Consider the following 56,468-nt stretch of genomic DNA (forward strand, 5'->3'; position numbering starts at 1 on the left):
AAGCTGCGTGACGACCCCATCCTGCGCTTCCTGATCGTGTCCCTGTCGTTCTACGGCATGTCCACCTTCGAAGGCCCGATGATGTCCATCAAGACCGTCAACGCGCTGTCGCACTACACCGACTGGACCGTGGGTCACGTGCACTCCGGTGCTCTGGGCTGGGTGGGTCTGGTGTCCATGGGTTCGCTGTACTACCTGATCCCGCGCCTGTTCGGCCAGAAGAAGATGTACTCGGTGCCAGCCATCGAACTGCACTTCTGGATCGCCACCATCGGCATCGTGCTGTACATCGCCGCGATGTGGATTGCCGGTGTGATGCAGGGCCTGATGTGGCGCTCGGTCAACCCCGACGGCAGCCTGACCTACACCTTCGTCGAGTCGGTGAAGGCCACCTTCCCGTTCTACGTGATCCGCCTGGTCGGTGGTCTGCTCTACCTGAGCGGCATGGTGCTGATGCTCTGGAACGTGGTCATGACCGCGATGCAGGGCAAGGCCCACAACGCCCCTGTCATGGCCGTCAACCCCGCCCACGCCTGAGGAGAAGAACAACATGGCACACAATGAACCCGTGACTGGTCACGCAAGGATCGAGACCAGCAACTTCCTGATGATCGTCCTGATCACCCTCGTGGTGGCCGTGGGCGGTCTGGTGGAAATCGTTCCCCTGTTCTTCCAGAAGTCCACCACCCAGCCGGTGGAGGGTCTCAAACCCTATACCGCGCTGCAGTTGGCGGGGCGTGATGTATACGTGAGCGAAGGCTGCTACAACTGCCACTCGCAGATGATCCGGCCGTTCCAGGCCGAGACGCTGCGTTACGGCCCCTACTCGGTGGCCGGCGAGTTCGTGTACGACCGCCCCTTCCAATGGGGTTCCAAGCGCACCGGTCCGGACCTGCATCGAGTGGGCGGTCGATATTCGGATGAATGGCATCGCGCTCACCTGAACAACCCGCGCGATGTGGTCCCCGAGTCCAACATGCCTGCCTATCCGTTCCTGGCTGAAAAGACCGTCGATGCGGACGTGCTGCCCAAGAGAATGGAAGTGTTGCGCACGCTGGGTGCCCCGTACAGCGACGAAGAAATTGCCAAGTCCGTGGAAGAGGTCAAGGGCAAGACACAGATGGAGGCGGTCATCGCCTATCTGCAGGTGCTGGGCACGGCACGCAGCGCCGCCAAGCTCGCGCCCGCAGCCGCTGCTCCTGCAGAGGCTGCTCCCGCCGCCGCACCTGAAGCCGCAGCTCCCGCAGCAGAGGCACAGACGGCCGCGCCGGCTGCCGAGGCGAAGACCCAATAAAGGGGCGAGACCATGGACATCAACGATCTTCGCAGCATCGTCACGGCGATCAGCCTGCTGACCTTTGTCGGCATCCTGGTCTGGGCCTGGTCCAAACGCAATCAGCGCGATTTCGAAGAGGCGGCCCAGCTGCCTTTCCAGGACGACTGAGCGATTGCGGAACGAACACGAGAAAACATCATGAGCGACTTCATCAGCGACTTCTGGCACCTCTACGTGGCCGGCATCACGCTCGTCAGCATCATCGCCTGTGCGGTGCTGCTATACATCAGCGGCACGACCAAGGCCGCCACCCACGCCGACAACACCACGGGCCACGTATGGGACGGTGACCTGCGTGAGATGAACAACCCCCTTCCCAAGTGGTGGGTGTACCTGTTCATCATCACTGTGGTCTTTGCCCTCGTCTACGGCGCCCTTTACCCGATGTTTGGCAAGTTCCAGGGTGCCCTGGGCTGGTCGTCCCAGGGGCAGCACGCCGCAGAGGTGAAAAAGGTCGAGGACGCCATTGCCCCGATCTATGCGAAGTACAACGGCATGAAGCCGGAGGAGATCGCGGCCGACGCCCAGGCGATGGCCATCGGCGAGCGCCTGTTCATGAACTACTGCGCCCAGTGCCATGGTTCCGACGCCCGCGGCGCCAAGTCCTTCCCCAACCTTGCCGATGGCGACTGGCTGGGTGGTTCCGATCACGCCTACATCAAGACCACGATTGCACAGGGTCGTACCGGCGTCATGCCCCCGATGGCTGCGGCTGTGGGTGGTCCTGAAGACGTCAAGGACGTGGCCCACTACGTGCTCAGCCTCTCCGGCAGTCCGAGCGATTCGGTTCGTGCTTCGCAGGGCAAGGCCAAGTTCGCAGCTTGCGCGGCGTGCCACGGCCCCGAGGGCAAAGGCATGGCAGCGGTGGGTGCGCCCAACCTGACCGACGGCGTCTGGCTGCATGGCTGGGGCGAAGAGGCGATCATTCGTGCCGTCAACAATGGTTTCAACAACCACATGCCGCCGCAGGCCGCGCTGCTGAACGAAGCTCAGATCAACGTGCTGGCTTCCTATGTCTGGGGTTTGTCCAACAAGCCTGCCGCCAAGCAGTGATGGCCTGAAGCAAGTTACTTCTCTCCCGCCGGGTCATCCGTGAGTTCTCCAGCGCCAGACGCCACAAGTACCGTTAAGCCTCCCGTGATTCCCATCGTTCCCGAGACGCCGAAAGGTGTCCTGGAGGACGATGAGGTGATGGTTTCCCTCTACGCCTCGCGAAAGAAGATCCATCCCCGTTCGGTGTCAGGGTTGTTCTCAAAGTGGCGCTGGGCGCTGGTCTGGTTCACCCAGATCATCTTTTACGGATTGCCCTGGCTGGAGTGGAACGCCCGCCAAGCGGTGCTCTTCGATCTCGAAGCGCGCCGCTTCTATATTTTTGGTCTGGTCCTTTACCCGCAGGACTTCATCTACCTGACAGGACTGCTGGTCATCTCCGCGCTGGCGCTGTTCCTGTTCACTGCGGTCGCCGGTCGCCTCTGGTGCGGCTATGCCTGCCCCCAGACCGTCTACACCGAGATCTTTCTGTGGATCGAGAAGAAGGTGGAGGGGGACCGGTCGGCGCGGATCCGGCTGGACGAATCGAGCCTGGACGCCCGCAAGTTCGGCAAGCGTTCGCTCAAACACGCCCTGTGGGTCCTGTTCGCCCTCTGGACCGGCTTCACGTTCGTTGGCTACTTCACACCCATCCGGGAACTGGCGAGTCTGAGCCTGGCCGCTTCACTGGGGCCCTGGCAGACCTTCTGGATCTTCTTCTACGGCTTCGCGACCTACGGCAACGCGGGCTTCATGCGCGAGCAGGTCTGCAAGTACATGTGTCCCTACGCCCGCTTCCAGAGCGCCATGTTCGACAAGGACACGATGATCGTGACCTACGACAAGGCGCGTGGGGAGCCGCGCGGAGCACGTTCGAAGAAAGCCGACCCCAAGGCCCTGGGCCTTGGGGCTTGCGTCGACTGCACGCTTTGCGTGCAGGTCTGTCCAACGGGCATCGATATCCGCAATGGACTGCAGTACGAATGCATTGGCTGTGGTGCCTGCATTGATGTCTGTGATGAGGTGATGGACAAGGTGGGCTATCCGCGGGGACTGGTCAAGTACTCGACGCAGAACGGCATGGCCAAGGGCTGGACCCGTGAGCAGATGGTCCGTCACGCTTTCCGTCCCAGGGTGCTCGTCTACTCCAGCGTTCTGGCGGTCATCACCCTGGCTGTGTTTGTCAGCCTCTTCCTGCGCACGCCGCTGAAAGTTGATGTGATTCGCGACCGTGGCGCGCTGGCGCGCATGGTGGAGCAGGGGCGCATCGAAAACGTGTTCCGCCTGCAGATCATGAATGCGACCGAGTCGCCGCAGCGCTACCAGATCAGCGTCGACGGTCTTGAGGGCGTGATGATCGCGTCGGAAACCGAGGTGGAAGTGCTTTCCACGGAAGTGCGTTCCGCCGCCGTGCGGGTGCAGCTCCCGCCCAACGCCGCGCCCGCCGGGTCGCACCCGATACGGTTCACCGTCCGGTCCACCGCCGCTGATGCGTCCGAGGTGGTGGAGAAGGCGGTCTTCATCGTTCCGCGCTAAACTGAAATTACACGCCTTATGGAACAAGTCATGTCAGCAATACCTCGTCCAGTCGACCGCGCGCCAAGCACGCCCTGGTGGAAAGTCCCGCACATGTGGATGGTGGTGGGAGGTCCTTTGCTGGTGATCGTTGCCGGCTTGGTCACCGTGGTCATCGCGGTGAAGAATCCGGACCCTGTGCTCAACAAGTCCGACTACGAAAGGGATCTTGCGGCGGCTCAGCGGCTGGAAGGGCAGGCCAAGGTCGATGCGATGGCCAAGTTGCAGCCGGCCCATCAGGCCCGCAATCACGCCGCCTCTCCCGTCGTCCCGGCGGCACCCTCCAAGTAGGACGCCACACCGCCGGATGTGACAACACAGGAGTGAAGGAGACGCATCATGAATGCTCAGCGGTGGATGTGGATAGCCTGGCCTGCCTTTCTGGTGGCTGCTGTGCTTGAGATGGTTGTTTTCGCCATGGTCGACCCTGGTGATCTCCATTGGTTCGGCAGCCCCCTGGAGTTGTCTCGCCAAGCCATCTACACCCTGGCGTTCTTTGTGTTCTGGGGTGTCACCATGGCATCGAGCGCGCTGACCACCCTGCTGTCCATGTCTCCGTTCGAAGTCAACCGCTGCCCGGTTCCCGAAGCGGAGCGCCCCCGGGACTGCGCCCGCAACGGCGGGTGCGGCTGACCCTCGGCTTGCACACAAAGAGAAACCCCGCTCAGGCCTCAGACCCGAGCGGGGTTTCTTTCGTTCAAACGCCCAGACTCAGCGGCAGCTCTGAGGGTTCACGATCTGCTTGAGCGCATCGGTGTTCTTGATGTGCACGTACCGTTGTTTGACTTCGATGGTGCCTTCCTCAACGAACTTCGAGAAAGTCCGGCTCACGGTCTCGAGCTTCATGCCCAGGTAACTTCCAATTTCCTCCCGGGTCATCCGCAGGATGAGCTCTGACTGCGAGAAACCTCGTGCATGCAGACGCTGGACGAGATTGAGAAGGAACGCTGCGAGACGTTCCTCGGCACGCATGCTGCCCAGCAGCAGCATCACGCTGTGATCGCGGACGATTTCCCGGCTCATGATCTTGTGGACATGGTGTTGCAGCGTGGTGAATTCCCGCGAGAGTTCCTCGACCTGGTCAAACGGCATCACACAGACCTCGGCGTCCTCAAGCGCAATCGCGTCGCAGGAATGGCGGTCGCTGACGATGCCGTCCATGCCGATGATTTCTCCGGTCATCTGGAAGCCGGTGACCTGGTCTCGCCCATCGGCCGTGGTCACGCAGGTTTTGAAGAAGCCCGAGCGCACTGCGTAGAGCGAAGTGAACTTGTCGCCGGTGTTGAACAGCGCGGTTCCCCGCTTGATCCTCCTGCGCGTGGAGATCACGGTGTCCAGCTTGCCCATTTCCTCGGGATTGAGGCCCATTGGCAAACACAACTCCCGAAGGTTGCAGCTGGAACAGGCGACTTTGATGCTGTGAATGTCCATAAATCTTCCAGATTTCGCCCGAAGCTTAACGCATGGCCACAAGTGCCAGCAAGGCGGGCGCTCTCATCCTCGTTGCGAGCACGGGGGAAAACCCGGGGCTTGGATGGCCCTTGATCTTGATCAAGGGTGCGATTTCCGCCTTGGTGCACATTCGCGCTGAGAACTGGAGAATTGTTTGTGAGTCACGCCATTTCAGACGAATTGCTCAAGCGATTCGACATCCCGGGGCCCCGCTACACCTCGTACCCCACCGCGGACCGCTTTGTAGAAGCGTTCACGGAGAGCGACTACATCCAGGCGCTGGAACAGCGTCGGGCAGGCTCGCTCGCGTTGCCGCTGTCGTTGTACGTACATATTCCTTTCTGCGAGTCTGTCTGCTACTACTGCGCCTGCAACAAGGTCATCACCAAACACCACGAAAGGGCTGCGGAATACCTGCGGTATCTGTCGCGTGAGGTGGAGCTGCAGGTACAGCATTTCGGCAAAGGGCATGCCGTGTCCCAGCTGCATCTGGGAGGAGGGACGCCGACCTTCCTGTCCGACGCCGAGCTGGAAGATCTGCTGACGATGATCCGGCGCAACTTCACGCTCGTGCCCGGAGGCGAGTACTCCATTGAGGTCGACCCCCGCACCGTGACGGACCAGCGTTTGCAGACCCTGGCCAGGCTGGGGTTCAACCGCCTGAGTTTCGGTGTCCAGGATTTCGATCCCGCTGTTCAGAAAGCGGTGCACCGGGTGCAGCCGGCCGAACAGGTGTTCGCACTGGTCGAGACAGCCCGCAAGATCGGGTTTGAGTCGGTCAACGTGGACCTCATTTATGGGCTGCCGCTGCAGACCCCTGAGTCGTTTGCCCGTACGCTTGCCCAAGTCAACCAGTTGCGCCCCGACCGCATCGCGCTGTATGCCTACGCGCATCTTCCGGCGCGTTTCAAGCCGCAACGGCGAATCGTCGCTGCCGAACTGCCCAGCGCGGGAGACAAGCTGTCGATGCTGTCGGCTTCGCTGGATGCCATGAGTGATGCGGGGTATGTCTATGTCGGCATGGATCACTTTGCGCTGCCCACGGATGCGCTGGCGGTGGCCAAGCGTCAAGGGCGCCTGCACCGGAATTTCCAGGGCTACAGCACGCAGCCGGATTGCGACCTGATCGCTTTGGGTGTCTCGGCCATCGGCCGCATCGGCGCGACCTACAGCCAAAACGCCAAGACGATCGAGGAGTACTACGACGCGCTGGACCAGGGGCGGCTGCCGATCGTGCGTGGACTGGCACTGACCAGGGACGACCTGCTGCGCCGCTCCGTGATCATGTCGCTGATGTGTCAGGGGCAGCTTCAGTTCGAATCGATCAACCTGGGGCACCTGATCGACTGCAAGAGCTACTTTGCGCGCGAGTTGGAGGTACTGGCTGGCTATGCCGAGCACGGACTGGTTCGCATCGACGACTCAGGTGTGGAGGTGACGCCGTCGGGCTGGTATCTGGTTCGCGCCATTGCCATGGTTTTCGACAAGAACCTGCAGGTCGACCAGGACCGGGCGCGTTTCTCCAAGATCATCTGACTCGCGTGGTTTCGAACCGGCGCGAGGGCTGCGACTGCTAGAGTTCTGCCATGCAAACATCCATGGCACTCACCGCACTGTTCATGGGGATCGCTGGAGGTCCCCATTGTGTTGCCATGTGTGGTGCCGCGTGTGCAGGCATCAGCCGTGGCGGGACTGGGCGCCAGAGCACATCGGCTCTGCTGACCTTCCAGGCCGGACGACTTCTCGGTTATTCCCTCTTTGGTGCTGTTGCTGCAGGGTCGGTGCAGGGTTTGGCATGGCTCGGAACCAACACTTCGGTGATCCGGCCGGTCTGGACCATGTTTCACGTGGCGGCGATGCTGCTCGGGTTGGTGCTGATCTGGCAGGCTCGCCAGCCAGCCTGGCTCGACGGGTTGGCCCAAGGCGTCTGGCGCAGGACGCGTCCTGTGCTCGGGCGGCTGGGAGCCAAGGCTCCCGCGGTGCTCGGCGTCGCGTGGGCCCTGATGCCATGCGGGCTGCTGTATTCCGCGCTGATGGTGGCGTCTTTGTCGGCCAACGCGATGGAGGGCGCGATGATCATGGCGCTGTTCTCTACTGGGACGTCACTGTCATTGACCATCGGTCCCTGGCTTTTGCTGCGTTTGCGAGGCGACGGCTCGGGTGGCTGGGGCATCCGGCTGGCAGGTATTGCACTGGCCGCCACCTCCGGTTGGGCGCTCTGGATGGGAATCACCGATCCCACCGGTCTGTGGTGCGCGTGAGCCTCTCAGCTTGAACGTCCTGGCAGGGTTGCCAGAACCAGGCCCAGCAAGGCGATACCAAAAGCAAGCATCTGGACGGTGCTGAGGGTTTCACCCATGAACAGCACACCGATGGTGGCTGCGCTGATCGGGAGCATCACTGTGAACACCCCGGCGCGAGCGGCGGGAACGGACTTCAGGCCGGTCATCCAGAGCCAGACTGTCCAGACACTGGCGGCGAGTGCGTAAAAGACCAGCAGGCCCCACATGGGTGCTGTGATGGAGGCGAAGTCAAAGGCTCTGGCCGCCCACAGCCCAAAGGGCGTGACCAGCACAAAACCCCAGAGGTTGATGATGGCGGATATCCGCTTGGGCCCCAGGCCTTCCGTGAGCCGCTTGCCAATGACCACATAGGAGGCTTCGCAAAGCACCGCAGCGAAGACCAGCAAGTTGCCCCAGAACTGCTGACCGAGACCGAACCATCCGACAGCTTGTGCGTGCGCGGTCCCGCCGGCCTTCTGCATTGAAAAGAGCCCGATGCCGACCGCAGCACACGCAATGCCAAGAGCGGTGCGCTTGCCGATGCGCTCTTTGAGAAACACCCAGCTGAGGACGGCTACCACCGCGGGAATGGATGACATCACCACACCAGCGGACACCGCCGTGGTCATCGACACGCCAAACAGCATGCAGATTGAGAACAGGAAGTTACCCAGAAAGGACTCAAGAAACAGCAGCTTTCGTGTGCGAGCGGACAGCTGGGGCTCTTCGGCAGGCTTGCGCAGCCATCTCCACATGGCCGCACCCCCGAGACCGAAGCGGAGCCACGCAAGCAGGAAAACCGGAAAGGCTGTAACCAATGGTTTGGAGAGTGCGACATAGCTCCCCACCAGCGCCATGCTGGCCGCGAGGCAGACATACGCACCAAATTTTGCGGGTGTGGTTGGTAACTTTGGCTGTGATGACATAGGGCGAGCATCATGCCCCAGTCAACAGTGATCAGTGTCTTCCAGATGGAGTTGTGTTATTTCGCAATGAGAAAAATCTCCTGCTGCGCTGCAAAATAATTTCTCAATACAAGAGAAATGATTTTGTATGGCGGAATGTGTTTTGGAGATTATTGATTTTAAACGGTTTTATTTTTGTCTTATATAAGACATAAGAGCTTCCAAAAGTCTTCTATAAGACTTAAAGTTCTCCCATCGGCTCCGGTCTGCAGCAGCGACAAGCCGTCCCGTTCATCAACCTCATGGAGAGTCCAAAATGCCCCAGTCCCTCAAAGAACAACTGAGCCGCCAACAGCAGATCGAAGCCCTGGAAAAAGACTGGGCAACCAATCCCCGCTGGAAGCTGGTCAAGCGCGGTTACTCCGCCGCTGACGTGGTGCGTCTGCGCGGATCAATGCAGCCCGAGTACACGCTGGCCCAGCGTGGCGCCGAGAAGCTGTGGGAAAAGGTCAACGGTGGCGCCAAGAAGGGCTACGTCAACGCCTTCGGCGCCATCACCGCCGGCCAGGCCATGCAGCAGGCCAAGGCTGGTCTGGAAGCCGTGTACCTGTCGGGCTGGCAGGTTGCTGCCGACGGCAACACCAGTGAAACCATGTACCCCGACCAGTCGCTGTACGCCTACGACTCGGTGCCCACCATGGTCCGCCGCATCAACAACACCTTCAAGCGTGCGGACGAGATCCAGTGGAGCCGTGGCATCGAGCCGGGTTCGCCGGAGTTCATCGACTACTTCCTGCCCATCGTCGCTGATGCGGAAGCCGGTTTCGGTGGCGTGCTCAACGCCTTCGAACTGATGAAGAACATGATCGCCGCCGGTGCTGCTGGCGTTCACTTCGAGGACCAGCTGGCCGCCGTGAAGAAGTGCGGCCACATGGGTGGCAAGGTGCTGGTGCCGACGCAAGAAGCCATCGAAAAGCTGATCGCCGCCCGCTTTGCTGCCGACGTGATGGGCGTGCCCACCATCGTGCTGGCCCGCACTGATGCCGAAGCCGCCAACCTGATCACCAGCGACCACGACGCCAACGACAAGCCTTTCCTGACCGGTGAGCGCACTCAAGAGGGTTTCTACCGAGTCAAGAACGGTCTGGAGCAAGCCATCAGCCGTGGCGTGGCCTACGCACCCTACGCCGACTTGGTGTGGTGCGAAACTGGCGTGCCCGACATCGGCTTCGCCCGTGAGTTCGCCCAGGCCGTGCACGCTGCCTGCCCCGGCAAACTGCTTTCCTACAACTGCTCGCCCTCATTCAACTGGAAGAAGAACCTGGACGACAAGCAGATCGCCAAGTTCCAGGACGACCTGTCCGCTCTGGGCTACAAGTACCAGTTCATCACGCTGGCCGGCATCCACATCAACTGGTTCAATACCTTCCAGTTCGCCCACGCCTATGCCCGCGGCGAAGGCATGAAGCACTACACCGAGATGGTGCAGGAGCCGGAATTCAAGGCGCGCGAGAAGGGCTACACCTTCGTGTCGCACCAGCAGGAAGTCGGCGCCGGCTATTTCGACGACGTGACCACCGTGATCCAGGGTGGGTCCTCTTCCGTGAAGGCCCTGACCGGCTCGACTGAAGAAGAGCAGTTCCACTGATCGCTCTGACGACCAGTTCGCAAGTACGAGACGTCAACCCCGGCTCGCGGCACCGCGATCCCGGGGTTTTCTCTTATTTCCAGTACGTGGTCTGTCGTCAAATTCCTACATTGGTGTGTTGCTTGGGGATATTCCTCCCTACCCGTGGGAGAATTTGCCGGGTAAAGCAGGTCGCTCAGGCCACTACAAAACAGGAGAGTCCAAGTGTTGAGCAAATGGAAATGGGTGTCTGTTCTGGCAATGTCCTTGACTTTGGCAGGATGTGGTGGGGGCGGCGAAGCCACAGCACGTGGTGCGATTGCGGTGAACACCATCAACGGTGTTGGCACTATTGTGACCAACTATGCTTCTCAGCCTGAAGCCAACAGCGATGCGTTGGTTCAGTGCGCACGCCTGGTTGGAACCGGCATGGGATGCGAGGTCATTCTTGAGTTCTCCGGTAACGGTACCTGTGGATCAGCCGCGAGAGGCAACAACAACGTCTGGGGTGTTGCCAGTGGCTCATCCAAGGAGGTTGCCGACTCGCGGGCCATGTCGGATTGTGTTGCCAAGGGTGGGACGAGCTGTGTGATCCCTGGGTGGCTTGAGACGCAGTGCAACTGATCTGCCAGGAGTGCAGCGAAGAACTGTGTGAAAATTGAAGCTCGTTGTTCTCTAGACTTCGTACTGCTTGGTTATGACACCGCGAACTAAACCGGAGCTCTTTGCTCAGGCCAGTTGAGGCCAGCAGTTCGCGCCTGCAGTTTTTTGCAGTCTTCTCTTTTCAAGCGCGGCCAAGTCCGCGCTTTTTTTGTTTCTCTGATCACGCCATGCCCAACATCACACTTCCTGACGGTTCCTCGCGACAATTCCCTGGGCCAGTGACCGTGGCCGAGGTGGCCGCCTCCATCGGCGCCGGTCTGGCCAAGGCGGCGCTGGGTGGCAAGGTCAACGGCAGGTTGGTGGACACCAGTTTCCTGATCGCAGAAGACGCTTCGCTGGCCATTGTGACTGCCAAGGACGCCGATGGCCTGGAGATGATCCGACACTCCACCGCCCATCTGCTGGCCTACGCTGTCAAGGAACTGTTTCCCGACGCACAGGTCACCATCGGTCCCGTGATCGAGCACGGTTTCTACTACGACTTTTCCTACAAGAGGCCCTTCACGCCCGAAGACCTTGCGGCCATCGAAAAGAAGATGATCGAACTGGCCAACAAGGACGAAACAGTGGTGCGCCGTGTGCTCCCGCGCGACGAGGCGGTGGCGTATTTCAAGGGATTGGGTGAGCACTACAAGGCCGAGATCATCGCCAGCATTCCGAGCAGCGAGGATGTGTCGCTGTACCGCGAGGGCGCCTTCGAAGACCTCTGCCGTGGCCCGCATGTGCCCAGCACCGGCAAGCTCAAGCACTTCAAGCTCATGAAAGTCGCTGGGGCGTATTGGCGAGGTGACCATCGCAACGAAATGCTGCAGCGCATCTATGGCACTGCCTGGGCCTCGAAGGATGAGCTTCAGCAGTACTTGATCATGTTGGAAGAGGCTGAGAAGCGGGATCATCGCAAGCTCGGTCGCGAGCTGGATCTGTTCCACCTGGACGAGCACTCGCCTGGCACCGTGTTCTGGCATCCCAAAGGATGGACCGTTTGGCAGGCCGTGGAGCAGTACATGCGGGCCGTCTACCGCGACAACGGCTACCAGGAGGTTAAGGGGCCTCAGATCCTGGACAAGGCGCTTTGGGAGAAGACCGGGCACTGGGACAAGTACCGAGAGAACATGTTCGTGACCGAGTCGGAAAAGCGCGACTACGCGCTCAAGCCGATGAACTGCCCGGGCCACATCATCATCTTCAAGCAGGGAATCAAAAGCTACCGGGACCTGCCACTGCGCTACGGCGAATTTGGCCAGTGTCACCGCAACGAGCCCTCGGGAGGGCTGCACGGCATCATGCGTGTGCGTGCATTCACGCAGGATGACGGCCATATTTTTTGTACCGAGGACCAGATCCAGTCCGAAGTCAAGGCGTTCACCACTTTGCTGCAGCAGGTCTACAAGGACTTCGGCTTCACCAACATCCTCTACAAGCTTTCGACTCGTCCCGAAAAGCGCATCGGCACCGAAGAGAGCTGGGACAAGGCGGAGGCGGCGTTGGCCGAAGGGCTGAGAGCTTCGGGGTGTGCGTTCGAGTACCTGCCGGGTGAAGGGGCGTTCTACGGGCCCAAGATCGAATACACGCTCAAGGATGCTTTGGGCCGCGAATGGCAGTGCGGCACCATCCAGGTCGACCCCAATCTTCCCGAACGACTTGGCGCAGAGTTCGTTGGGGAAGATGGCTCGCGCCATCGTCCCATCATGCTGCATCGCGCCATCGTGGGCAGTCTCGAACGCTTCATCGGAATCTTGATCGAGCAGCATGCAGGTGCGCTCCCTGTTTGGCTGGCGCCGGTGCAGGTGGCTGTTCTCAACATCACCGATGCGCAGGCGGATTACGCTCAGGAAGTGGCGAAATCGCTGCAAAAACAAGGGCTTAGGGTTGAAACAGACCTGCGCAACGAGAAAATTACGTATAAAATACGCGAACATGCGTTGCAAAAGCTGCCTTACATCCTCGTCGTGGGCGACAAGGAAAAAGGCGCTGGCGCTGTGGCTGTGCGGGCACGAGGCAACAAAGACCTCGGTGTCATGTCGCTGGAGAGTTTCTCCCAATTAGTGGCGACAGACGTTTCCTCCAAGGTGTGATTTCATCCGCTCCGGAAGGCCCCTCGGCTGCTGTGCACTGCGCGTGGCCCCGAGGGGTTTGTTTTTTTCTGACCAACTGCCCACGACAAGGAACTAGCCATAGCTACCAACTTTCGCGACCGCCGCCAGCGTGAAGAGCGTGCACACCGCCTGAACCGGGAAATCATGGCCCCCGAGGTCCGCCTCAACGGGCCAGACAACGAGCCTTTGGGCATTGTCAGCCTCCAGGAAGCGTTGCGCATGGCCGGTGAGCTGGACGTAGATCTGGTCGAGATCGCGGCGACAGCGAACCCGCCGGTGTGCCGGCTGATGGACTATGGCAAGTTCAAATACCAGGAGCAGAAAAAAGCTGCTGAGGCAAAGGCCAAGCAGACTGTCATCGAGATTAAGGAAGTGAAGTTCCGTCCCGGGACCGACGACGGCGACTACAACATCAAGATGCGCAACATTCGCCGTTTTCTGGACGACGGAGACAAGTGCAAGATCACGCTGCGGTTCCGGGGTCGTGAGATCACCCACCAGGAGTTGGGTCTCGCTCTGCTGAATCGCATCAGGGATGAACTGGGCGATGCGATCGTGGTTGAGCAGTTCCCGAAGCTCGAAGGGCGCCAGATGATCATGATGATTGCGCCCGGGAAAAAGAAAGCAGGCGGTGGGGCACCCAAGGCGGAGGCTGTTGTCCAGCCAGCCGCCTGACAATCAGTGGCAAGTCTTTGCCGTCAGGATTGAAAAGGCCGGTCTAGTCTGTCGGTCCTTTCGAGGTGAGTGGTGAAAGCCTCTCTCCGAACTGGACGACCCAAATGGGTGGTCCATCAAAAGTGGCTCGGGGCCAGCAAGTCCGCGGAAGGTTCGCGGCGCCTCACGAGCACAAATGAAAAGGAGCATTCACATGCCCAAAATGAAGACCAAGAGCAGCGCGAAGAAGCGTTTTCGCGTTCGTCCCGGTGGCACCGTCAAGCGCGGTCAAGCCTTCAAACGTCACATCCTGACCAAGAAGACCACCAAGAACAAGCGCCATCTGCGTGGTGCGGTGACTGTTCATGAGACCAATATGGGTCACATGGCACAGATGCTGCCCGGCATGGGCATTTGATCAACGACGAACAAGGAGCAACACATGCCTCGCGTCAAACGTGGTGTAACGGCACGCGCCCGTCACAAAAAAGTTCTCGCCCTTGCCAAGGGTTTCCGCGGTCGCCGCGGTAACGTTTTCCGCATCGCCAAACAGGCGGTGATGAAGGCCGGTCAATACGCCTACCGTGACCGCCGTACAAAGAAGCGCGTCTTCCGTCAGCTGTGGATCGCGCGTATCAACGCCGGTGCACGCGCTTGCGGCCTGACGTACAGCCAGTTCGCCAATGGCCTGAAGAAGGCACAGATCGAGATCGACCGCAAGGTTCTGGCCGATCTGGCCGTCAACGACGTTGCTGCTTTCAACAGCATCGTGGAGCAAGTCAAAGCCAAGCTGGCCGCTTGATTCACGACTGTCCCCGCCTGCTCCGGCCGGTGGTGACGATGTCGCTCAAAGGGGTTGAGGCTTGAGGGATTCCCTCGCTGCTCTCAACCCCTTTTTTGTTTTCCCGGACGAGATACACATGAACGAGTTGGACGCACTGGTTGACAGCGCACGCGCCGCGTTCGCGCAGGCAGCCACCCCCGCCGATCTGGAAAATGCCAAGGCGCAGTACCTGGGCAAGTCGGGCCGCATCACCGAGCTGATGAAGGGCATGGCTTCCCTGCCGGTCGAGGAAAAGAAGACCCGTGGTGCGGCCATCAACGTGGCCAAGCAGTCGATCGAAGCCGCGCTGACCGAACGCCGCCAGGCGCTGGCCGATGCCGAGTTGCAGGCGCAGCTCAAGGCCGAGGCGCTGGACGTGACGCTGCCCGGTCGGCAGCGTGGCCAGGGTGGCCTGCATCCGGTGAGCCTGACGCTGGAGCGCATCGAAGCCATTTTCGGTTCGCAGGGCTTCGAGGTGGCCGAGGGCCCCGAGATCGAGTCCGACTGGTTCAACTTCACCGCGCTGAACACGCCCGAGGACCATCCGGCGCGTTCCATGCATGACACCTTCTATGTGGAAGGTGGCAGTGCCAAGGCGCCCAACCTCCTGCGGACCCACACCAGCCCGATGCAGATCCGCCATGCGGTGCAGCACGTCAAGCGCCACCGTGGCGCGCTGGATGCGGGCCAGCCGATGCCCGAAATACGCGTGATCGCGCCGGGACGCACTTACCGCGTGGACAGCGACGCCACCCACTCGCCCATGTTCCACCAGTGCGAAGGTTTGTGGATCGGCGAGAACGTGAGCTTCAAGGACCTCAAGGTCGTCTTCACAGATTTCTGCCGCGCCTTTTTCGAGAGCGACGATCTGGTGTTGCGGTTCCGTCCCAGCTTCTTCCCGTTCACCGAGCCCAGCGCCGAGATCGACATCCAGTTCCAGAGCGGCCCGTTGGCCGGGCGCTGGCTGGAGGTGGCCGGATCTGGTCAGGTGCATCCGAACGTGGTGCGCAACATGGGGCTGGACCCTGAGCGCTACATCGGTTTTGCCTTCGGCATGGGGCCGGACCGCCTGACCATGCTGCGGTATGGCGTGAACGACCTGCGCCTGTTCTTCGACGGCGACATTCGCTTCCTGTCGCAGTTCCGTTGAAGTCTTGTTGAGCTGAAGAAATCATGCAATTCCCCGAATCCTGGCTGCGTGCCTTCTGCAACCCGCCCCTGACCAGTCAGCAACTGGCCGACACCCTTACCATGGCTGGTTTGGAGGTTGAGGAGCTGCGCCCGTTTGCGCCCGCCTTCACCGGTGTGGTGGTTGGACAGATCCTGAGCGCCGAGCAACACCCCAACGCCGACCGCCTGCGCGTTTGCCAGGTGGACGTGGGGCAGGGCGCTCCGTTGAACATCGTTTGTGGCGCTCCCAACGCGCGTGCCGGCATCAAGGTCCCGTGCGCCACCGTTGGCGCGTTGCTGCCGCCAGGCGAAGACGGCAAACCCTTCGCCATCAAGCTGGGCAAACTGCGCGGCGTCGAGAGCCAGGGCATGCTGTGCTCGGCCAAGGAATTGCAGATTTCTGAGGAGAGCAACGGCCTGCTGGAACTGGCTGACGACGCTGTGGCTGGCCGCAACATCCGCGAGCAGTTGGGACTGGACGACATGTTGTTCACGCTCAAGCTCACGCCCAACCTGGCGCACTGTCTGAGCGTGTATGGCATTGCACGCGAGGTCTCGGCCCTGACCGGTACACCGCTTGTACAGCCCGAGTTTCCGAAAGCCGCCGTGCAGGTGCAAGACCGCCTGCCGGTGAGTGTGCAGGCGCCTGATCTCTGCGGCCGTTTCAGCGGCCGCGTGGTGCGTGGCGTCAACACCCAGGCGCAGACGCCGGCCTGGATGGTCGAGCGCCTGGCGCGTTGCGGCCAGCGCAGCGTTTCGCCACTGGTGGATATTTCCAACTACGTGATGTTCGAGTTGGGCCGTCCCTCGCACATCTTCGACCTCGACAAGATCCATGGCGGATTGCAGGTGCGCTGGGGCCGCGAGGGCGAACAGCTCAAGCTGCTCAACGGCAATACCGTCACGCTCGACAGCAGCGTGGGTGTGATCGCCGACGATCTGCAGGTCGAGTCGCTGGCGGGCATCATGGGTGGCGACGCGACCGCTGTGTCGGACGACACGAAGAGCATCTTCATCGAAGCCGCGTTCTGGTGGCCCAAGGCGATCGCCGGCCGTTCGCGCCGCTACAACTTCAGCACCGATGCGGGCCACCGCTTTGAGCGTGGCGTCGACCCGTCGACCACGGTCGAACACGTCGAGCGCATCACGCAGCTGGTGCTGGAGATCTGTGGAGGTCAGGCAGGCCCGCTGGACGATCAGGTGCTTGCGTTGCCGGAAGGCAGGCCGGTCACGCTGCGCGTGGCTCGCACGGCAAAGGTTATCGGCATGCCGGTGACTCAGGAGCAGTGCGTTGGCGCGCTGCGCCGCCTTGGCTTGGCTGTGACCGAAGGCGAGGGCACGGTCACCGTTGCACCACCGGCCTTTCGTTTTGACCTGCAGATCGAAGAAGACCTGATCGAAGAGGTCGCGCGTGTGATCGGCTACGAACAACTGCCGACGAATCCGCCGCTGGCGCCCATCACCGCCAAGCTGCGGGTCGAGAGCCGGCGCGGCCCATTTGCTGTGCGCCGTCAACTGGCGCAACTGGGCTATCAGGAAACCATCAATTTCAGCTTTGTCGAAGAGCGGTGGGAGCACGAACTGGCTGGCAATGCCGATCCGATCAAACTGCTGAATCCGATCGCCAGCCAGATGAACGTGATGCGCTCGTCGCTGCTGGGCAGCCTGATCGCGGTGCTCAAGTTCAACTTGGACCGCAAGGCACAGCGTGTGCGCCTGTTTGAACTGGGGCGCGTGTTCCGCAAGGACCCGTCGGTTCAGGACAGCGACACCTCCGTCGCCGGGTTCGACCAACCTATGCGGGTGGCAGGTCTGGCGTATGGCGGGGTCGACAGCCTGCAATGGGGTTGCGCCGAGCGCAACGTCGATTTCTTCGACATCAAGGGGGATGTGCAGGCGCTGCTGGCGCCATTGCAAGCTTCCTTCAAGCCAGCCGAGCACTCCGCGATGCACCCGGGTCGCTGCGCCAGCGTCTGGCTGGGTGAGCGCTGCATCGGTCACGTGGGCGAACTGCATCCGAAGTGGCGCCAGGGCTACGACCTGACGCAGGCGCCGGTGATGTTTGAACTCGCACTGGATGCGGTGCTGCAGCGCGAGGTTCCGGTGTTCCAGAGCGTGAGCCGCCACCAGCCGGTCGAGCGCGATATCGCCATCGTGGTCAAGGAGGCGGTGACGCACGCCGCGGTAATGGACGCCATTCGTGACGCAGGAGGTGAGCTTCTTCGCGACGCCGTGTTGTTCGATGTGTACCGGCCCAAGAAGATGTCCGAAGGGCAGGGCGGCGGCCTGGCGTCGGACGAGAAGAGCTTGGCAGTGCGCCTGACGCTCAGTCGGGAGGACGCTACACTGACCGAGCAGGAGATTGAGGCGGCGGTCAAGGGCGCGCTGGTTTCGCTGGAACAGCGCGTGGGTGCGCGCCTGCGTTGAGCGCCTTGCGTATGGACAAGAACCTGGAGCACACCCCAATGGAACTGGCAGTCGAGAGCCTGGAGACTCCTGCACTCACAAAGGCGCAGCTTGCTGAGCTGTTGTTTGATCAGATCGGTCTGAACAAGCGCGAGTCCAAGGACATGATTGATGCGTTTTTTGACCTGATCACAGACTGTCTGGTCGAGGGCACCGACGTCAAGATCTCCGGCTTCGGCAACTTTCAGATCCGAACCAAGGCCCCGCGACCGGGTCGCAACCCCAGAACAGGAGAACCCGTGGCCATCGAGGCTCGTCGGGTGGTCACGTTCCATGCGAGCCCCAAACTCAAGGAGCAGGTGCAGGCGGCCGTTGTCACCGGCTGAGCATTTCGCACAGCCTTGCATTGCAGGCAATCAATGAAGCCCGGGACCTGTGGTCGCCGGGTTTTTTATCTTCCGCTGCCACTAAAAAGTGCTGAGGAGATGGATTTGCAACAGTTTGTACGGTTTTTTCCGATGCGCAGCGCGCGGCACCAGCGCTTAGAGTAAATTTCAAGGTTCGGTTTATACCGCATTGATTTTGATGGAAAAATCGCTTCCCCCTATCCCCGCAAAACGCTACTTCACCATTGGGGAAGTGGGCGAGTTGTGTGGTGTCAAGCCGCACGTGCTGCGCTACTGGGAGCAGGAGTTCACCCAGTTGCGCCCGATGAAGCGGCGTGGCAACCGACGGTACTACCAGCACCACGAAGTGCTCATGATTCGGCGGATCCGGGAGTTGCTGTACGACCAAGGCTTCACCATCAGCGGCGCCCGCAACAAGCTTCAGGAGCTGGTGCAGGCCGAGCGGGACAGGCGCCGCGCGCAGGATGACGATTTCGCTGATTCTGTCGGATACGACGTCCTGGGGGACGCAGAAGAAGATCTGGTGGCAGAGGCCATCCCCGCGGTTTCTGAGCAACCATCAGCTGCGTTGCTGGGTGTCCGACGGGAGTTGCTTGAAATTCGCGAGCTTCTTACTGCTCCCGTGTGAATCGCTCTATTTGCACGCTATAATGCAAGGCTTGTCGGCGTGTAGCGCAGCCTGGTAGCGCACTTGCATGGGGTGCAAGGGGTCGCGAGTTCGAATCCCGCCACGCCGACCATTTATTGAAAAGCCCGCAATCGTTCGATTGCGGGCTTTTTCGTTTCTGTCGGTCAGGCAATGTCGATGGTGTGAAAACCGAAGTGCCCTTTTCGGCGGTCGGCGAAGTAGAACTCCAGGGTTTCACGGACGGTGCGGAAGGCGATCTCGTCCCAGGGGATCTGCTCTTCCGTGAACAGACGGGCCTCGATGGTTTCAACGCCTGGGTCGAAGCGATCATTCAGCAGCCGTGCACGGTAGTACATGTGGACCTGACCCACGCGCGCGACGTTCATCAGAGTGAACAGCGGCCCGAGCTCGATGCTGGCGCCGGCTTCCTCGATGGTTTCGCGCTGTGCACCTTCGGCGGTGGTTTCCCCCAGTTCCATGAAGCCGGCCGGCAACGTCCACTTGCCTCGCCGCGGTTCGATGTTGCGCAGGCACAGCAGCACCTGGGCCCCGTCCTCGCCCCAGACCGGCACGGTGCCGACCACGTTGAGCGGGTTTTCGTAGTGCACGGTGGCACACGCGGTGCAGACTGCGCGAGGCTTGGTGTCCCCGTCGTCGGGCAGGCGGTAGACCACGGGTGCGCCGCATTGGCGGCAGTGCTGGATCGGGCTGCGAAACATGGCGTTGAGTGTAGGGGCTGAACAAAAAGCAAAAAGGGCTCCCTTGGGAGCCCTTGTGAAGCCGACGGCTGTCAGGCCTTCTTCGTGGTGGCCTTACCGTGCTTCTCGATCAGCGCCTTGGCGGTGTCCAGCAGTTGCTTGCCGTTGAAACCGCGCTTGTCCATGTCCTGCATCCACTCGACCTCGACCAGTCGCGCCTTGCGCTTGAACTCCTGTGCCTCGGCCGCAGGGATGGTGTGGATGGTGTTGCCCTGCTTGACCGCCGCCTCGCGACCGGGAACGTCGCCGCCTTGCTGGACCTTGCCCAGCCAGCCCGAGGTTTCGATGCCCGAGTTCTTGTCGATGATGGCCTTGAGGTCGGGCGGCAGCGAGGCGTACTTGGCCTTGTTCATCGCCATGATGAAGGTGGTGGTGTACAACGCGCCGCCAGCAGGGTCAAATTCGCTGTGGAACTTGGTGAGCTCGTGCACCTTGACCGAGGGAACCACTTCCCAGGGAATCACGCAGCCGTTGATCACGCCCTTGGACAGTGCGTCAGGGATCTGCGGCAGCGGCATGCCGACCGGCGTGGCGCCCAGGTAGCCCAGCATCTTGGTGATCTGCCGGGTGGGGCCGCGCACCTTGGAGCCTTGCAGGTCGGCCGCGGTCTTCACCAGTTTGTCGCGCATGTGGAACATGCCGGGGCCGTGCACCTGCAGCGCGATCGGGTGAACTTCCTTGAACTCGTCCGTGGCCGCGGTCTGCACGTATTCCCAGTAGGCGCGAGAGGTCGCTTCGGCGTTGTTCATCATGAACGGCAGTTCGAACACCTCGATGCGTGGGAAACGGCCCGGGGTGTTGCCCGGCAGGGTCCACACGATGTCGACCACACCGTCCTTGGCCTGGTCGTACAGCTGCACGGGCGAGCCGCCCAATTGCATGGCGGGATAGGCCTCGAACTTGATGCGACCTTCGGAGTCCTTGGTGACTTTGTCCATCCAGGCCTTGTGCATGTTCAGCCACACGTTGGATTGCGGCGCCATGAAAGTGTGGAACTTGAGGGTCACGCTTTGCTGGGCAAGGCCGACGAGGGCGGGGGCACCGAAGGCAACGGCGGCACCGGACTGGAGCAGGGTTCTGCGCTGGATCATGTGATGGCTCCTGTAGTTAGGGGAACAGCGGATCAGAGGCGTTCCATTCTAGGGAGCGGCCTCTGGGGGTTTACCCTTGCCGGGTCACCCCACGTGCACAGCAATGCTGGTGAGTCCGTCGACACCACCGCTCATGGTGTCGCCGCTGACCACCGCAGCCACACCTTCGGGTGTGCCGGTGTAGATGAGGTCGCCGGGTTGCAGTTCCCAGGCCGCCGACAGGTGCTCGATGGTTTCGGCGATGTTCCAGATGAGCTTCGAGACATTGCTGCGCTGACGGTCGGTGCCGTTCACCTGGACCCAGATCGCGGCGTTGGCGATGTCGCCGGCTTCAGCGGCGGGTGTGATGGGGCCGATGGGCGCCGACTGGTCGAAGGCCTTGCCGATGCACCAGGGGCGGCCCTGTTTTTTCATGTCGTTTTGAAGATCTCTGCGGGTCATGTCCAGCCCCACGGCGTAGCCGTAGATGTGGCTGGCGGCATCGGCTGCCTTGATGTTCCGTCCACCCCGGCCGATGGCGACGACCAGCTCGATCTCGTGGTGCAGGTTGCCGGTGAGCGACGGGTAGGGGATGGTGGCGGTCTGTCCGGCCTCGGCCACCACGATGGCGTCGGCAGGTTTGAGGAAGAAGAAAGGCGGCTCGCGGCCGGTGAAGCCCATTTCCTTGGCGTGTTCTTCGTAGTTGCGGCCCACGCAGTAGATGCGGTGGACGGGAAAGCGTTCGGCGCGCCCCACTACGGGCACGGAGACGACGGCGGGCGGGGCGAATGTGTAGCTCATCGGTGACCTTTCAGGACTCGGGGAGGTGGGTCAGTGTTGCGAGGCGGGCAGGCGGACCACCAGCCCATCGAGCTCGGGTGTCAGCCGAACCTGGCAGCTCAGCCGGCTGCCGGCCTCGACCGGACTGGCCGCGAAATCGAGCATGTCGGTTTCGTCGGCCACCGGCTTGGGCAGCTTCTCGGCCCAGGGGCTGTCGATCATGACGTGGCAGGTGGCGCAGGTGAGAACGCCGCCGCAATCGGCCTCGATGCCATGGATATCAGCGTCGACAGCGGCCTTCATCAGGCTCTGGCCGGTGGCGGCGGTGATGGTTTCTTCGGTCTGGTCGGCGTGGACGAAACGGATGTGGATGGTGCTCATGTGAAAGAAGTGAATCAGTAGCGGCTGAAGTATTCGCGCCGTTCAAAGTCTGCCTTGTCCTGGGCGTCGGCGTGGCGGTTGATTTCAGACTGCTTGATGCGGCAAAAGTGTTCGACCACCGAAGCGCCCAGTCCGTTCACCAGTGCCTCGTCGCCCCGCAGGGCGGCCAGGGCATCGCCCAGGTTGTCCGGCAGGCGAGCGTGGCCGGTGGCATAGGGATTGTCGGTGGCGGGCGGAGGTTCCAGGCCGCGCAGCAGGCCGTCCAGCCCGGCATGGATTTGGGACGCCATGTAGAGGTAGGGGTTGGCCGCGGGCTCGCCGATGCGGTTTTCAATCCGGGTGGCGGGGTCGCCCGCGGCGCCCACCACGCGCAACATCGCGCCCCGGTTGTCCTGGCCCCAGAGGATGTGCTGCGGCGCCAGGGCGTTGGGCCGGAAGCGGCCGAAGCCGTTGATGGTGGGGGTACACAGCGCGGTCATGCCCGGCGCATGCGCCAGCAGGCCGGCCAGCCAGTGGGCACCGGCGTCCGAGAGGGTGTGGCGGGCGTCGCGCACCGTGCTGTCCTCGGCGGGAGCGGCGCGCGCACAGCCGTTGCGGCCGCCATCGCGTTCAACCAGTGACTGGTGCAGGTGCCAGCCGCTGGACATGATGTTGGGGAAGGGCGGGCGGCACATGAAGGTGGCCAGGTAGCCGGCGCGGCGCAGCGCCTGCCGCACGCCGTTGCGGAACAGCACCATCTGGTCGGCGGCGGTCAGCGCATCGGTGGCGTCGAACACCGCCTCCACCTGGCTCGGGCCCAGCTCAATCTCCAGCGACTGCAGTGGCAGGCCCAGCGCCTGGGCGGTCTGCATCACGATGCTCAGCGGCTCGTCTGCCATGTCCATCATGGCCTCGGCCTGCAGGTTGTAGCCGGGATGGATCATCTGCACCGCTGGCGGCAATCCCGGCCAGCCTGCGAGTTCGGGGTTGAGCTGAGGTGCTTCGTCGGTGATGCGGTAGATGTGAAATTCGACCTCCAGGCCGGTCTTGAAGCCGAAGCCCGCCATCGCGAGCCTGGACAGCGCCTGCTCCAGCACGTGCCGGCTGTCCAGCGCCACCGGCGTTCCGTTGCTGTGCCAGGGCTGGCAGCGCAACCAGCCCGTGCCCGCGCTCCAGGGCAGCAGGGTGAAGCTCTCGGGGTCGGGCAGCAGCATCAGGTTGGAGGCGCCGGCGAACCCGGTCAGGCCTTCGGTGCCCCCGGCCTCGAACACCTTCCAGGCGGTGTGGTCCGAGGTGTCCTTGAGCATCATGGTGCCGACCATGCCGACGCCGTCGCGCAAGGCCTTGACCGCGGCGTGTGCCATCAGGGTCTTGCCGCGCAACTGTCCGTGCACATCGCACCAGCCCATGCGCACGCGCTGGACGCCGCTGGACTCGATCAGCTCGGCGGCGCGCAGGCAGGCCGCCTCCCGGTGGGTGTCGTGCAGGCCGCAGCGTTCGGCGAACGACGTCATTTGGCAGCCGCCAGCAGCGTCTGTGCCGGTTCGGTGGCGCTTGACCACGGCGCACCCTCGCGCTTGTCGCGCACCGCGCGTTGCCACCAGTCCTGCCAGCCCTGGGCCGGTGCGATGCCGTCGACCGTGTCGGGTCCGGTGATGCCAGCAGCCTGTGCCGCATCGCCGATGCCTGGCGCCGTACCGCCCTGCGCCACGGTGTCCATGGCCTGCAGCAGCAGGCGGCGGTGGGCCATGATGACCTTGTCGGTGGTGCCCAGGTGTTCGCGCGTGCGGTCCTGGATCGGGCCCATGCTCTCGCAGGCCCACTGGTCATGCACGTTGATGTCGTCCTCGCCCATGCCCAGGAAAGTGCGGGTCATCTGCTCCTCGGGGTTGAAGCCCCATTGGTTCCAGCGCCCGGCCTTGGGGATGTAGTCGGGCAGCGTCACGGCTTTCAGCCGCTGCTGGCGCATGGTGGCCTTGTCGACCGGCGCTTCGAAGCTGGTGAAGAAGGCGTACCAGTAGTTGCGGGTGTCGTCCACCGGCACATGCATCTGCGTGATCGTCATGGTCTCCGACAGCGGAATCACGAAGGTCTGCGGGAACACGTCGTTGGTCACTCGCACATGGGTCAGCGCCTCGTTCAACGGGCGCAGTGCGGTCAGCTGCAGCCCCCAGGGCTGCTGGGTGAAGGAAATCTCGGGCTGGTCGAACTCGCGCATCACGCGCGTCATCGGCCAGCGCTCGCCACCGATGTCGCCGGCGCTGGCACCGCGGAACTGCTTGCCGTAGCTGCCTTCCAGCGGGGCATCGTTGAAGAAGCGGTGCAGGTAGGAGGCGTGGGCCGGGTCGATGCCGACCTCGAACGCCTGCAACCAGTTGCAGTGCCACAGGCCCTTGAATACGAAGCTGTGCGAAGCAGGGGCGACGAAGCAGTCCAGCGCAGGGAAGGGTGGTGGCGTCTGACCCTCCGGGCCGAGCCATGCAAACAATGCGCCTGCCTTTTCGACCAGCGGGTAGCTGCGCTGGCGGATGCGCTGGCAGAGTGTGCTGCCCGCAGGTTCCGCCGGGGTTTCGGTGCACTGGCCGCTCACGTCGAACTTCCAGCCATGGAAGGGGCAGCGCAGGCCATCGCCCTCGTTGCGGCCATAGGCCAGGTCGGCACCGCGGTGCGGGCAGTCGCGGTCCAGCATGCCGAAACGCCCCTGGGCGTCTTTGAACAGCACGAAGTCCTGACCCAGCAGCCGCACCGCCTTGACCGGGCGGATGGCCATGGATGGATCCAGCGCCGGATCGAACTCGTCCAGCATGGCCACGGGTTGCCAGTAGCGACGCAACAACTCGCCACCGGGGGTGCCGGGGCCGACCTGGGTCAGGCGCTGGTTCTGTTCTGCTTTCATGGGCGTGTCTCCTGCATGGGGTGGCAAAACATTAACCGATTTCTGTTGCCTAGAAGCGGCCCGGGGCGGTGTATCGTGGAGCCATGGAGACACCAGAGACAACCACTCCCGGCGCAGGCGCCGGGCTGACCCTGCGCCGCGTGGCGATCGACACCTGGCGCGAAAACGTGGCCTATCTGCACCGGGACTGCGCGGTGGTGCGGGCCGAGGGCTTCCAGGCCTTGTCCAAGGTCGAGGTGCGCGCCAACGGGCGCAGCATCCTGGCCACGCTCAACGTGGTCGATGACCCGGCGCTGGTGGGCTGCCAGCAGATCGGCGTGTCCGAGGACGCATTTGCGCAGCTGGAGGTGCCCGAGGGCCATCCGGCGTCGGTGACGCAGGCGGAGCCGCCGGCCTCGATTCCGGCGCTGTTCCGCAAGATCAATGGCGAGCGGCTCAGCCGCGACGACTTCCACGCCATCGTCGGCGACATCGCCCGCCACCGCTATTCCAAGATCGAGCTGACGGCCTTCGTCGTGGCCTGCAACCGCAGCGAACTCGACCGCGAGGAAGTCTCGTTCCTGACCGAGGCGATGGTGGCCAGCGGACGGCGGCTGGACTGGCGCGAACCGCTGGTGGTGGACAAGCACTGCATCGGCGGCATCCCGGGCAACCGCACCTCGATGCTGGTGGTGCCGATCGTGGCCGCCTATGGCCTGGTGTTTCCCAAGACCTCCTCGCGCGCCATCACCTCGCCGGCCGGTACGGCCGACACCATGGAGGTGCTGGCCAATGTGGAGCTGCCGTTCGACCGGCTGACCGACATCGTGCGCGACCACCGGGGCTGTCTGGCTTGGGGCGGCACGGCCGACCTGTCGCCCGCCGACGATGTGCTGATCTCGGTCGAGCGGCCGCTGGCGCTCGATTCGCCCGGGCAGATGGTGGCCTCCATCCTGTCCAAGAAGATGGCGGCGGGTGCGACGCACCTGGTGCTGGACATTCCCATCGGCCCCACCGCCAAGGTGCGCTCCATGCCCGAGGCGCAGAAGCTGCGCCGCCTGTTCGAGTACGTGGCGCAGCGCCTGCACCTGTCGCTGGATGTGGTCATCACCGATGGCCGCCAGCCGGTGGGCCGCGGCATCGGGCCGGCGCTGGAGGCGCGCGACGTGATGCGCGTGCTCGAAAACGACCCCGAGGCGCCCGACGACCTGCGGCAGAAGTCGCTGCGGCTGGCGGGTCGCCTCATCGAATGCAGCCCCGACGTGCGCGGCGGCCAGGGCTACGCGATTGCGCGCGACATTCTGGAGTCGGGCCGGGCGCTCAGCCGCATGCAGGCCATCATCGCGGCGCAGGGCTCGCATGGTTTTGACCACCACCACCCGGCGCTCGGGGCGCTGACCCTGGAGGTGCCCGCGGCCACCGACGGCGTGGTGATCGGCATTGACAACCTGCAGATCGCCCAGATCGCGCGACTGGCCGGCGCGCCCAAGGTCAAGGGCGCGGGCGTGGACCTGTTGTGTAGGCTGGGCGACACGGTGCGCGCCGGCCAGGTGCTCTACCGCATCCACGCCGACTACCCTTCCGACCTGCACTTCGCACGCCACGCGGTCGACCGGCACTGTGGTATCTCCCTGGGCACGGCCGCCCAGATTCCCCAGGTTTTTGTGGAGTCCTGATGTCTTCTGTTCCTTTGTCGGGCGTGCTGCTGTGTTTCGACGACGAGCGCACGGTGGCGCAGGCCTGCGCCAACCATACGGGCCTGGCGCTCGCGGTCGTGGAGCGGCACCGCTTCCCCGATGGCGAGGTGAAGGTGCGTCTGCCCGCGGCGCTGCCGCCGCGCGTGGTGGTCTGGCGCGGCCTGCACCAGCCCAACGAAAAGCTGGTGGAGCTGATGCTGGTGGCCCGCGCGGCACGAACGCTCGGCGCGCAACACCTGACCCTGGTGGCACCCTATCTGGCGTACATGCGGCAGGACATCGCATTCAACCCGGGCGAGGCGGTGAGCCAGCGCATCGTCGGGGCGTTTCTGGCGGACCTGTTCGATGCGGTGATCACGGTCGATCCGCACCTGCACCGTGTGGCCACGCTGCAGGAGGCGATTCCCGTGCGGGACGCCATGGTGCTCGACGGTGCGCCGCTGCTGTCGGACCACATCGCCACCCAGTGCGCCGCCGATGTGCTGCTGATCGGGCCCGATGAGGAGTCGCTGCAATGGGTGGCGCAGGCGGCCCGGCGCCACGGCTGGGAGCACGGCGTGTGCCGCAAGACCCGCCACGGCGACCGCGAGGTCGACATCGAGCTGCCCACGCTGGCGGTTCGGGGCAGGGCGGTGGTGCTGATGGACGATGTGGCCAGTTCGGGCCACACGCTGGCGCGCGCGGCCGCGCTGCTGCGCGAGGCCGGTGCGGCGTCGGTCGACGTGGCGGTGACGCACGCGCTGTTTGCCGAAGGCGCTGTGGCGCTGATCCGGGAAGCAGGCGTGGACCGCCTCTGGAGCACCGACTGCATCCCTCATCCCAGCAACGCCGTGAGCATCGTTCCGGCCGTGGCCGCACGGCTGCGCGGCCTCTGACATCCCCTTATGCTTGCACCATGAAGCTCTACAACTACTTCCGCTCCTCTGCGTCCTTCCGCGTGCGCATCGCGCTGGCGCTCAAAGGCATTGCCTATGACTATGTGCCGGTGCACCTGGCCAAGGGTGAACACAAAAAGTCTGCGTACGCCGACATCGCCGCCGACGGTCTGGTGCCTCTGCTGGAGCTGGACGACGGCACGCGCCTGTCGCAGTCCATGGCCATCATCGAGTACCTCGACGAGACCCATCCCGGGCCGGCACTGGTGCCCGGCGATGCCATCGGTCGCGCCCGGGTGCGCGCGCTGGCGCAGTCGATCGCCTGCGAGATCCACCCGATCAACAACCTGCGCGTGCTCAAGTACCTCGCGGGCACGCTCAAGGTCGATGAAGAAGCCAAGAACACCTGGTACCGCCACTGGGTGCGCACCGGTCTGGAGGCCTTCGAGCGCCAGCTGAACCAGCTGCCCGCAGGCCGCTACTGCTGTGGCGACACGCCGACCCTGGCCGACTGCTGCCTGGTGCCGCAGATCTTCAATGGCCAGCGTTTCAACACGCCCATGGACGGCCTGCCGCGCACCATGGCGGCGTTCGAGGCCTGCATGGCGCTGCCCGCGTTCCAGCAGGCCCAGCCTTCGGCCTGTCCGGACAACGAACCCTGATGGAATGGCCTTCCGAATGGCTGGTGCCCGACTGGCCGGCGCCCGCAGGCATCCGCGCGCTGTTCACGACGCGGGCCGGTGGGGTTTCGACACCGCCCTTCGACAGTTTCAACCTCGGTGACCACGTGCGGGACGACCCGGCGGCGGTGGCCACCAACCGCCAGCGCCTGCGGGAAGCCATGGGAGCGCGCCCCGTCTTCCTGTCCCAGATCCATGGCGTGGAGGTCTCCGCGCTCCATGGCACCACCCCCGATGGCACCGAGGCCGATGCCTGCCTGACCGAACACGCTGGTGTGGCCTGCACCGTGATGGTGGCCGACTGCCTGTCGGTGCTCTGGTGCCTGCCCGACGGATCGGCGGTGGCCGCGTCTCATGCCGGCTGGCGCGGACTCGCGGGCCAGGACGGCCACGGCATTCTGGAGGCCACTTTTCGGGCCTTGCGGGCCTTGTCTGCAACGACGGCGTCACCGCTGGTGTGGCTGGGGCCTTGTATTGGTCCCAAGGCCTTCGAAGTCGGTGCAGAGGTGCGCGAGGCGTTCGTGACGGTCGACCACGACGCCGTGCGGTGTTTTGAGGCATTGCCCGCCGAAGGCAAGTATCTGGCCGACCTGCCGGCCCTGGCGCGCCTGCGTCTGGGCGCGATGGGGGTGACCCAGGTATTCGGCAACGACGGCGGCGATGCCTGGTGCACCGTTACCCAGTCGTCACGGTTCTTTTCCCACCGCCGGGACGCCGCCCGGCTCGGCAGCACCGGCCGCATGGCCGCCAGCATCTGGAAGGTCTGAAGCCGCCTGTTGGCGCCGTGCTTCCTCGGCCGCCTCGCGCTCCCGGATGCCCTTGCGCCGTTGCGGCGTGAGCATCAGGTAAACCACCAATGAAAGCGGCACTAAACCGTAAAGAAAAAAGGTCACAATGGCTCCAAGAAAAGAGCCGTTGGTGCCAGTGGCTTCGGCCACCGACATCATCAGCACCACATAGAGCCAAGCGATCACAACCAGATACATAGCGACCTGCGACCGGGAAGTTTGTTGTCAGTTTGTTGGAAGTGAGCAGACCGACACTAGGGAAAACCCGGCCTCAAGCCCATGAGGACTTGATAATAAGCCGCAGGACAAACATCGGAGACTTGCATGACATCTGGTAAGACACCGCAGCCCGACTGGCTGCAGGCGGCCGAGCAGTTCCAGAACCAGCTCATCCAGCAGTGGACACAGGCCGCACAGGCCTTTCCCGGGGCGGCGCAGGGCTCCCCCACTTCCCCTGATCCCTTCGCAGCGTTCAAGGCCTTCATGCCGCAGGCCGGTGTGGCCCATCCGTTTGGCATGCCGATGCCGCAGATGGGGCAGTTGCCCGGGATGGGTGACCTGCTGGCCCAGACCACGGGACACCAGGTCCGTTTTGATCCGGCCAAGCTGATCGAGATCCAGAACCAGTACCTCAAGGATGTGGCCGGCCTGTGGAACCAGGGGCCGGCGGTCCAGCCCAAAGGGGACCGGCGCTTCGCGGACGAGTCCTGGGGCAACAACCCCGTGGCCTCCTACACGGCGGCTGTGTACCTGCTCAACGCCCGCACGCTGATGGCACTGGCCGATGCGGTCGAAGGCGATGCCAAGACCCGCACGCGGGTGCGCTTTGCGGTCCAGCAGTGGATCGACGCCAGCGCGCCGAGCAACTTCCTGGCATTCAACGCCGAGGCGCAGAAGAAGGCCATCGAGACCCAGGGCGAGAGCATTGCCAAGGGCGTGGCCAACCTGCTGCACGACATCAAGCAGGGCCACGTGTCGATGACCGACGAGAGCGTGTTCGAGGTGGGCAAGAACGTCGCCACCACCGAAGGCGCCGTGGTGTTCGAGAACGAGTTGTTCCAGCTCATCGAATACAAGCCGCTGACGGCCAAGGTCTACGAGCGTCCGTTCCTGCTGGTGCCGCCCTGCATCAACAAGTTCTACATCCTCGACCTGCAGCCGACCAACTCATTCATCCGCTACTGCGTCGAGCAGGGCAACCGCACCTTCGTGGTGAGCTGGCGCAACCCGGACGCCTCGCTCGGCCACAAGACCTGGGACGACTACATCGAAGACGCCGTCATCAAGGCGATCACCACCACGCAGGACATCACCGGCGCCGAGCAGATCAATGCCCTGGGCTTCTGTGTGGGCGGCACCATGCTGAGCAATGCGCTGGCCGTTCTGGCTGCGCGCGGCGAGGAGCGGGTGCACAGCGCCACCTTCCTGACCACACTGGTGGACTTCACCGACACGGGCATCCTGGACGTGTTCATCGACGAGCCGTTCGTCAAGATGCGCGAGATGCAGTTTGCCCAGGGTGGGCTGATGCCGGGCCGCGACCTGGCCACCACGTTCAGCTTCCTGCGACCGAACGACCTGGTCTGGAACTACGTCGTCGGCAACTACCTCAAGGGCGAGTCGCCGCCGCCGTTCGATTTGCTGTACTGGAACTCCGACGCGACCAACCTGCCCGGCCCGTACTACGCCTGGTACCTGCGCAACATGTACTTGGAGAACAACCTCGTCAAGCCCGGCAAGACCACGGTCTGCGGGCAGAAGGTGGACTTTCGCAAGGTCAAGCTGCCGGTCTATATCTACGGCTCGCGCGAGGACCACATCGTTCCGATCGGCGGCGCCTATGCCAGCACGCAGGTGTTCCCGGGCAAGAAGCGCTTCGTCATGGGTGCTTCGGGTCACATCGCCGGTGTGATCAACCCGCCCGCCGCCGGCAAACGCAGCCACTGGACCGGACCGGCTGGCCAGTTCCCGGCCGACGTGAACGAGTGGATCGACGGCGCCACCGAACACAAGGGCAGCTGGTGGACCGACTGGGCCGCCTGGCTCAAACCCCTGGCTGGCAAGCAAATTGCTGCGCCCAAGACCTATGGCAGAGGCAAGGCGTATGCGGCCATCGAGCCGGCGCCTGGCCGCTATGTGAAGGCCAAGGCCTGAACGTCCTGACCGTTTGCGTTCATGGCTGAACGCAAACCCCAAACTTTGCTGCACCCACCCTTCAAGGAGAACCACATGGAAGACATCGTCATCGTTTCCGCCGCCCGCACCGCCGTCGGCAAGTTCGGCGGTTCGCTGGCCAAGACGCCGGCCACCGAACTCGGCAGCATCGTCATCAAGGGACTGCTGGCACGCACTGGTCTGCCCACCGACGCCATCGGCGAAGTCATCATGGGCCAGGTGCTCGCCGCTGGCTGTGGCCAGAACCCGGCCCGCCAGGCCATGATGAAGGCCGGTCTGGCCAAGGAAACGCCGGCGCTGACCATCAACGCCGTCTGCGGCTCGGGCCTGAAGGCCGTGATGCTGGCCGCGCAGGCCGTGGCCTGGGGGGACAGCGAGATCGTGATCGCCGGCGGTCAGGAAAACATGAGCGCCAGCCCGCACGTGCTCAATGGCAGCCGCGACGGCCAGCGCATGGGCGACTGGAAGATGACCGACACCATGATCGTCGACGGCCTGTGGGACGTCTACAACCAGTACCACATGGGCATCACCGCCGAAAACGTGGCCAAGGCCCACGGCATCACCCGCGAGATGCAGGACGCCCTGGCGCTGGGCAGCCAGCAGAAAGCCTCCGCTGCGCAGGACGCCGGCAAGTTCAAGGATGAGATCGTTGACGTGCTGATCCCGCAGCGCAAGGGCGATCCCCTGGTGTTCAACAGTGATGAGTTCATCAACAAGAAAACCAATGCCGAAGCGCTGGCCGGTCTGCGCCCCGCTTTCGACAAGGCCGGTTCCGTGACCGCTGGCAACGCCTCCGGCATCAACGACGGTGCCGCCGCCGTGATGGTGATGACGGCCAAGAAGGCAGCCGCCCTGGGCCTGACGCCGCTGGCGCGCATCGCCGCCTTCGGCACCAGCGGCCTGGACCCGGCCACCATGGGCATGGGACCGGTGCCGGCTTCGCAAAAGGCCCTGGCCCGCGCCGGCTGGAAGGCGTCGGATGTTGATCTGTTCGAACTCAACGAGGCCTTTGCCGCCCAGGCCTGCGCAGTCAACAAGGCGCTGGACATCGATCCGGCCAAGGTCAACGTCAACGGTGGCGCCATCGCCATCGGCCACCCCATCGGTGCGTCCGGCTGCCGCATCCTGGTGACGCTGCTGCACGAGATGCAGCGCAGCGGCGCCAAAAAGGGCCTGGCCGCGCTGTGCATCGGCGGCGGCATGGGCGTTTCCCTTGCTGTTGAACGCGCCTGATACCCACTACTTTTTCGCCACACGGCACCACCCAGAGGAGCACACACATGAGTCAGAAAGTTGCATACGTCACCGGCGGCATGGGCGGCATCGGTACCGCAATCTGCCAGCGCCTGCACAAGGACGGCTTCAAGGTCATCGCCGGCTGCGGCCCCACCCGCGACTACAACAAGTGGCTGGACGAGCAGAAGGCGCTGGGCTACACCTTCTACGCCTCGGTCGGCAACGTGGGTGACTGGGATTCCACCGTCGAGGCCTTCACCAAGGCCAAGGCCGAACACGGCAGCATCGACGTGCTGGTCAACAACGCCGGCATCACCAAGGACCGCATGTTCCTGAAGATGTCCAAGGAGGACTGGGACGCGGTGATGAACACCAACCTCGACTCCATGTTCAACGTGACCAAGCAGGTCGTGCCGGACATGGTGGAAAAGGGCTGGGGCCGCATCATCAACATCTCGTCGGTCAACGGTGAGAAGGGCCAGGCTGGTCAGACCAACTACTCGGCCGCCAAGGCCGGCATGCACGGCTTCTCGATGGCGCTGGCGCAGGAGCTGGCGACCAAGGGTGTGACGGTCAACACCGTGAGCCCGGGCTACATCGGCACCGACATGGTCAAGGCCATCCGCCCCGACGTGCTGGAGAAGATCGTCGCCACGGTGCCGGTCAAGCGCCTGGGCGAGCCGTCGGAAATCGCGTCCATCATCGCCTGGCTGGCCAGCGAAGAGGGCGGTTACGCCACCGGCGCGGACTTCTCGGTCAATGGTGGTCTCCATATGGGGTGATGGTGCCCATGGCACAAACATGAAACCCGCTTCGGCGGGTTTTTTGTTGCCCACAGGGATAATCCGGCCCCATGTCTGCTTCCGTTTCTCCCTGGCGCCTGTCGGTCGCACCCATGATGGGCTGGACCGACCGCCACTGCCGATACTTCCACCGCCTGCTCACCCGCCACACCCTGCTGTACACCGAGATGGTGACCACGGGGGCGCTGATCCACGGCAATGCCGCCCAGCATCTGTTCTTCAATGAAGAGGAGCATCCGGTGGCGCTGCAGCTCGGTGGCAGCGAACCGGCCGATCTGGCGGTGTGCGCGAAGCTGGGGCAGGACCGCGGCTACGACGAGATCAACCTCAACTGTGGCTGCCCGAGCGAGCGCGTGCTGCGCGGCGCCTTCGGAGCCTGTCTGATGGGCGAGGCCGCGCTGGTGCGCGACTGCGTGAAGGCGATGGTCGATGTAGTGGACGTGCCGGTGACGGTCAAGCACCGCATCGGCATCGACAAGGTCGAGAGCTACGACTTCGTGCGCGACTTCGTCGGCACGGTGGCCGAGGGCGGTTGCCAGGTCTTTCTGGTCCATGCCCGTAACGCCTGGCTCAAGGGCCTGTCGCCCAAGGAAAACCGCGAGATTCCGCCGCTGCGCTACGAGCTGGCCTACCGGCTGAAGCAGGACTTCCCCGGGCTGACCATTTCGGTCAACGGCGGCATCACGACCGACGACCAGATCGCCACGCACCTTGAACATGTCGACGGTGTCATGGTCGGCCGCGAGGCGTACCACAACCCCTGGCTGATGGCGGGCTGGGACGAGCGCTTCTATGGCGATGCCTCACGTCCGGTGCCGACCCGCGAAGCGGTCGAGCTGGCCATGATCGATTACATGGAACGCGCCCACGCACAGGACGGCGTGAACTGGTATTCGATCGCCAGCCACATGCTCGGTCTGCGCCACGGCCTGCACGGCGCGCGCAAGTGGCGCCAGGTCTGGAGCGACCACCGCCTCAAACCCCTGCCGCCGCGCGAGGTCTGGGCAATGGCCCAGGCCCATGTCGGCGCGCCGCGCGACGAAACTCCGTTCGAACCCTCTGTCTCCACCCACTGAAAGAACACCCGCCATGTCCCGTTTGCTGATCTGCGCCGTCGCACTGTCTGCCGGCCTGCTGTCCCTGAACGCCTCGGCCCAGAACGCCGTCACCGAAGCCGCTGCCAAGGAAGCCGGCGCCGTGGTCACCAAGACCGGCCTGGTCTACCGTTCGCTCAAGGACGGCAGCGGCACCAGCCCCACGGCGGCCGACACGGTCAAGGTGCACTACAAGGGCACCTTCCCCGATGGCAAGGAGTTCGACAGCTCCTACGCGCGCGGCACGCCGATCGAGTTTCCGCTGGGCCGCGTGATTCCCTGCTGGACCGAAGGCGTGCAGCGCATGAAGGTGGGCGGCAAGGCCAAGCTCACCTGCCCGAGCCAGATCGCCTACGGCGAGCGTGGTGCGGGCGGCGTGATCCCGCCCAATGCCACGCTGCTGTTCGAGGTGGAGCTGCTCGGCATCGCTGGCAAGTGAGGCCGGTTGCCGAGCTCACTTGCCGGTGAGCTTGGCCTTGAGTTTGGTGATGCCGATGAAGTCCATGATGATCTTCTCGTAGATCGGCTCGGACGTGCCTTTCTCCATCTTGCGCATGAAGTACTTCTCGAAGGCCACCTTGGCCAGGTGAACCCATTTGCCTTCGCTGAACCAGCTCACGTTGCGCGGCGGGATCTGGGGCAGGGCCACGAAGGCCGCGCCGGTGTCGCCGAAGTCGGCCAGGCAGACCGTGTTCCAGGTGGCCTTGTGGGTGGGCTCCTGGCCGTCCAGCAGTTCGCGGATGTTGTGCGCAGTGGCCGTGACCATGGACTCGATCATGTAGCCGGTCTTGGGCGTGCCGCAGGGGATGGGCGTGGCTTCCACAGGCGGGATGGCCACGCAGACCCCCACGCTGAAGATGTTCCGGAACTTCGGGTTGCGCTGGTGTTCGTCGATGGTGATGAAGCCGCGCGGGTTGGTCAGCCCCTCGATGCCGAACACCGCGTCCACGCCCTTGAAGGCGGGCAGCATCATGCTGTGCTGGAAGGGCAGCACATGCTCCTTGATGGGCTGGCCCTGGTCGTTGTGTTCGGTCACGAACATCTGGCCCGCTTCCACCTTGGTGGTCTTGGCGTTGCAGATCCACTTGATGTGGCGCTGGCGGAAGGCCGATTCGAGCATGCCCTTGGAGTCGCCCACACCGCCCAGACCGAGGTGGCCGATGTAGGGCTCGGAGGTCACGAAGGTCATGGGCACCTTGTCGCGGATCTTGCGGCGGCGCAGGTCGGTGTCCATGATCATCGCGAACTCGTAGGCGGGGCCGAAGCAGGATGCGCCCTGAACCGCACCCACGACGATGGGGCCTGGGGTCTTCACGAAATCCTCCCAGGCGAGCTTGCTGGATTCGGCGTGGCTCACATGGCAGATTGATTGGGTGTGGCCTCCGTGGGGGCCCAGACCTTCGATCTCGTCGAACGCCAGCTTGGGCCCGGTGGCGATGACCAGGTAGTCGTAGTCCACCCGGCTGCCGTCGTCCAGTTCGACCTGGTTGGTTTCGGGGTGGACCCGCCTGGCGCGCTGGATGATGGATTCGATGCCCTTGCGCTTGAGTGCCGGTGCGATGTCGACCTCGATGTCCTTGCGCTGGCGCCAGTCGACCGCCACCCAGGGGTTGGACGGCACGAAGTGGAACTTGGGGGCTTCGCTGATGACGGTCACGGTGTCGCCCGGGCGGGCGAGGGCCTTCATTTCGTAGGCCATGGGCATGCCGCCGATGCCGGCGCCCAGAATGACGATGCGTGCCATGGGGGTCTCCAGTGGTGGATCTTGGAGACCTGATCATGTATGCCCCTGGGGGTATGTGACTTGAGAAAAGTCAAACCCGGACCGAGGGAAAACCCGGCCGGCGATGGCCGGTCAGAGGCCCAGCGCGCGCAGGTTGATCAGACCGTCGCAGACGGGCGGGCACCAGAAATAGGCGCCGGTCTGGGGTTCCGAGAAGCTGAACAGCGCATCGGTGATGCCGTCCTCGGCACCCGACATGCGCCGCAGCTGGGCTTCGAACGCGTCGAAGGAGTGGCCGAAGGCGGCGAACACCAGACCGCCGTTGTTGCCTTCCGCCCAGGGCATGGAGCGGCGCAGCACGAAGGCTTCGGGCGCGAAGCTTTCCTGCGCGGTGCGCTTGACGTGGGCCGATTCGGGCGCGTCGTCGAGTTCTTCGTTGCTTTCGCGTTCGCGGCCGATGGTGTGGTCCTGCTGGTGCTTGGGCATGGCTTCGAAGCGGCTCATGTGGTGGTGCCAGCGCTGCACCGCCACAAAACTGCTGCCGGCCAGGTCGCCAGCTTCTTCGGGCAACAGGGCCACGGCCAGTGCCTCGTCTCCCTGTGGGTTCTCGGTGCCGTCCTCGTAGCCGGTGAGGTCGCGGCCCTGGTTGTGGTTGAAGGCGTCGGTGATGTCGGTCACGTCGAAGGCCGGCGCCAGCAGCGTTTCCAGGTGGCGGCTGCGGATCAGCAGGTCGCCGCGGTCGGTGCCGCGCAGCCAGACCAGCAGATCGGTGGGCGTGGCGGGCAGCTTGATGCGGGCACCGTCGATGCCGGTGAAGGTCTTCAGGCCGGGCACCTGGGCGCCCAGTTCGCGCGCCAGCGAGGCGCCGATGCCCACCACGGTGGCCTGCCCATCGGCCTGGCTTGCCAGCCGTTTGAGCACCACGCGCGGGTCGACGCCGACCCGCAGCTGGCAGGTGAGGTAGCGCCCGTGGGCGGGAATGGGTTCGAGGATGCCGGGTTGGGCGAGGTGGGCGATGCTCATGCCCGGGATTATCGGCTCAGGTCGCCGCTTCGAGCCCGTTGCGGAAGTGTTCCTGCATGCGCTGGCGGGTCAGGTTGGCGTCGCGCGCGAGCAGGGCGGCCATGACCGCTCGGTGCTCGGCCAGCGACTCCTCGATTCGGCCGGACTTGAACAGCGAGCTGTGGCGGTTGAGCTTCATGACCTTGCGCAGGTCGGCCACCATCTGCTGGCGCCAGCGGTTGTCGGCCATCTCCAGCAGCCGCATGTGGAACTGCTCGTTGACGGCGAAGAAGCGGTCGCGATTGGTGACGGCGGTTTCCAGCTCGGCGTGCAGGGTCTGCAGTTCGGTGCGCTGGGCGTCGGTGGCGCGCTCGGCCACCACGCCGGCAGCGTCGGATTCGAGCAGCGACAGCAGGTGGTAGACGTCGGCCAGGTCTTTCTCGGACACTTCCGTCACGTAGGCGCCGCGGCGCACCTTCATGGTCACCAGGCCTTCGGCCGCCAGCACCTTGAGTGCCTCGCGCAGCGGGGTGCGGCTGATGCCGTATTCCTCGGCCAGCTTGAGTTCGTCGATCCAGCTGCCGGGCTCCAGTTCGCGCTTGAAGATGCGCTGGCGCAGGAGTTCGGCAACTTCTTCGTACAGGGCGCGGGGGGCAAGGGAGAGGGCAGACATGCAGGGATGGGTCGGGTGACAGCGGCTGCATTGTAAGCCCGCTGGAATATTTTGCATCAATAATTATGAATGATGTAAACTCCGCGGCCGGATCTGTTGCAGATCCCACACCGCTGTCCGTCCGCCAGAGCGAGCCCCTGCCATGAGCCAGAAACCCTCCGAATTCGCCCCCGCCAACCTCGAAGCCTGGGCCAAGGCCGCCCAGAAATCCGCACCCGGTGGCGACGTGAACGCGCTCAACTGGGTCACGCCCGACGGCATCAGCGTCAAGCCGCTGTACACGGCCGAAGACACCAAGGACCTGCCGTACACCAACACGCTGCCGGGTTTTGAGCCTTATATCCGCGGCCCGCAGGCCACGATGTACGCGGTGCGGCCGTGGACCATCCGCCAGTACGCCGGTTTTTCCACCGCCGAGGAATCCAATGCCTTCTACCGCAAGGCGCTGGCGGCCGGCGGGCAGGGCGTGTCGGTGGCCTTTGACCTGGCCACCCACCGCGGCTACGACTCCGACCATCCGCGCGTGACGGGTGACGTGGGCAAGGCCGGTGTGGCGATCGACTCGGTCGAGGACATGAAGATCCTGTTCAACGAGATCCCGCTGGACAAGGTCTCGGTCTCCATGACCATGAACGGCGCCGTGCTGCCCATCCTGGCCGGTTATGTGGTCGCGGCGGAAGAGCAGGGCGTGAGCCAGGACAAATTGAGCGGAACCATCCAGAACGACATCCTCAAGGAGTTCATGGTCCGCAACACCTACATCTACCCGCCCGAGCCGTCGATGAAGATCATCGGCGACATCATCGAGTACACGGCCAAGCACATGCCGAAGTTCAACTCGATCTCGATCTCGGGCTACCACATGCAGGAAGCCGGCGCCAACCAGGCGCTGGAGATGGCCTTCACCCTGGCCGATGGCAAGGAGTATGTGAAGACCGCCATTGCCAAGGGCATGGACGTCGACGAGTTCGCCGGTCGCCTGTCCTTCTTCTGGGCGGTGGGCATGAACTTCTACCTGGAGATCGCCAAGATGCGCGCGGCCCGCCTGCTGTGGTGCCGCATCATGAAGGGCTTCAACGCCAAGAACCCCAAGAGCCTGATGCTGCGCACGCACAGCCAGACCTCGGGCTGGTCTCTGACCGAGCAGGATCCGTACAACAACGTGGTGCGCACCACCATCGAGGCCATGGCTGCCGTGTTCGGCGGCACCCAGTCGCTGCACACCAACTCGTTCGACGAGGCCATCGCGCTGCCGACCGAATTCAGCGCCCGCATCGCGCGCAACACGCAGCTCATCATCCAGGAAGAGACGCACATCACCAACGTGGTCGACCCCTGGGCCGGCAGCTACATGATGGAGTCGCTGACCCAGCAGATGGCCGACGAGGCCTGGAAGATCATCGAGGAGGTCGACGCCATGGGCGGCATGACCAAGGCGGTGGACTCAGGCTGGGCCAAGCTGAAGATCGAGGCCGCCGCGGCCGAGAAACAGGCGCGCATCGACTCCGGCAAGGACGTAATCGTCGGCGTCAACAAGTACAAGCTCAAGCAGGAAGACGCCATCGACATCCTGGAGGTGGACAACGTCAAGGTGCGTGAGGCACAGATCGCCCGCCTGCAGGCCATCAAGGCCAGCCGCGACAACGCCAAGGTCCAGGCCGCGCTGGATGCGCTGACCGCCGCCGCCGAGTCCGGCCAGGGCAACTTGCTGGACCTGTCCATCCAGGCCATCCGCCTGCGCGCCACCGTCGGCGAAGTGTCTGACGCGCTGGAGAAGGTTTACGGGCGCCACCGCGCCGACACACAGAAGGTGACCGGGGTGTACGCCGCTGCTTACGACTCTGCCGAAGGCTGGGAACAGCTCAAGAAGGAAATCAGCGATTTCGCCGACGCGCAGGGCCGTCGCCCGCGCGTGATGATCGCCAAGCTCGGCCAGGACGGCCACGACCGCGGCGCCAAGGTGGTGGCCACGGCCTTTGCTGACCTGGGCTTCGACGTCGACATGGGTCCGCTGTTCCAGACGCCGGAGGAGTGTGCTCGCCAGGCGATCGAAAACGACGTGCACGCCGTGGGTGTGAGCACGCTGGCCGCCGGTCACAAGACCCTGGTGCCTGCCATTATCCAGGCCCTGAAGGACCAGGGCGCCGACGACATCGTGGTGTTCGTGGGTGGCGTGATCCCGCGCCAGGACTACGATTTTCTGTACGAGGTCGGCGTCAAGGGCGTCTATGGCCCAGGCACGCCGATCCCGGCCAGCGCCAAGGACGTGCTGGAGCAGATCAAGAAGGCGGTTGACGCCGCCTGACCGTCCGGACGCATCCGTGACCCCCGAACAGATCCAGACGGGCATCGTCGGCGGTGCGCCGGCCGTCCAGCGCCGCGCGATGGCCAAGGCCATCACGCTGCTGGAGTCCACCCGCCCCGACCACCGCCAGCAGGCCGATGCACTGTTGACCGGGCTGCTGCCGCACACCGGTGGTGCCTTTCGCCTGGGTATCAGCGGCGTGCCCGGCGTGGGCAAGAGCACCTTCATCGAGGCTTTGGGCCTGTACCTGATCGGCCAGGGCCACCGCGTGGCGGTCCTGGCGGTTGACCCTTCTTCCTCCGTATCCGGTGGCTCCATCCTGGGCGACAAGACGCGCATGGAGCACCTGAGCGTGCACGAGCGCGCCTACATCCGGCCCAGCCCGAGCAGCGGCACGCTGGGCGGCGTGGCTGAGAAAACGCGTGAGGCCATGCTGGTCTGCGAGGCCGCGGGCTATGACGTGGTGATCGTCGAGACCGTGGGCGTGGGCCAGAGCGAGACCGCAGTGCACGGGATGACCGACATGTTCTGCCTGCTGCAGTTGCCCAACGCCGGAGACGATTTGCAGGCGATCAAGAAGGGCGTGATGGAACTGGCCGATCTGGTCGTCATCAACAAGGCCGACATCGATCCCGACGCCGCCACCCGCGCGCGGGCGCAGATCATGTCGTCACTGCGCCTGCTGGGGCTGCACGGCAACCCGGACCACATGCACCACGACCAAGCCATCTGGCACCCGAAGGTGATCCAGATCAGCGCGCTGCACGGGCAGGGCGTGGACAACTTCTGGTCGGCGGTGAGCGAATTCAGACGCCTGCAGACCTCCAATGGCCGACTGGCCGGGCGTCGCCAGCAGCAGGCCCGAGCGTGGATGTGGGAACGCATCGACGCCGGCCTCAAGCAGCGCTTTCGCGAGCACCCGCGGGTGCGCGAGCGGCTGGACCTTTTCACGCGGCAGGTGCAGGCTGGCGAACTCGCCGCCTCCACGGCCGCACGCCAATTGCTCGAACGGTTCGACTGACGTCCACCCGATCACAACGATTTCACCGGAGAGACCACCATGCAAGACATCCTGGACCAACTGGAAAAGAAGCGCGCCGCGGCGCGCCTGGGCGGCGGCGAGAAGCGCATCGCCGCCCAGCACAGCAAGGGCAAGCTGACGGCGCGTGAGCGCCTGGAAGTGCTGCTCGACGAAGGCACCTTCGAAGAGTGGGACATGTTCGTGGAGCACCGCTGCGTGGACTTCGGCATGCAGGACCAGAAGATCCCCGGCGACGGCGTCGTGACCGGCTACGGGATGATCAACGGCCGCCTGGTGTTCGTCTTCAGCCAGGACTTCACGGTGTTCGGCGGCGCGCTGTCCGAAGCGCACGCCGAGAAGATCTGCAAGATCATGGACCAGGCCATGAAGGTCGGTGCCCCGGTGATCGGCCTGAACGATTCGGGCGGCGCCCGTATCCAGGAAGGTGTGGCCTCGCTTGGCGGTTACGCCGAGGTGTTCCAGCGCAACGTGATGGCCAGCGGCGTGATCCCGCAGATCAGCATGATCATGGGCCCCTCGGCCGGTGGCGCCGTGTACTCGCCGGCCATGACCGACTTCATCTTCATGGTCAAGGACAGTTCCTACATGTTCGTGACCGGCCCCGAGGTGGTGAAGACGGTGACGCACGAGGAAGTGACCGCCGAGGAGCTGGGCGGCGCCGTGACGCACAACACCAAGAGCGGCGTGGCCGACGGCGCGTTCGAGAACGATGTGGAAGCGCTGCTGATGCTGCGCCGCCTCTACAACTACCTGCCGCTCAACAACCGGGAAAAGGCGCCGGTGCGCCCCAGCGGTGATCCGATCGACCGCATGGACAAGAGCCTGGACACGCTGGTGCCGGACAACCCGAACAAGCCCTACGACATGAAGGAGCTGATCCTCAAGACGGTCGACGACGGCGACTTCTTCGAGATCCAGCCCGACTACGCCAAGAACATCATCGTCGGCTTCGCCCGCATGGACGGCCAGACGGTGGGCATCGTGGCCAACCAGCCGCTGGTGCTGGCTGGTTGCCTGGACATCAAGAGCTCGATCAAGGCCGCGCGCTTCGTGCGCTTCTGCGACGCGTTCAACATCCCGGTGGTCACCTTCGTCGACGTGCCGGGCTTCATGCCCGGCACCTCGCAGGAGTACGGCGGCATCATCAAGCACGGCGCCAAGCTGCTCTACGCCTACGCCGAGTGCACCGTGCCCAAGATCACGGTGATCACCCGCAAGGCCTACGGTGGCGCCTACGACGTGATGGCCTCCAAGCACCTGCGTGGTGACGTGAACTTCGCCTGGCCCAACGCCGAGATCGCGGTGATGGGTGCCAAGGGCGCGGTGGAGATCATCTTCCGCGAAGAGAAGAAGGACCCGGCCAAACTGGCCGAGCGCGAGGCCGAGTACAAGGCCCGGTTCGCCAACCCCTTCGTGGCTGGCGCGCGCGGCTTCATCGACGACGTGATCCTGCCGTCGGAGACCCGCAAGCGCATCTGCCGCAGTCTCGTGATGTTGAAAGACAAGAAGATCGAGAACCCCTGGCGCAAGCACGGCAACATCCCGCTCTGATCGCCCGAGGAGAAAAGAACATGTTCAAGAAAATCCTGATTGCCAACCGCGGTGAGATCGCCTGCCGCGTCATCGCCACCGCCCGAAAGATGGGCATCGCCACCGTGGCCGTGTACTCCGAAGCCGACAAGGAAGCGCGTCACGTACGCCTGGCCGACGAGGCCGTGCTGCTGGGTCCGGCGGCCTCGCGCGAGTCCTACCTGGTGGCCGACAAGATCATCGCAGCGGCCAAGCAGACCGGCGCCGAGGCCATTCACCCTGGCTATGGCTTCCTGTCCGAGAACGAGGATTTCGCCAAGCGCTGCGAGGACGAGGGCATCGCCTTCATCGGCCCCAAGCACTACAGCATCGCGGCCATGGGCGACAAGATCGCCTCCAAGAAGCTGGCCAACGAAGCCAAGGTCAACACCATCCCCGGCTACAACGACGCCATCGAGTCGGCCGCCAAGGCGGTCGAGATCGCCAAGGGCATCGGTTATCCGGTCATGATCAAGGCCTCGGCCGGTGGCGGCGGCAAGGGCCTGCGCGTGGCCTTCAACGACAAGGAAGCGCTCGAAGGCTTCACCGCGTGCCAGAACGAAGCCCGCAACAGCTTCGGCGACGACCGCATTTTCATCGAGAAGTTCGTCGAGCAGCCGCGCCACATCGAGATCCAGATCGTCGGCGACAGCCACGGCAACGTGATCTACCTGAACGAGCGCGAGTGCTCGATCCAGCGCCGCCACCAGAAGGTGATCGAGGAAGCGCCATCGCCCTTCATCAGCGAAGTCACCCGCAAGGCCATGGGCGAGCAGGCCGTGGCCCTGGCCAAGGCGGTGAAATACCAGAGCGCCGGCACGGTGGAGTTCGTGGTCGGCAAGAACCAGGACTTCTACTTCCTGGAAATGAACACCCGTCTGCAGGTCGAGCACCCGGTGACCGAGTGCATCACCGGCCTGGATCTGGTGGAACTCATGATCCGCGTGGCCGCCGGTGAGAAGCTGCCCCTGACCCAGGCCGACGTCAAACGCGACGGCTGGGCCATCGAGTGCCGGATCAACGCCGAGGATCCGTTCCGCAACTTCCTGCCGTCCACCGGCCGCCTGGTGCGTTTCACGCCCCCGACCGAGACCATGTGGCAGGCGGACACCGCCCACAAGCACGGCGTGCGCGTGGACACCGGGGTGTTCGAGGGCGGTGAAATCCCGATGTACTACGACTCGATGATTGCCAAGCTCATCGTGCACGGCAAGGACCGAAACGACGCCATTGCCAAGATGCGCGAGGCGCTCAACGGTTTCGTCATTCGTGGCATCAATAGCAACATCCCGTTCCAGGCAGCGCTGCTGGCCCACCCCGACTTCGTCTCGGGCAACTTCAACACCGGATTCATCGCGCAGCACTACGCAGGCGGCTTCCGGGCTGAGGACGTGCCGCACGACGACCCGGATTTCCTGGTGGCCCTGGCGGCCTTCGTGCGTCGCAAGAGTCGCGAGCGCGCCACCGGCATCTCTGGCCAGCTGCCGGGCTATGGCGTCAAGGTGGGCAAGGACTATGTGGTGATCAGCCTCGCGGCCGATGGTCAGCACGGCTACACACCGGTGCACGTCGACGAATTCGTCGGTGAAACGGGCTATGCGTCTGTCACCGTGGGCGAGAAGCGATTCAAGATCAGCTCGCCCTCGCGCCTGAACGACATCGTCATCAGCGGCGAGTGCAACGGGCAGCCCTTCACGGCCCAGATGGAGCGCGGCTCGGCCAAGAACCCGCTGGCTCTGGTGGTGCAGCACAACGGCACCAAGCTGGAGACCATGGTGGTGTCGCCCCGCATGGCCGAGCTGCACCAGCTCATGCCCTTCAAGGCGCCGCCGGACATGAGCAAATACGTGCTTTCGCCCATGCCGGGCCTGCTGGTCGACGTGGCTGTGCAGGTTGGCCAGAAGGTGCAGGCCGGCGAGCGCGTGGCCGTCATCGAGGCGATGAAGATGGAGAACGTGCTGTTCGCCGCGGCCGATGGTGTGGTGTCCAAAGTGCTGGCGTCCAAGGGCGAGTCGCTGGTGGTCGATCAACCGATCGTGGAGTTCGAAAAATGAGCGGCCCCCACGCTCCACCGCTGCGCGGGTCGCTGCCCCCCGAGGGGGCTGATCCGGCTGGGGGCGGCCCGGCGCCGGATCTCCGCGGCACCCCCCGTCCTTTCAAGGTGCTGGGCGTCCAGCAGATCGCCATCGGCGGCCCGGACAAGCTGCGGCTGCAGACGCTGTGGGTGGACATGCTCGGGCTGGAGAAGACCGGCACCTTCCAGAGCGAGCGCGAGAACGTGGACGAGGACATCTGCGCCATCGGCAGCGGCCCGTTCAAGGTCGAGGTTGACCTGATGCAGCCCATGGACCCCGAGAAGAAGCCGGCGGTCCATGCCACGCCGCTCAACCACATCGGCCTGTGGATCGACAACCTGCCGGTGGCGGTGGAGTGGCTCACGGCCCAGGGCGTGCGCTTTGCGCCGGGCGGCATCCGCAAGGGCGCGGCGGGTTTTGACATCACCTTCCTGCACCCCAAGGCGAACGAAGAATTCCCGATTGCGGGGGAAGGTGTGCTGATTGAACTGGTGCAGGCCCCGGCCGAGGTGGTCAACGCCTTTGCCGCCCTGGCCGCACGACCCGGTTGAAACCGAGAAGCCGAGGAGACAGCCCCGCCGGGTGCACGCCTGGCGGGGTTTTTTTATCTGGCGCTCACTCGCAGATCATGTAGGTCTTGGTCAGGGGCTCCAGCACCTCGAACGCCCCTTCGAAGCCCGGCGGGATGTAGATGCCTTCTCCCGGTCCGGCCTCCTCGAAGCCGCCCGTCGCATCGTGCACCCGGCAGCGGCCCTCAAGCACGGTGAACAGTTCGCGCTCGGTCGGCCCCATGGCGATGCGCCAGTGCCCCGGCTCGCAGCGCCAGACGCCGCAAAACACCTGCCCGGCCGGCAGCCCCTCGTCGACCAGGTTCCAGGTTTCCCGCATGGGGTTGCCGCGCAACAGCCGCTCCGGGCGCGGGTGGTCGACGGACGGGGTGCCCTCGGGGCGCGCGGTCAGTTTGAGGAGATGGGCGGTCGCGGTCATGCGCGGATTGTGCCGTCGCCTGGCTGCGGTTGGAACAGGCATGGAAGACAGGCGCTCTTCAGCGCATTGCGCGGCAGGCACTTGTCCTACGCTGGGGCTCACCTCACCGTCCGCATTCCGAGGAGTCCGCCATGGGCACCCACGAACACCCCAACCAGAACCATGCCACCCCTCACGGGGTTTCCCGGATGTCGCAAGGCGACGACTGCGGCGCACCAAGGCCCTCGGACTGCCCCAGTTTCACTGACAGACGTCGCTTGCGGGTCTATCCCAATTCAACAAGACCAGCGAACTGCCGATAGAAGTCTGATCAGAGAGAAGGAGCTGATGAGCCATGTCACGAGTCCAACCGTTCATGCCCGGCGTATGGCTGATGCGCAAAATGAGACTCCCCGTCAAGCTGGGGATTCTCGCGATGGCGATCGTTGTTCCGATGCTGGTGGTCTGCGTATCGCTGGTGCAGCGCATCTCGGACGAAATCCACCTCCTGGAAGGTGAGGCGCAGGGCGTTCAGGGCATCTCTGCCCTGGGCCGTCTGGTGACAGTCCTGCAGACCCACCGGGGGCAGACGAACATGCTGCTGGCAGGCGAAGCGGCCGCGCGTTCCTCCCTCGACAAGACCCGAGAGTCCCTGCCCACCACACTGACCACCGCAGGCGCGGCGCTGACTGCGGCGCGCGAAGAAATGGGCCTCACACAGGTCTGGCGCGACCTGGAAGCCCGCGTGCAGCGGCTGGCAGACACCGAAAAGCTATCGCGCGAGCAGGCGTTCGACACCCACACCGCCCTGATCGCCGACATCAAGCGGCTCATGTACACCACCGGCGAACGCTCGCACCTGCTGTTCGATCCCGATCCTGCGAGCTACTTCCTCATGGACATCGTGGTCTCCCGCACCGTGCCATGGACCGAGCGCATGGCCCGTCTCAGGGGAGAGGGCGCCGGGTTGCTCAGCCGGCCTGAAGGCATGGGCGACGCCGCTGCGGGCCTTCGCTCCCAGCTGCAGCTGTTGGCAGGTGAAACTGACGACTTCCGCTTCGCCACCGCGTTCGCCCAGCGCTACGGACAGACCGGCCTGCCAGCCGAAGAGGCCATCAAGGCCTCGGAATCGTTCGTGGCGCTTGCGCTGGGTGCCGCCAATGGCACCGGCAGCGTGGCGCCCACGGAGTTTTTCGCCGCAGGCACCACGGCCATCAACGCGGCGCAGGCCTACCAGGGCGCCGTGCTTGCGCGACTGACGCAACTGCTGGAAGAGCGCAAAGCGGCCGCGGAACTCCAGCGGTGGGTGGCGATCGGCGCCGCCGTTCTGGGCATGGCGGCCATGGGCTACCTGCTCACGTCGTTCTATTTCAGCTTTGTGATCGACTTCCGGCATGTCAGCCATGTGATGGCCGAGACTGCCAAGGGCAACCTGCGCACCCGCGTGACGGTGCGTGGCACCGACGAACTGGCCGATCTGGCGTCCCAGCTGCAGGACATGATCGGCAACCTGTCGGCCATGGTGGCCGAGGTGCGCAGCAACTCCGCGCTGGTCGCCTATGCCGGCAAGAGCCTGGCCACCGGCAACCGCGAACTGGCCGACCGCACCGAGCAGCAGGCGGCCAACCTGGAACAGACCGCCGCCAGCGTGCAGGAGCTCTCCAGCACGGTGCAGCGCAATGCCCAGACTGCGGGCGACTCGGATGCGCAGGCCTCCCGGGTCCGCGACATCGCCGAGAGCGGCGCACAGGCCATGGTGCGTGCGGTCGAATCGGTCGAGGGCATCCAGAAAAGTGCCCAGCAAATGAACGAGATCATCGGCGTGATCGACAGCCTGGCGTTCCAGACCAACATCCTGGCGCTGAATGCCGCCGTCGAAGCTGCACGCGCCGGCGAACAGGGCCGTGGTTTCGCCGTGGTGGCGGCCGAGGTGCGCAGCCTGGCTCAGCGCTCGGCGGCGTCGTCGCGGGAGATCCGGGAACTGATCCAGGCTTCCGGGCAGCAGGTCTCCACCAGCGTGGCCCAGATCCGGGCCGCCGGCACGGGCATGACCGAGATCGTCAACGGCGTGCGCGGCGTGGCCGCCAACATGTCGTTGATCTCGGCCGCCAGCGCCGAGCAGAGCGGTGGCCTCAGCGAGATCTCGTCCGCGGTGGGGCAGCTCGATGAAATCACGCAGCGCAACGCCCGCATGGTCGAGCGCGCGGTCCAGCAGGCCACCCAGCTGGAAGGTCGGGCTGCCACGCTGGCCCAGGCGGTGTCGTCCTTCCAGCTCCAGCAGGGTGCGGCCGAGGAGGCGATGGCGCTGGTCCAGCGGGCACTTGAACTGCGTGCCCGCAGCAGTCGCGATGGCTTCCTGAACCAGATCACCGATCCGGCGCAGAACTTCCACGACCGCGACATGTACGTCTTCGCGCTCGACAGCAGCGGGGCCTATCGCGCGTTTGGCGGTCACCCTGAGAAGGTTGGCGGCCGCGTGCAGGACATTCCCGGTGTGGACGGCGCTTCGCTGTTCGAAGCCATCGTGGCCCAGGCCGAACTGGAACCGGGCTGGGTGGAGTACGACATCACCAACCCGCAGACCGGCGTGGTGCAGACCAAGATGTCCTACGTCACCAAGGTCGACGATCTGTACGTCGGTTGTGGTGTCTACAAGTCGCTGACGGTGTCGGCCTGAGTCAGCCCTGCCCGCGGCGCTCGCGGGCGCGGGCCAGCGCGGCCTCGATCACGGCCCGCTTCTTGTCGAGCACGACCGGATCGGTGTGCTGCGAGTGCGCCGACAGGTCGGCCAGCTTCATGCGGGCCTTGGCCTCCAGGCGCGCCTCGTGCTCCTGCTTCTCCCGCACCAGCCGGATCGAGCGCCGGGTGTAGCGCTCGCGGGCCTGCTCTGCCTGGGCGGGAGTCCAGGCGCCCCATCCGGTGCGCTCACCACTGACCACCTCCAGCGAGATGCAGTCGACCGGACAGACCGGGATGCAGAGTTCACAGCCCGTGCAGTAGGGCTCGATGACGGTGTGCATGCGCTTGTTGCTGCCGACGATGGCGTCGGTCGGGCAGGCCTTGATGCACAGGGTGCAGCCGATGCACCAATCTTCGTCGATCACCGCCAGAGTCAGCGGTCCTTCGATGCCGTTGGCGGGGTTGAGGTCGCTGGCCGTCTGTCCGGTGATCGCCGCCAGCCGCCCGATGCCCTCGCGCCCACCCGGGGGGCACTGGTTGATGCCGGCCTCGCCCGCAGCGACGGCCTGCGCGTAGCTCGCGCAGTCGGGGTAGCCGCAGCGGGTGCACTGCGTCTGGGGCAGTGCGGCATCGATGCGCCGGGCCAGTTCGTTCATGGGGCGCGAGTGTACCCGGGGCACCCGGGGCACCCGGGGCCCCGGGGCGCTGTCAGGAGGTCTTGCGCGCGGCCTTCTTGGCCACAGGACGCTTGGCGGCGGGCGCCGCGCCAACCGGGGCGGGAACGGCCTTTTTCGCCCGCGCGGTTTTGGCAGGGGCCGGTTTTGCTGGGCTGGCGACCGGCGCCGGGCTGGTGGTGGCCGCATCGGTGGCCTTGGCCGGCTGGTGGGCCTGGATGAAGCTCTTGACCACCGGGTAGACCATTTCGCGCCAGCGGCGGCCGCTGAAGATGCCGTAGTGGCCCGCGCCCTTGGCTTCGTAGTGCATCTGGTGGGTCTTGGGGATGCCGGTGCACAGCTCGTGGGCGGCGGCGGTCTGGCCCGAGCCGGAGATGTCGTCGAGCTCGCCCTCGACAGTCAGCAGGCCGGAGGTCTTGATGTCCTGAGGTTTCACGCGTTCGGTCTTGCCATTCGCGCCCTTCACATCCCAGGTGCCGTTGACCAGCTTGAACTCCTGGAACACCGTGTTGATGGTTTCCAGGTAGTAGTCTGCGTCCATGTCGAGCACGGCGTTGTACTCGTCGTAGAACTTGCGGTGTGCTTCGGCACTTTCGTTGTCGCCCTTGATCAGGTCGCGGAAGTAGTCGTAGTGGCTGCTGGCGTGGCGGTCGGGGTTCATGGCCACAAAACCGGTGTGCTGCAGGAAACCCGGATACACGCGACGACCGGCGCCCGGAAACTTGTCGGGCACCCGGTAGATGACGTTGTTCTCGAACCAGCTGTGGCTGCGCTGAGTGGCCAGGTTGTTCACCGCGGTGGGCGACTTGGTGGCGTCGATCGGTCCGCCCATCATGGTCATTGACAGCGGCGTAGTCTCGCCGCGCGAGGCCATCAGCGACACGGCGGCCAGCACCGGCACGGTCGGCTGGCACACGCTCATCACGTGGCAGTTGCCGTAGTTCTTCTGCAGGTAGCGGATGAATTCCTGCACGTAGTTGATGTAGTCGTCCAGGTGGAACTCACCTTCCGACAGCGGCACCAGGCGGGCGTTCTTCCAGTCGGTGATGTAGACCTTGTGGTCCTTGAGCATGGTCTTGACCGTGTCGCGCAGCAGCGTGGCGTAGTGGCCCGAGAGCGGCGCCACGATCAGCACGACCGGTTGGGACTTGAGCTTGGCCAGGGTGGCGGTGTCGTCGGAGAAACGCTTGAAGCGGCGCAGCTCACAAAACGGCTTGTCGATTTCCACGCGCTCGTAGATGGCAACCTCGACACCGTCCACGTTCACCGTGGGAATGCCGAAAGTGGGTTTTTCGTAATCCTTTCCAAGCCGGTGCAGCAGGTCGTAGCCCGCAGAGATCCGTTGTGCCATCGGCAACTGGCCGAGGGGGGACATCGGGTTGCTGAACAGCTTCGCGGTGACTTCGGCCAGGTCGGCGAAGGGTTCCATGATCGAGCGCTGGGTTTCGTAGATCTGGTAGAGCATGGCTGTTGAAAAGGTTATGTTGCAGTGCAATATAACAGCAGGGCACCCCTGTCCAGAGGGGAAAAACACCTAATTCGCAGCCCCGTAGTGTCACCTTGGCGAAAGGAATCAGCCGTCGGGAAAACGTGGTTTTGACCGGCCAGATCGGGCAAACAGCGCGAATGGACACAAAAAAAGCCGCTCGGTGAGCGGCTTTTGGCAGACGGGCATGAGAAAAATCAAACGACCTTGGCAATGGCCTGACAGACGTAGTCGATGTTCTTGCTGTTCAGGGCGGCCACGCACATGCGGCCGGTGTCCGTGCCATACACCCCGAACTCGTTGCGCAGGCGCACCATCTGGTCCTTGGACAGGCCGGAGTAGCTGAACATGCCGATCTGGGTGGTGATGAAGCTCATGTCCTGCTTCACGCCCGCGGCCTTCAGTCCATCCACCAGTTTCTGGCGCATTTCCTTGATGCGCACGCGCATTTCACCCAGTTCCTTTTCCCACAGGGCGCGCAGCTCGGGGTTGTTCAGCACCGCGGCCACCACCGCGCCACCGTGGGTAGGCGGGTTGGAGTAGTTGGTGCGGATGACGATCTTGAGCTGGCTCAGCACGCGCGCGGCCTCGTCCTTGTCCGATGCCACCACCGACAGGGCCCCGACGCGCTCGCCGTACAGGCTGAAGCTCTTGGAGAAACTGGTGGAGACGAAGATGTTCAGGCCGGCGGCCACGAACTTGCCGATCACGGCGCCGTCTTCGGCGATGCCGTGGCCGAAGCCCTGGTAGGCCATGTCCAGGAAGGCGGTCAGATTACGGGCCTTGACGGCGGCGATCACCTGGTCCCATTGGGCTGCGGTGATGTCGTAGCCGGTGGGGTTGTGGCAGCAGGCATGCAGCACGACGATGGTGCCGGGGGCGGCGGCGTTCAGGTCGGCCAGCATGCCATCGAAGTTCACCGAGCGGGTGGCGGCGTCGTAGTAGCGGTAGCTGCCCACCTCGAAACCGGCGTTCTGGAAGATGGCGCGGTGGTTTTCCCAGCTCGGGTCGGAAATCAGCACCTTGGCGTCCGGGCTGACCTTTTTCAGGAAGTCGGCGCCGATCTTCAGGCCTCCGGTGCCGCCGATGGCCTGCACGGTGGAAACTCGGCCGGACTTCACGACGTCGGATTCGGCGCCGAACACCAGGGCCTTGACGGCGTTGTCGTAGGCAACGATGCCGTCGATGGGCAGGTAGCCGCGGGCGGCGGGTTTGTCCATCATCGCCTTCTCCGCGGCCTGCACGCACTGCAGCAGCGGCAGCTTGCCGTTGTCGTCGAAGTACACGCCCACGCCCAGGTTGACCTTGCTGGGGTTGGTGTCGGCAGCGAATTGTTCGTTCAGACCCAGGATGGGGTCGCGGGGGGCCATTTCGACGGCGGAAAACAGGGACATGAAAATCCTTGAAAGGTTGTCAGTAGCGAAGAGTCCGGGCGTGGTGTAGTGTGCCGGGTTCGGCCAATTTTAACGGCCGCTCCCCACCACTCGTTGACTGCGCCCATGCCGGATCTCTCTGAAGTCATCACGGAAAAGCAGGACGGCACCTTCGTCCGCTTCCCCGATTCCCCGTTCGAGCTGTTCCAGCCTTACCCGCCGGCCGGCGACCAGCCCACAGCGATCGCCGGACTGGTCGAAGGCATCGAGGACGGCGAGGTGTTCCAGACCCTGCTGGGCGTGACCGGCTCGGGCAAGACCTTCACCATGGCCAACGTGATCGCCCGCATCGGGCGCCCGGCCATCGTGTTCGCGCCCAACAAGACGCTGGCTGCGCAGCTGTACTCCGAATTCCGCGAGTTCTTCCCCAAGAACGCGGTCGAGTACTTCGTCAGCTATTACGACTACTACCAGCCCGAGGCCTATGTGCCGCAGCGCGATCTGTTCATCGAGAAGGACAGTGCGATCAACGAGCACATCGAGCAGATGCGGCTGAGTTGCACCAAGAGCATCCTGGAGCGGCGCGACGTGGTGATCGTGGCCACCGTCTCGGCCATCTATGGCATCGGCAAGCCCGAGAGCTACCACCAGATGGTGATGACGCTGCGCGTGGGCGACAAGGCCGGCCAGCGCGACCTGATCGCACAGCTGGTGCGCATGCAGTACAGCCGCAACGAGCAGGACTTCTCGCGCGGCAAGTTTCGCGTGCGCGGCGACACCATCGACGTGTTCCCGGCCGAACACTCGGAGATGGCGATCCGCATCGAGCTGTTCGACGACGAGGTCGAGAGTCTCCAGCTGTTCGACCCGCTCACGGGCAAGGTGCGGCAGAAGATCCCGCGCTTCACCGTCTACCCCAGCAGCCACTACGTGACGCCGCGCGAGCAGGTGCTCAGCGCCGTCGAGACCATCAAGGAAGAGCTGCGCGAGCGGCTGGCGCAGCTGGTGGGCATGGGCAAACTGGTCGAAGCCCAGCGGCTGGAGCAGCGCACGCGCTTCGACATCGAGATGCTCAGCGAGGTCGGCCACTGCAAGGGCATCGAGAACTATTCGCGCCACCTGGCCGGCAGTGCGCCGGGCGACCCGCCAGCCACGCTGACCGACTACCTGCCGCGCGACGCCATCATGTTCCTGGACGAGAGCCACCAGATGATCGGCCAGCTCAACGCCATGTACAACGGCGACCGCCAGCGCAAGACCACGCTGGTGGAATACGGGTTCCGGCTGCCCAGCGCGTTGGACAACCGGCCGCTGAAGTTCGAGGAGTTCGAGCAGCGCATGCGCCAGTGCATCTTCGTCTCGGCCACGCCGGCCGACTACGAGAAGACGCACGCCGGCAAGGTGGTGGAGCAGGTGGTGCGTCCCACAGGCCTGGTCGACCCCGTGGTCGAGGTGCGGCCGGCCACCCACCAGGTGGACGATGTGCTGCAGGAGATCCGCATCCGGGTGGAGCAGGGCGAGCGGGTGCTCATCACCACGCTGACCAAGCGCATGGCCGAGCAGCTGACCGACTACCTGACCGAGAACGGGGTCAAGGTGCGCTACCTGCACAGCGACGTGGACACGGTGGAGCGGGTCGAGATCATCCGCGACCTGCGCCTGGGCGCCTTCGATGTGCTGGTCGGCATCAACCTGCTGCGCGAGGGGCTGGACATTCCCGAGGTGTCGCTGGTGGCCATTCTGGACGCCGACAAGGAAGGCTTCCTGCGCGCCGAGCGCTCGCTGATCCAGACCATCGGCCGCGCGGCGCGCAACCTCAATGGCAAGGCCATTCTGTATGCCGACCGCATCACCGACTCGATGAGGCGGGCGATGGACGAGACCGAGCGGCGCCGGGCCAAGCAGATCGCGTTCAACGAGGCGAACGGCATCACGCCCAAGGGTGTGGTCAAACGCATCAAGGACCTGATCGACGGCGTCTACAGCGAGAAGGCGGGACGGGAGGCGGACCGCCTGGCGGCGGCCAGCGCGCAGAAGGCCGACCTGGAGGCACTGGACGAAAAGGACGCTGCGCGGGAAATCAAGCGGCTGGAAAAGCAGATGCTGGAGCACGCGCGCAACCTGGAGTTCGAGAAGGCGGCGTCTGTGCGAGACCAGTTGACCCGGCTCAAGGAGCGTCTGTTCGGCGCCGGCGGCCAGGACAAGGTGGCCTGAGCGGCTGCCGCACAATACCGGCCGGGGCGCCGCGAAGGGGGCGGCATGCAGATGCCGGGGGGCGCTCACAACAACACCTTTCGTTCACGCATGAACACCGCATCGCGAAGGTCGCAGCAGTCCGCACAGACGGACGATCAGACGCGCATCTACCTGATCGAAGACGATCCCGCCATCCTGCAGTTCGTCCGGCAGGCCCTTCTGTCCAGGCCGCAGTGGCAGCTGGCCGGCGTTTCGGTGAGCCGGCACCACGCGCTGGAACACGCACTGCACGCGAGTGCCAACGTGTTTCTGGTCGACCTTGGTCTGCCCGATGGCCGGGGTGAGGACCTGCTGCACTGGCTCGCCGTCGAACATCCGGACGCCGAGCTCTTGGTGTTCACCGTGTTTGGCGATGAGTCCCGCCTCGTGGCCGCGCTGCAGGCCGGGGCGACCGGTTATGTGCTCAAAGGCTGCACGCCAGAGGAACTGGTCACCGCCATCGAACAGATCCGGGCCGGCGGGGCGCCGATCTCGCCCTTGCTGGCGCGCATGCTGCTGCGTCAGTTCCGCTGGGTGCAAGAGGTGCCGACCGCGGCCCAGGAGTTGCAGGAAGTCCTGCTCTCGGACCGGGAGACCGAGGTGCTCCGGCTGGTCGCACAGGGCTACGTCAACAAGGAAATCGCCCAGCGGCTGTTCATATCGCCCGCCACGGTGGGCTCGCACATCAAGAACCTCTACCGCAAGCTGGCGGTTCACAGCCGGGTCCAGGTGGTCCGCGCCGCGCAGGAACGAGGTCTGCTGTGAGCTGGGCGGGGGCGCTGACCCGGCGGCTGCTGGCGACGCCGGCCTACTGGTGGGCGGGCATGCTGCTGGCGGTGGGCATTGCCGGTCTGGCCTGGGTGTCGCGCACCACCCCGGTGGAGGGCGCCCTGGTGGTCCGGCAGGCCCTGGTGGAGCACCGGCAGGCCGGCGTGTTGCAGGTGTCGGAGGTGGCGCTGCCCCATGTCTGGGATGACCAGTTGCCCCGCTGGGAAGGCGAAGCGCGGTACCGGTTGCCGTGGCCTGCCGGCTTGTCCTACAGCGGAGGCGACCAGGCTCCGTTGGCCATGCTGCTGCCGCGGGTCGGGGCCCGGTACCGGGTCTGGCTCAACGGGCAGGAAGTCGCCGACCGCTTCTGGTCGTATGAGGGCTTTGTGGACACCTCCCTCGTGCCCCAGATCGTGCATCTGCCGCGCGCCTGGCTGGCGGCCGAGCAAGCCGACAACCGAATCGAGATCGAGGTGCGAGGTCAGCCGCTGCGCAAGAGCGGGCTGTCGCAGGTGCAGATCGGCCGGGCCGATGCGCTGGTCCAGCGCCATGCTGACCTGATGTGGTGGCAGGTGTACGTGACCTGGATGGTGGCCGCCGTGTCGCTGATGCTCGGCCTGATGGCGCTGCTCCTGTGGCTGAACACCCGCGAACGGCTGTTTGGCCTGCTGGCGGCGGCCACCTTCGCATGGGCGGTGCGGCTGGGGCTGTCGCCGCTGGAAACGCCGCCGATGTCCTTCGAGGTCTGGTACTACCTGCAGAAGCTCTCGTTCACGGCCTACTGCGGGTTTTTGTATCTCTTCATGTGGGACCTGTTCGACTACCGGCAGGGGCTGATCCGCAGCTTTGTCAATGGACTGTTGTGGCTCGGCCCGTTCTGGCTGGCGGTCACGGTGTACGTCGACAGCTACGCCATGTACTGGATCTGGATGGCTGTGATCACACTGACCTCGGCGGTGGCACTCGTGAAGCTGTTCCACCGGGCGCGCTGGGGGCTCGATGCCAACCAGCGGCTCACCATCGTGTTTGGTGCTGCCACCATGGCCACTGGCGTGCGCGACTTTGCCGTTGTGAACATGGGTTTTCCTGGCGATGCCGACATCCGCTGGATGACGGTGGGGTCGCTGATGCTGATGTACGCCCTGGGCTGGGTGATGGTGCGCAGGGTGTCGGCGGCCATGGAGCAGGTTCGGCTGCTCAACACCGAACTCTCGCGCAAGGTGGGGGAGAGAGAGGTCGAGTTGCAGCGGCTGTTCGAGCGTTTGCGCCACGTGGAGAGCCAGCGCGTGCTGGAGGCCGAGCGCCGCCGCCTCACGCGCGACATGCACGATGGCCTGGGCAGCCAACTGGTGCAGGCGCTCAACGTGGTCCGTGGCGGCGGACCCCAGGTCGACACCGCGGCGATGGCGGCCATGCTCCACCATGCGCTGGAAGATCTGCGCATGACCCTGGATTCCCTCGAACCCATGGACGGCGACCTACCCACCATCCTGGGCACCTTGCGCCAGCGCATTGCGCCGGCGATGCTGGCGGCCGGGGTGGAGTTGGTCTGGCAGGTGCAGGAGGTGCCACCGATTCCAGGGCTGGAGGCCCGGGGCGTGTTGCATGTGTTCCGTTGTCTGCAGGAGGTTTTTGCGAACGTGCTCAAGCA

Annotated in this window: 53 protein-coding genes and 1 tRNA gene (2 of these 54 cut by a window edge); 38 read left to right on the forward strand and 16 right to left on the reverse strand. The window is 64.2% G+C overall.

Going from position 1 to position 56,468, the window contains the following annotated elements; genetic code table 11:
* The 7 genes from ccoN to BC358_RS09620 form a co-directional block, all read left to right on the forward strand.
* Window positions 1-537, forward strand: the final stretch of a protein-coding gene (gene ccoN, locus BC358_RS09590; protein WP_079365652.1) for a cytochrome-c oxidase, cbb3-type subunit I. It extends 909 nt beyond the left edge of the window; 537 of the gene's 1,446 nt are visible here — the last part of the coding sequence; its start codon lies off the left edge, out of view; it ends in the stop codon at window positions 535-537.
* 13 nt (window positions 538-550) lie between these two features.
* Window positions 551-1,294 (forward strand): cytochrome-c oxidase, cbb3-type subunit II, encoded by a 744-nt coding sequence (gene ccoO / locus BC358_RS09595; protein WP_079365653.1) that lies wholly within the window; start codon window positions 551-553, stop codon window positions 1,292-1,294.
* A 12-nt stretch (window positions 1,295-1,306) separates the two neighbouring features.
* Window positions 1,307-1,444, forward strand: a complete 138-nt coding sequence (locus BC358_RS09600) for a cbb3-type cytochrome c oxidase subunit 3 (protein ID WP_079365654.1) — start codon at window positions 1,307-1,309, stop codon at window positions 1,442-1,444.
* Between the two features lie 30 nt (window positions 1,445-1,474).
* Window positions 1,475-2,389 (forward strand): cytochrome-c oxidase, cbb3-type subunit III, encoded by a 915-nt coding sequence (gene ccoP, locus BC358_RS09605; RefSeq protein WP_079365655.1) that lies wholly within the window; start codon window positions 1,475-1,477, stop codon window positions 2,387-2,389.
* A 39-nt stretch (window positions 2,390-2,428) separates the two neighbouring features.
* On the forward strand, window positions 2,429-3,901 hold the full coding sequence (ccoG, locus tag BC358_RS09610) for a cytochrome c oxidase accessory protein CcoG (protein ID WP_373270137.1): 1,473 nt from the start codon (window positions 2,429-2,431) through the stop codon (window positions 3,899-3,901).
* A 93-nt stretch (window positions 3,902-3,994) separates the two neighbouring features.
* On the forward strand, window positions 3,995-4,231 hold the full coding sequence (locus tag BC358_RS09615; protein WP_066151505.1) for a FixH family protein: 237 nt from the start codon (window positions 3,995-3,997) through the stop codon (window positions 4,229-4,231).
* Between the two features lie 48 nt (window positions 4,232-4,279).
* Window positions 4,280-4,573: a hypothetical protein gene (locus BC358_RS09620; RefSeq protein WP_066151503.1), complete on the forward strand. Its 294-nt coding sequence runs from the start codon at window positions 4,280-4,282 to the stop codon at window positions 4,571-4,573.
* Between the two features lie 78 nt (window positions 4,574-4,651).
* Here the strand turns inward: BC358_RS09620 and fnr are convergent, their stop codons facing one another.
* Window positions 4,652-5,371 carry a fumarate/nitrate reduction transcriptional regulator Fnr gene (fnr, locus tag BC358_RS09625; RefSeq protein WP_079365657.1) on the reverse strand — a complete coding sequence of 240 codons (720 nt, stop codon included), beginning with the start codon at window positions 5,369-5,371 and terminating at the stop codon, window positions 4,652-4,654.
* A gap of 177 nt (window positions 5,372-5,548) precedes the next feature.
* Here fnr and hemN point away from each other — a divergent pair, with 177 nt between their 5' ends.
* Complete coding sequence (hemN, locus tag BC358_RS09630; RefSeq protein ID WP_066151499.1) at window positions 5,549-6,928, forward strand: oxygen-independent coproporphyrinogen III oxidase; 1,380 nt, start codon at window positions 5,549-5,551, stop codon at window positions 6,926-6,928.
* Between the two features lie 50 nt (window positions 6,929-6,978).
* On the forward strand, window positions 6,979-7,653 hold the full coding sequence (locus BC358_RS09635; RefSeq protein WP_079365658.1) for a sulfite exporter TauE/SafE family protein: 675 nt from the start codon (window positions 6,979-6,981) through the stop codon (window positions 7,651-7,653).
* 5 nt (window positions 7,654-7,658) lie between these two features.
* Here the strand turns inward: BC358_RS09635 and BC358_RS09640 are convergent, their stop codons facing one another.
* Window positions 7,659-8,600, reverse strand: coding sequence for a DMT family transporter (locus BC358_RS09640; RefSeq protein WP_079365659.1), 942 nt, complete (start codon window positions 8,598-8,600; stop codon window positions 7,659-7,661).
* A 295-nt stretch (window positions 8,601-8,895) separates the two neighbouring features.
* On the opposite strand from BC358_RS09640, the gene aceA reads away from it, so the two are divergent.
* From aceA to BC358_RS09695, 11 genes are all read left to right on the forward strand, one after another.
* Entirely contained in the window at window positions 8,896-10,227 is a 1,332-nt protein-coding gene (gene aceA, locus BC358_RS09645; RefSeq protein WP_066151490.1) for an isocitrate lyase, read from the forward strand.
* 207 nt (window positions 10,228-10,434) lie between these two features.
* A complete protein-coding gene (locus tag BC358_RS09650) occupies window positions 10,435-10,830 on the forward strand; it encodes a DUF4189 domain-containing protein (protein WP_143434252.1) in 396 nt (131 codons plus the stop codon).
* Window positions 10,831-11,036: 206 nt separating this feature from the next.
* Window positions 11,037-12,944: a threonine--tRNA ligase gene (thrS, locus tag BC358_RS09655; RefSeq protein ID WP_079365661.1), complete on the forward strand. Its 1,908-nt coding sequence runs from the start codon at window positions 11,037-11,039 to the stop codon at window positions 12,942-12,944.
* Between the two features lie 99 nt (window positions 12,945-13,043).
* The gene (infC, locus tag BC358_RS09660) at window positions 13,044-13,640 is read left to right on the forward strand and encodes a translation initiation factor IF-3 (RefSeq protein ID WP_079365662.1); all 597 of its coding nucleotides are present in this window, start codon (window positions 13,044-13,046) and stop codon (window positions 13,638-13,640) included.
* Window positions 13,641-13,833: 193 nt separating this feature from the next.
* Window positions 13,834-14,037: a 50S ribosomal protein L35 gene (rpmI, locus tag BC358_RS09665; protein ID WP_066151481.1), complete on the forward strand. Its 204-nt coding sequence runs from the start codon at window positions 13,834-13,836 to the stop codon at window positions 14,035-14,037.
* Window positions 14,038-14,061: 24 nt separating this feature from the next.
* Window positions 14,062-14,421 carry a 50S ribosomal protein L20 gene (rplT, locus tag BC358_RS09670; protein WP_066151478.1) on the forward strand — a complete coding sequence of 120 codons (360 nt, stop codon included), beginning with the start codon at window positions 14,062-14,064 and terminating at the stop codon, window positions 14,419-14,421.
* 118 nt (window positions 14,422-14,539) lie between these two features.
* Complete coding sequence (gene pheS / locus BC358_RS09675; protein WP_066151475.1) at window positions 14,540-15,592, forward strand: phenylalanine--tRNA ligase subunit alpha; 1,053 nt, start codon at window positions 14,540-14,542, stop codon at window positions 15,590-15,592.
* A gap of 23 nt (window positions 15,593-15,615) precedes the next feature.
* The gene (pheT, locus tag BC358_RS09680; protein ID WP_079365663.1) at window positions 15,616-18,039 is read left to right on the forward strand and encodes a phenylalanine--tRNA ligase subunit beta; all 2,424 of its coding nucleotides are present in this window, start codon (window positions 15,616-15,618) and stop codon (window positions 18,037-18,039) included.
* A 38-nt stretch (window positions 18,040-18,077) separates the two neighbouring features.
* Window positions 18,078-18,404 carry an integration host factor subunit alpha gene (locus BC358_RS09685; RefSeq protein WP_066151798.1) on the forward strand — a complete coding sequence of 109 codons (327 nt, stop codon included), beginning with the start codon at window positions 18,078-18,080 and terminating at the stop codon, window positions 18,402-18,404.
* Window positions 18,405-18,603: 199 nt separating this feature from the next.
* Window positions 18,604-19,053, forward strand: coding sequence for a MerR family transcriptional regulator (locus tag BC358_RS09690; RefSeq protein WP_066151469.1), 450 nt, complete (start codon window positions 18,604-18,606; stop codon window positions 19,051-19,053).
* A gap of 35 nt (window positions 19,054-19,088) precedes the next feature.
* Window positions 19,089-19,165 (forward strand) — tRNA-Pro (locus tag BC358_RS09695).
* A gap of 52 nt (window positions 19,166-19,217) precedes the next feature.
* On the opposite strand, the gene BC358_RS09700 is transcribed toward BC358_RS09695, so the two are convergent.
* From BC358_RS09700 to BC358_RS09725, 6 genes are all read right to left on the reverse strand, one after another.
* Window positions 19,218-19,772 (reverse strand): NUDIX hydrolase, encoded by a 555-nt coding sequence (locus BC358_RS09700; RefSeq protein ID WP_079365664.1) that lies wholly within the window; start codon window positions 19,770-19,772, stop codon window positions 19,218-19,220.
* Between the two features lie 71 nt (window positions 19,773-19,843).
* A complete protein-coding gene (locus tag BC358_RS09705; RefSeq protein ID WP_066151463.1) occupies window positions 19,844-20,902 on the reverse strand; it encodes a TRAP transporter substrate-binding protein in 1,059 nt (352 codons plus the stop codon).
* Between the two features lie 84 nt (window positions 20,903-20,986).
* Window positions 20,987-21,682, reverse strand: coding sequence for a fumarylacetoacetate hydrolase family protein (locus BC358_RS09710; protein ID WP_066151459.1), 696 nt, complete (start codon window positions 21,680-21,682; stop codon window positions 20,987-20,989).
* Window positions 21,683-21,712: 30 nt separating this feature from the next.
* Entirely contained in the window at window positions 21,713-22,042 is a 330-nt protein-coding gene (locus BC358_RS09715) for a 2Fe-2S iron-sulfur cluster-binding protein (protein ID WP_079365665.1), read from the reverse strand.
* A gap of 14 nt (window positions 22,043-22,056) precedes the next feature.
* A complete protein-coding gene (locus BC358_RS09720; protein ID WP_079365666.1) occupies window positions 22,057-23,535 on the reverse strand; it encodes a glutamine synthetase family protein in 1,479 nt (492 codons plus the stop codon).
* Window positions 23,532-24,917 (reverse strand): Rieske 2Fe-2S domain-containing protein, encoded by a 1,386-nt coding sequence (locus tag BC358_RS09725; protein WP_079365667.1) that lies wholly within the window; start codon window positions 24,915-24,917, stop codon window positions 23,532-23,534. The genes BC358_RS09720 and BC358_RS09725 overlap by 4 nt, the downstream gene beginning before the upstream one ends.
* Window positions 24,918-25,000: 83 nt before the next feature.
* Between BC358_RS09725 and BC358_RS09730 the strand changes: the two genes are divergently transcribed.
* From BC358_RS09730 to pgeF, 4 genes are read left to right on the forward strand one after another with little or no spacing between them, the layout of a single operon-like run.
* On the forward strand, window positions 25,001-26,572 hold the full coding sequence (locus tag BC358_RS09730) for a thymidine phosphorylase family protein (RefSeq protein WP_079365668.1): 1,572 nt from the start codon (window positions 25,001-25,003) through the stop codon (window positions 26,570-26,572).
* Window positions 26,572-27,468, forward strand: coding sequence for a ribose-phosphate diphosphokinase (locus BC358_RS09735; protein WP_079365669.1), 897 nt, complete (start codon window positions 26,572-26,574; stop codon window positions 27,466-27,468). The genes BC358_RS09730 and BC358_RS09735 overlap by 1 nt, the downstream gene beginning before the upstream one ends.
* Window positions 27,469-27,488: 20 nt before the next feature.
* Window positions 27,489-28,130, forward strand: a complete 642-nt coding sequence (gene maiA, locus BC358_RS09740; RefSeq protein ID WP_079365670.1) for a maleylacetoacetate isomerase — start codon at window positions 27,489-27,491, stop codon at window positions 28,128-28,130.
* Complete coding sequence (gene pgeF, locus BC358_RS09745; protein ID WP_079365671.1) at window positions 28,130-28,915, forward strand: peptidoglycan editing factor PgeF; 786 nt, start codon at window positions 28,130-28,132, stop codon at window positions 28,913-28,915. Before maiA ends, pgeF begins: the two co-directional genes overlap by 1 nt.
* Here the strand turns inward: pgeF and BC358_RS09750 are convergent.
* Window positions 28,835-29,134, reverse strand: a complete 300-nt coding sequence (locus BC358_RS09750; protein WP_079365672.1) for a hypothetical protein — start codon at window positions 29,132-29,134, stop codon at window positions 28,835-28,837. The genes pgeF and BC358_RS09750 overlap by 81 nt on opposite strands.
* Window positions 29,135-29,260: 126 nt before the next feature.
* Between BC358_RS09750 and BC358_RS09755 the strand changes: the two genes are divergently transcribed.
* From BC358_RS09755 to BC358_RS09775, 5 genes are all read left to right on the forward strand, one after another.
* Window positions 29,261-31,090: an alpha/beta hydrolase gene (locus tag BC358_RS09755; protein ID WP_079365673.1), complete on the forward strand. Its 1,830-nt coding sequence runs from the start codon at window positions 29,261-29,263 to the stop codon at window positions 31,088-31,090.
* A 75-nt stretch (window positions 31,091-31,165) separates the two neighbouring features.
* Complete coding sequence (locus BC358_RS09760; protein ID WP_079365674.1) at window positions 31,166-32,347, forward strand: acetyl-CoA C-acetyltransferase; 1,182 nt, start codon at window positions 31,166-31,168, stop codon at window positions 32,345-32,347.
* 47 nt (window positions 32,348-32,394) lie between these two features.
* Window positions 32,395-33,132 carry an acetoacetyl-CoA reductase gene (phbB, locus tag BC358_RS09765; protein WP_079365675.1) on the forward strand — a complete coding sequence of 246 codons (738 nt, stop codon included), beginning with the start codon at window positions 32,395-32,397 and terminating at the stop codon, window positions 33,130-33,132.
* A gap of 71 nt (window positions 33,133-33,203) precedes the next feature.
* Entirely contained in the window at window positions 33,204-34,229 is a 1,026-nt protein-coding gene (gene dusA, locus BC358_RS09770; RefSeq protein WP_066151436.1) for a tRNA dihydrouridine(20/20a) synthase DusA, read from the forward strand.
* 13 nt (window positions 34,230-34,242) lie between these two features.
* Window positions 34,243-34,686, forward strand: a complete 444-nt coding sequence (locus BC358_RS09775) for an FKBP-type peptidyl-prolyl cis-trans isomerase (protein WP_066151434.1) — start codon at window positions 34,243-34,245, stop codon at window positions 34,684-34,686.
* A gap of 15 nt (window positions 34,687-34,701) precedes the next feature.
* Here the strand turns inward: BC358_RS09775 and BC358_RS09780 are convergent, their stop codons facing one another.
* The 3 genes from BC358_RS09780 to BC358_RS09790 all read right to left on the reverse strand — a co-directional run bounded on the left by BC358_RS09780 (window position 34,702) and on the right by BC358_RS09790 (window position 37,645).
* Window positions 34,702-35,991, reverse strand: a complete 1,290-nt coding sequence (locus BC358_RS09780; protein WP_079365676.1) for an NAD(P)/FAD-dependent oxidoreductase — start codon at window positions 35,989-35,991, stop codon at window positions 34,702-34,704.
* Between the two features lie 111 nt (window positions 35,992-36,102).
* The gene (locus BC358_RS09785) at window positions 36,103-36,993 is read right to left on the reverse strand and encodes a Dyp-type peroxidase (RefSeq protein ID WP_066151432.1); all 891 of its coding nucleotides are present in this window, start codon (window positions 36,991-36,993) and stop codon (window positions 36,103-36,105) included.
* A gap of 16 nt (window positions 36,994-37,009) precedes the next feature.
* Window positions 37,010-37,645 carry a GntR family transcriptional regulator gene (locus BC358_RS09790; RefSeq protein WP_066151430.1) on the reverse strand — a complete coding sequence of 212 codons (636 nt, stop codon included), beginning with the start codon at window positions 37,643-37,645 and terminating at the stop codon, window positions 37,010-37,012.
* A 142-nt stretch (window positions 37,646-37,787) separates the two neighbouring features.
* Here BC358_RS09790 and scpA point away from each other — a divergent pair, with 142 nt between their 5' ends.
* The 5 genes from scpA to BC358_RS09815 are packed head-to-tail and all read left to right on the forward strand — an operon-like array spanning window position 37,788 to window position 45,187.
* Window positions 37,788-39,950, forward strand: coding sequence for a methylmalonyl-CoA mutase (gene scpA / locus BC358_RS09795; RefSeq protein WP_079365677.1), 2,163 nt, complete (start codon window positions 37,788-37,790; stop codon window positions 39,948-39,950).
* 16 nt (window positions 39,951-39,966) lie between these two features.
* Window positions 39,967-40,971 carry a methylmalonyl Co-A mutase-associated GTPase MeaB gene (gene meaB / locus BC358_RS09800; protein WP_179130046.1) on the forward strand — a complete coding sequence of 335 codons (1,005 nt, stop codon included), beginning with the start codon at window positions 39,967-39,969 and terminating at the stop codon, window positions 40,969-40,971.
* Between the two features lie 39 nt (window positions 40,972-41,010).
* Window positions 41,011-42,543, forward strand: coding sequence for an acyl-CoA carboxylase subunit beta (locus BC358_RS09805; protein ID WP_066151425.1), 1,533 nt, complete (start codon window positions 41,011-41,013; stop codon window positions 42,541-42,543).
* A 20-nt stretch (window positions 42,544-42,563) separates the two neighbouring features.
* Window positions 42,564-44,615 (forward strand): acetyl-CoA carboxylase biotin carboxylase subunit, encoded by a 2,052-nt coding sequence (accC, locus tag BC358_RS09810; protein ID WP_079365678.1) that lies wholly within the window; start codon window positions 42,564-42,566, stop codon window positions 44,613-44,615.
* Window positions 44,612-45,187, forward strand: a complete 576-nt coding sequence (locus tag BC358_RS09815; protein ID WP_256861461.1) for a VOC family protein — start codon at window positions 44,612-44,614, stop codon at window positions 45,185-45,187. Before accC ends, BC358_RS09815 begins: the two co-directional genes overlap by 4 nt.
* 64 nt (window positions 45,188-45,251) lie before the next feature.
* Here the strand turns inward: BC358_RS09815 and BC358_RS09820 are convergent, their stop codons facing one another.
* Window positions 45,252-45,623 (reverse strand): cupin domain-containing protein, encoded by a 372-nt coding sequence (locus BC358_RS09820; RefSeq protein ID WP_079365679.1) that lies wholly within the window; start codon window positions 45,621-45,623, stop codon window positions 45,252-45,254.
* Between the two features lie 382 nt (window positions 45,624-46,005).
* On the opposite strand from BC358_RS09820, the gene BC358_RS22435 reads away from it, so the two are divergent.
* Entirely contained in the window at window positions 46,006-48,279 is a 2,274-nt protein-coding gene (locus BC358_RS22435; RefSeq protein WP_306292792.1) for a methyl-accepting chemotaxis protein, read from the forward strand.
* A gap of 1 nt (window position 48,280) precedes the next feature.
* On the opposite strand, the gene rsxB is transcribed toward BC358_RS22435, so the two are convergent.
* The 3 genes from rsxB to BC358_RS09840 form a co-directional block, all read right to left on the reverse strand.
* Window positions 48,281-48,937 carry an electron transport complex subunit RsxB gene (gene rsxB, locus BC358_RS09830; RefSeq protein ID WP_079365680.1) on the reverse strand — a complete coding sequence of 219 codons (657 nt, stop codon included), beginning with the start codon at window positions 48,935-48,937 and terminating at the stop codon, window positions 48,281-48,283.
* Between the two features lie 52 nt (window positions 48,938-48,989).
* Complete coding sequence (locus BC358_RS09835; protein WP_079365681.1) at window positions 48,990-50,420, reverse strand: polyhydroxyalkanoate depolymerase; 1,431 nt, start codon at window positions 50,418-50,420, stop codon at window positions 48,990-48,992.
* A 218-nt stretch (window positions 50,421-50,638) separates the two neighbouring features.
* Window positions 50,639-51,835 carry an amino acid aminotransferase gene (locus tag BC358_RS09840; protein WP_079365682.1) on the reverse strand — a complete coding sequence of 399 codons (1,197 nt, stop codon included), beginning with the start codon at window positions 51,833-51,835 and terminating at the stop codon, window positions 50,639-50,641.
* A 105-nt stretch (window positions 51,836-51,940) separates the two neighbouring features.
* Here BC358_RS09840 and uvrB point away from each other — a divergent pair, with 105 nt between their 5' ends.
* The 3 genes from uvrB to BC358_RS09855 all read left to right on the forward strand — a co-directional run.
* Window positions 51,941-54,028: an excinuclease ABC subunit UvrB gene (gene uvrB, locus BC358_RS09845; protein ID WP_079365683.1), complete on the forward strand. Its 2,088-nt coding sequence runs from the start codon at window positions 51,941-51,943 to the stop codon at window positions 54,026-54,028.
* 90 nt (window positions 54,029-54,118) lie between these two features.
* Window positions 54,119-54,814, forward strand: coding sequence for a response regulator transcription factor (locus BC358_RS09850; protein WP_179130047.1), 696 nt, complete (start codon window positions 54,119-54,121; stop codon window positions 54,812-54,814).
* Window positions 54,811-56,468 carry the 5' portion of an ATP-binding protein gene (locus tag BC358_RS09855; protein WP_079365685.1) on the forward strand. The gene runs 253 nt beyond the window's last position, so the window shows 1,658 of its 1,911 coding nt (coding positions 1-1,658); it begins with the start codon at window positions 54,811-54,813; the stop codon falls past the right edge of the window. The genes BC358_RS09850 and BC358_RS09855 overlap by 4 nt, the downstream gene beginning before the upstream one ends.

The sequence above is a fragment of the Hydrogenophaga sp. H7 genome (assembly GCF_002025745.1).
Taxonomy (GTDB): Bacteria; Pseudomonadota; Gammaproteobacteria; order Burkholderiales; family Burkholderiaceae_C; genus Hydrogenophaga; species Hydrogenophaga pseudoflava.

Bases quoted from the DNA above. Each gene is read 5' to 3' on its own strand.
- ccoO (WP_079365653.1), top strand. From the start codon at position 551: ATGGCACACAATGAACCCGTGACTGGTCACGCAAGGATCGAGACCAGC.
- BC358_RS09600 (WP_079365654.1), top strand. From the start codon at position 1,307: ATGGACATCAACGATCTTCGCAGCATCGTCACGGCGATCAGCCTGCTG.
- ccoP (WP_079365655.1), top strand. From the start codon at position 1,475: ATGAGCGACTTCATCAGCGACTTCTGGCACCTCTACGTGGCCGGCATC.
- BC358_RS09615 (WP_066151505.1), top strand. From the start codon at position 3,995: ATGTGGATGGTGGTGGGAGGTCCTTTGCTGGTGATCGTTGCCGGCTTG.
- BC358_RS09620 (WP_066151503.1), top strand. From the start codon at position 4,280: ATGAATGCTCAGCGGTGGATGTGGATAGCCTGGCCTGCCTTTCTGGTG.
- fnr (WP_079365657.1), bottom strand. From the start codon at position 5,371: ATGGACATTCACAGCATCAAAGTCGCCTGTTCCAGCTGCAACCTTCGG.
- BC358_RS09635 (WP_079365658.1), top strand. From the start codon at position 6,979: ATGCAAACATCCATGGCACTCACCGCACTGTTCATGGGGATCGCTGGA.
- BC358_RS09640 (WP_079365659.1), bottom strand. From the start codon at position 8,600: ATGTCATCACAGCCAAAGTTACCAACCACACCCGCAAAATTTGGTGCG.
- aceA (WP_066151490.1), top strand. From the start codon at position 8,896: ATGCCCCAGTCCCTCAAAGAACAACTGAGCCGCCAACAGCAGATCGAA.
- thrS (WP_079365661.1), top strand. From the start codon at position 11,037: ATGCCCAACATCACACTTCCTGACGGTTCCTCGCGACAATTCCCTGGG.
- rpmI (WP_066151481.1), top strand. From the start codon at position 13,834: ATGCCCAAAATGAAGACCAAGAGCAGCGCGAAGAAGCGTTTTCGCGTT.
- rplT (WP_066151478.1), top strand. From the start codon at position 14,062: ATGCCTCGCGTCAAACGTGGTGTAACGGCACGCGCCCGTCACAAAAAA.
- pheS (WP_066151475.1), top strand. From the start codon at position 14,540: ATGAACGAGTTGGACGCACTGGTTGACAGCGCACGCGCCGCGTTCGCG.
- pheT (WP_079365663.1), top strand. From the start codon at position 15,616: ATGCAATTCCCCGAATCCTGGCTGCGTGCCTTCTGCAACCCGCCCCTG.
- BC358_RS09685 (WP_066151798.1), top strand. From the start codon at position 18,078: ATGGAACTGGCAGTCGAGAGCCTGGAGACTCCTGCACTCACAAAGGCG.
- BC358_RS09690 (WP_066151469.1), top strand. From the start codon at position 18,604: ATGGAAAAATCGCTTCCCCCTATCCCCGCAAAACGCTACTTCACCATT.
- BC358_RS09700 (WP_079365664.1), bottom strand. From the start codon at position 19,772: ATGTTTCGCAGCCCGATCCAGCACTGCCGCCAATGCGGCGCACCCGTG.
- BC358_RS09705 (WP_066151463.1), bottom strand. From the start codon at position 20,902: ATGATCCAGCGCAGAACCCTGCTCCAGTCCGGTGCCGCCGTTGCCTTC.
- BC358_RS09710 (WP_066151459.1), bottom strand. From the start codon at position 21,682: ATGAGCTACACATTCGCCCCGCCCGCCGTCGTCTCCGTGCCCGTAGTG.
- BC358_RS09715 (WP_079365665.1), bottom strand. From the start codon at position 22,042: ATGAGCACCATCCACATCCGTTTCGTCCACGCCGACCAGACCGAAGAA.
- BC358_RS09720 (WP_079365666.1), bottom strand. From the start codon at position 23,535: ATGACGTCGTTCGCCGAACGCTGCGGCCTGCACGACACCCACCGGGAG.
- BC358_RS09725 (WP_079365667.1), bottom strand. From the start codon at position 24,917: ATGAAAGCAGAACAGAACCAGCGCCTGACCCAGGTCGGCCCCGGCACC.
- BC358_RS09730 (WP_079365668.1), top strand. From the start codon at position 25,001: ATGGAGACACCAGAGACAACCACTCCCGGCGCAGGCGCCGGGCTGACC.
- BC358_RS09735 (WP_079365669.1), top strand. From the start codon at position 26,572: ATGTCTTCTGTTCCTTTGTCGGGCGTGCTGCTGTGTTTCGACGACGAG.
- maiA (WP_079365670.1), top strand. From the start codon at position 27,489: ATGAAGCTCTACAACTACTTCCGCTCCTCTGCGTCCTTCCGCGTGCGC.
- pgeF (WP_079365671.1), top strand. From the start codon at position 28,130: ATGGAATGGCCTTCCGAATGGCTGGTGCCCGACTGGCCGGCGCCCGCA.
- BC358_RS09750 (WP_079365672.1), bottom strand. From the start codon at position 29,134: ATGTATCTGGTTGTGATCGCTTGGCTCTATGTGGTGCTGATGATGTCG.
- BC358_RS09755 (WP_079365673.1), top strand. From the start codon at position 29,261: ATGACATCTGGTAAGACACCGCAGCCCGACTGGCTGCAGGCGGCCGAG.
- BC358_RS09760 (WP_079365674.1), top strand. From the start codon at position 31,166: ATGGAAGACATCGTCATCGTTTCCGCCGCCCGCACCGCCGTCGGCAAG.
- phbB (WP_079365675.1), top strand. From the start codon at position 32,395: ATGAGTCAGAAAGTTGCATACGTCACCGGCGGCATGGGCGGCATCGGT.
- dusA (WP_066151436.1), top strand. From the start codon at position 33,204: ATGTCTGCTTCCGTTTCTCCCTGGCGCCTGTCGGTCGCACCCATGATG.
- BC358_RS09775 (WP_066151434.1), top strand. From the start codon at position 34,243: ATGTCCCGTTTGCTGATCTGCGCCGTCGCACTGTCTGCCGGCCTGCTG.
- BC358_RS09780 (WP_079365676.1), bottom strand. From the start codon at position 35,991: ATGGCACGCATCGTCATTCTGGGCGCCGGCATCGGCGGCATGCCCATG.
- BC358_RS09785 (WP_066151432.1), bottom strand. From the start codon at position 36,993: ATGAGCATCGCCCACCTCGCCCAACCCGGCATCCTCGAACCCATTCCC.
- BC358_RS09790 (WP_066151430.1), bottom strand. From the start codon at position 37,645: ATGTCTGCCCTCTCCCTTGCCCCCCGCGCCCTGTACGAAGAAGTTGCC.
- scpA (WP_079365677.1), top strand. From the start codon at position 37,788: ATGAGCCAGAAACCCTCCGAATTCGCCCCCGCCAACCTCGAAGCCTGG.
- BC358_RS09805 (WP_066151425.1), top strand. From the start codon at position 41,011: ATGCAAGACATCCTGGACCAACTGGAAAAGAAGCGCGCCGCGGCGCGC.
- accC (WP_079365678.1), top strand. From the start codon at position 42,564: ATGTTCAAGAAAATCCTGATTGCCAACCGCGGTGAGATCGCCTGCCGC.
- BC358_RS09815 (WP_256861461.1), top strand. From the start codon at position 44,612: ATGAGCGGCCCCCACGCTCCACCGCTGCGCGGGTCGCTGCCCCCCGAG.
- BC358_RS09820 (WP_079365679.1), bottom strand. From the start codon at position 45,623: ATGACCGCGACCGCCCATCTCCTCAAACTGACCGCGCGCCCCGAGGGC.
- BC358_RS22435 (WP_306292792.1), top strand. From the start codon at position 46,006: ATGAGACTCCCCGTCAAGCTGGGGATTCTCGCGATGGCGATCGTTGTT.
- rsxB (WP_079365680.1), bottom strand. From the start codon at position 48,937: ATGAACGAACTGGCCCGGCGCATCGATGCCGCACTGCCCCAGACGCAG.
- BC358_RS09835 (WP_079365681.1), bottom strand. From the start codon at position 50,420: ATGCTCTACCAGATCTACGAAACCCAGCGCTCGATCATGGAACCCTTC.
- BC358_RS09840 (WP_079365682.1), bottom strand. From the start codon at position 51,835: ATGTCCCTGTTTTCCGCCGTCGAAATGGCCCCCCGCGACCCCATCCTG.
- uvrB (WP_079365683.1), top strand. From the start codon at position 51,941: ATGCCGGATCTCTCTGAAGTCATCACGGAAAAGCAGGACGGCACCTTC.
- BC358_RS09850 (WP_179130047.1), top strand. From the start codon at position 54,119: ATGAACACCGCATCGCGAAGGTCGCAGCAGTCCGCACAGACGGACGAT.